Here is a 55,406-nt window from a genome sequence, read left to right as displayed (position 1 = left end):
GCTGATGCTGATGGCGTTTGCCTGGTTGTGGCCGGGTGTATTTTCACATGATTTATGGAATCCTGCCGAACCTGCCGTTTATACTGCCGTCGAAGCACTGGCAGACAGCCGTGTTCCTTTGGTTGCCCATCTGTTCGGGCATGCCGATTTCGGCATACCGCCCGTGTATCTTTGGGTTGCTGCCGCGTTCAAACATTTGCTGTCGCCGTGGGCTGCTGACCCGTATGATGCCGCACGCTTTGCAGGCGTATTTTTTGCCGTTATCGGACTGACTTCCTGCGGCTTTGCCGGTTTCAACTTTTTGGGCAGACACCACGGGCGCAGCGTTGTTTTAATCCTTATCGGCTGTATCGGGCTGATTCCGGTTGCCCATTTCCTCAATCCCGCTGCCGCCGCCTTTGCCGCCGCAGGGCTGGTGCTGCACGGCTATTCGCTGGCACGTCGGCGCGTGATTGCCGCCTCTTTCCTGCTCGGTACGGGTTGGACGCTGATGTCGCTGGCGGCAGCTTATCCGGCAGCATTTGCGCTGATGCTGCCCCTGCCAGTGCTGATGTTTTTCCGTCCGTGGCAAAGTAGGCGTTTGATGTTGACGGCAGTCGCCTCGCTTGCCTTTGCCCTGCCGCTTATGACCGTTTACCCGCTGCTCTTGGCAAAAACGCAGCCCGCGCTGTTTGCGCAATGGCTCAACTATCACGTTTTCGGTACGTTTGGCGGCGTGCGGCACGTTCAGACGGCATTCAGTTTGTTTTACTATCTGAAAAACCTGCTTTGGTTTGCACTGCCCGCGCTGCCGCTGGCGGTTTGGACGGTTTGCCGCACGCGTCTGTTTTCGACCGATTGGGGGATTTTGGGCGTTGTCTGGATGGCTGCCGTTTTGGTGCTGCTCGCCGCCAATCCGCAGCGTTTTCAGGACAACCTCGTCTGGCTGCTGCCGCCGCTCGCCCTGTTCGGCGCGGCGCAACTGGACAGCCTGAGGCGCGGTGCGGCGGCGTTTGTCAACTGGTTCGGCATTATGGCGTTCGGACTGTTTGCCGTGTTCCTGTGGACGGGCTTTTTCGCCATGAATTACGGCTGGCCCGCCAAGCTTGCCGAACGCGCCGCCTACTTCAGCCCGTATTACGTTCCCGACATCGATCCCATTCCGATGGCGGTTGCCGTACTGTTCACACCCTTGTGGCTGTGGGCGATTACCCGCAAAAACATACGCGGCAGGCAGGCGGTTACCAACTGGGCGGCAGGCGTTACCCTGACCTGGGCTTTGCTGATGACGCTGTTCCTGCCGTGGCTGGACGCGGCGAAAAGCCACGCGCCGGTCGTCCGGAGTATGGAGGCATCGCTTTCCCCGAAATTGAAACGGGAGCTTTCAGACGGCATCGAGTGTATCGGCATAGACAGCGGCGATCTGCACACGCGGATTGTTTGGACACAGTACGGCACATTGCCGCACCGCGTCGGCGATGTACAATGCCGCTACCGCATCGTCCGCCTGCCCCAAAATGCGGATGCGCCGCAAGGCTGGCAGACGGTCTGGCAGGGTGCGCGCCCGCGCAACAAAGACAGCAAGTTCGCACTGATACGGAAAATCGGGGAAAATATATTAAAAACAACAGATTGAACCGAATTTCTGGATTAAGTGCCGGAAATTGCGTATAATTGCGCGATTAAATCTTTATAAATCAGCCGTTTTGCAGGCATCACACAGGAGCGACAATTATTATGATGACCCTCTATTCCGGCATTACCTGCCCCTTCAGCCACCGCTGCCGCTTCGTTTTGTACGAAAAAGGTATGGATTTTGAAATCAAAGACGTCGATATTTACAACAAGCCCGAAGACCTCGCCGTCATGAATCCGTATAACCAAGTTCCCGTGCTGGTCGAGCGCGATTTGGTGCTGCACGAGTCCAACATCATCAACGAATACATTGACGAACGCTTCCCCCATCCGCAGCTTATGCCCGGCGATCCCGTTATGCGCGGCCGGGGCCGGCTGGTGCTGTACCGTATGGAAAAAGAATTGTTCAACCACGCCCAAGTTTTGGAAAACCCCGCCGCTACCAACAAGGAACAGGCAAAAGCGCGCGAAGCCATCGGCAACGGTCTGACCATGCTTGCCCCTTCGTTCAGCAAAAGCAAATACATCCTCGGCGAAGATTTTTCTATGATTGATGTCGCCCTGGCCCCGCTGCTGTGGCGGCTCGACCACTACGATGTCAAACTGGGCAAAAGTGCCGCGCCGCTGCTCAAATACGCCGAGCGCATCTTCCAGCGCGAAGCCTTTATCGAAGCACTGACACCCGCCGAAAAAGCCATGCGCAAATAAGCTCGGAATGCTTGCAAAACCCGCCGTTTTGCAGGCATTTTCCTATTTTGGTGTACAACACGGAACCCATTATGCCCACCTCAACCAAACCCTATATCCTCCGCGCACTTTGCGAATGGTGCAGCGACAACAGCCTCACACCGCACATCCTTGTCTGGGTCAACGAACACACGCGCGTCCCCATGCAGTACGTCCGCGACAACGAAATTATGCTCAACATCGGCGCGACCGCCACGCAAAACCTTCAAATCGACAACGATTGGATCAGCTTTTCCGCCCGCTTCGGCGGACAGGCGCACGACATATGGATACCTGTCGGACACGTCCTCAGCATTTTTGCACGGGAGACCGGAGAAGGTATGGGGTTTGAATTGGAGGAGTACCGCCCCGACACGCCGTCTGAAAACACTTCTGCCGAAACCGCGCCCCGACCCGCCAAAAAAGGNTTGAAATTGGTCAAATAAATCTATGCCGTCTGAACGGAATCGTGTTTCAGACGGCATTTTGTCCGATGGGGCGCAAACGGAATCTGTTTATCGGCAAAACCTGTTTCGGCGTATCGAAACCGTGTTGCCCCTGCCGATTCGATATTGGGATATTGAAAATGCCGTCTGAACCTGCGATACGGGCTTCAGACGGCATTTTGTCCGATATTCGGGTAATCAGGCGGTTAGTACGGCTTTCAGGATTTTGTTGACTTCACCCATGTCGGCTTTACCGGCAAGTCGGGTTTTCAATACGTCCATCACTTTGCCCATATCCGCCATACCTGCCGCGCCGGTTTCGGCAACGGCGGCTTCGACCTCGGTACGGATTTCGCCGGCGGAAAGCATTTGGGGAAGGTAGCGGTGCAGTACCTCGATTTCGGCGTTTTCTTTGTCTGCCAAGTCCTGCCGCCCCGCGTCAGTATAGATTTTCGCGCTGTCTTTGCGCTGTTTGACCATTTTGGTCAGGATGGCGGTGATTTTGGCATCGTCGGCTTCGGTGCGTTCGTCCACTTCAAACTGTTTGACGGCGGCGTTGATAAGGCGGATGGTGCCGAGGGAAACTTGGTCTTTGGCGCGCATCGCGGTTTTCATGTCTTCGGTAAGGCGGATTTTCAGGCTCATAATGTCCTCGCTGGGATGTCGGATGGAAACGGCGGGTTTCGATGCCGTCTGAAAAGCAAAACACACCGCAGAGCAGGTCTTGCGGTGTGTCCTCATATCACAGGGCTGACCTGTAATCTGTACTTGAACGTTTAGTACATTTTGGGCGGCAGTTGTTGGCTGCGCAGGCGTTTTTGCAGGCGTTTTACGGCTGCCGCTTTTTTGCGTTTGCGTTCGGTAGTCGGTTTTTCGTAGGCTTCGCGGGCGCGCAGCTCGGTCAGCAGGCCTGTTTTTTCTACGGCGCGTTTGAAACGGCGCATAGCGACTTCAAATGGTTCATTCTCTTTTACGCGGATTGCAGGCATTTTATTTCCTTTAATAAATTCGGTTGTTGCATCTGCCCATCATATCGGTGGAAAGGGTAGGGCAGACGGTGTTGAAGGTTTACCGTATCGCTGTGCCTTGCGGCGGCGGGATACGCGCCGTGACGGAAACATCACCTCCTAACGGGTCGGCTTGTGCCGTGTCAAGCTGCTTGAAAAAGCAGGAAAAACAATTTTCGGATTGTCTTATATTTATGGTTCGCCGTCAATGCCGTTCGGGATAAAAATGCCGTCTGAAAGACCGGGCGGGTTTCAGACGGCATCGGTACGTCAGCGGGCGGGGACAATGCCCATACGCTGTTTGAGCGGTATGTGCGGCGCGCCGAAGAGGGCGGCGTAGTAGGCGGCATTGGTCATCACTTTTTTGACATAGTCGCGCGTTTCGGAAAACGGGATGGTTTCGGCATATACCGCGCCCTCAAGGGGGATATCCGCCTGCCATCGGCGCGCCCTGCCGGGACCCGCGTTATAGCCTGCGGTAGCGAGGACTTCGTTGTTTTGCAGGCGGCGTTTGGTGTCCGCCATATACCACGTCCCCATACGGATATTACCGTCGGCGGTGTAAAGTTGTGCGGCATCCATACCGATTTTGCCGGCGATTTCGCGCGCGGTGGCAGGCATGACCTGCATCAGCCCCTGCGCGCCTACGCCGGATTGCGCACCCATAACGAAGCGGCTTTCCTGACGAATCAGCCCGTAAACCCACGCCGGATCGACATTAACATTTTGCGCGTGGCGGATTACCGTGTCTTTAAACGGCGAAATATAGCGCAAGGTGTAGTTGAGTTTGCGGTCGGTGCGTTCCGCGCTGTTGACCGCCATATCGTAAAAACCGTGGTTGAACGCGGTTTGCGCGGCGGTCAGCAGCTTGTCTTCGTCGAAGCCGCGTGTGGCAAAACGCCATTCCGCCTGAGCCTGACGGCGCATTTTCGCATCGCCGGTGGTTCGGCTGTTTTGGAATAGCACCAGCGCGCGTTTGACTGCGCCGTCTTCCGCCATACGGAGGACGCTGTTTGTGTCGGCATCAGGTACATTGTTGCGCGTATCGATTTTGCGCCCCAACTCTTCCCCTGCCAGTACGGCATAAAAATTCCTGCCTGTCGCTGCCGCCTGTTTGTAGAGTTTTTCCGCCTCTTGCGTGTTGCCCGTTGCGGCGCGGCTGCGTGCCAGCCAGTAGAGCCAGGTCGGGCTTTTTTGCAGTTTTTCGGGCATATGCGAGATAACGGAGGCCAGCTCGTCCCAACGTCGGGCGCGCAAGGCGGCGCGGGCGTACCATTCGATTTGGTCGTCGGTCAGTTGGCGGCGGTCGGAAACTTTGCCGTAATAGTCCAAGGCGGCAGGCACATTGAGGCTTTGCGACTGATAATGCCCCAATACGCCCCACGCGAAACTGCGTTGTTCGGGGCTTAAACCGCTTTCCATTTCGGACAGCAGGGCGGCGGCATTCGGCGATTTACGNGCCTCTTTGCCGATGACGTTCAACAGGGCGTATTCGCGCGAACCTTGTGTGCTGCCGTCAAACGAGCTGCCCAATGCGGCGGCAAGGTTGCGTGCGTCTGTGGTTTGGCTGTTGGCCAACAGTCCGCGCACGCGCCTCCAGGCATTGTTGCCGGCCAACAAGCCGGATGCGGCTGCCTGTTCCAACAGTTTGGTGCAGCCCGAAGGCAGTTTGCCCGTATTTTTGACCAGTTCGGCGGTACGCGTATAGTCGTTGCGGTTCGAATCGGCGTAGCATTCGACTTCTTGGGCGCGCCCTTCAGGTTTGAGTTTGGCATATTCCTGTGCAAACAGCGTCCACTGTTTGCGTGCGCCCAAAGACTTCAGCCACTCGTTGCGGACATTTTCCGCCATCGCGCTGTCGCCGGCGTTTTCCAAATAGGCGGCGACTGCCGCATCGTTTTTCTGTTTCACTGCATCCAGTGCGGACGGGTAGCTGCCGTAATCTGCCAGCGTTTTTCCTTCGGGTTCGGCAGGGCGGGTGGGAACGCTTGCCGAAAGACCGGCAGTTTCTATATTGTCTGCCGGGGTCTTGCCGCCGGGCGCGTTTGTCGAAGAACACGCGGCAAGCACCAGGGCCGCCAGCAGCGGCAGGGAATGCTTCATAGAGGGTAGGTACATCGGATTTCCTTAAGAATCGGAACCCTGAACGGTCAGGGTTGGAAAAGACAAAATGCCGTCTGAACAGGCGTTTGCCCGAATTATATGCCGAAACTGCACCGCCTTTGGAATGTTTCCGACATAATTTATAGTGGATTAAATTTAAACCAGTACAGCGTTGCCTCGCCTTGCCGTACTATCTGTACTGTCTGTGGCTTCGTCGCCTTGTCCTGATTTTTGTTAATCCACTATATATTTTTCAATTATTTGCCGTTTGGGTGCGAACCGCTGCCTTTGCCCGTTTCAGACGGCATTGTCCGAAATGGTTGCCCGCTTCCTACGTTATTGACAAAAAAACGCTTTCCCGATAATATCCTACGAAAATTAACCTGCCGATTTGACACAGCTTGCGGGCATAACAGCTAAAGCGTTCCGACAATTTCAGCTTTATCTTCCGTGCCCGTTGTGTCTGACATCGGGCTTTGTTTTATGGGAAAGACAATGATTATTTTGGACAAGGTTTCCAAGCATTACCAAACGCGCGACAAGACCCGTTTTGCCGCCGTCGAGCCGACCAGCCTCGAAATCCGCGACGGCGAAATCTTCGGGCTGATGGGCTATTCCGGCGCGGGCAAATCCACCCTGTTGCGACTGATTAACCTGTTGGAACGTCCCGACAGCGGCAAGGTCAACGTCTGTGGACAAGAGCTGACCGCGCTCGATGCCGCCGCATTGCGCCGGGCGCGGCAAAATATCGGTATGGTGTTCCAGCAGTTCAACCTGTTGAACAACCGCACCGTCGCCGGCAACGTCGCCTTCCCATTGGAAATCGCCGGATGGCCGTCTGAAAAAATCAAAGCGCGCGTTGCCGAATGCCTCGAAATCGTCGGCCTGACCGAACGCGCTGACCACTACCCTGCCCAGCTTTCAGGCGGGCAGAAACAACGCGTCGGCATCGCCCGCGCGCTCGCATCCAAGCCGCAAGTCATCCTCGCAGACGAACCCACTTCCGCCCTCGATCCCGCTACTACGCGCAGCGTCTTGGAATGTTTGGAAGACATCAACAAACGCTTCAACGTAACCATCGTCATCGTAACCCACGAAATGAGCGTCATCAGACGACTGTGCGACCGCGCCGCCCTCTTGGATAAAGGNAAAGTCGTCGAAATCGTCGAAGTACGCGGCAACCAAATCCACGCCCAATCCGACATCGGGCGCGAACTGATTCGGGAGGACTGATATGGCAGACTTAACATTCGAACAAGCCGTTTCCACCATCGTCGGCATGAAAGACGAAATCGTCCGCGCCTTGGGCGAAACTTTCGTGATGGTCGGCTTGTCCACCACATTCGCCGTCATCTTCGGCACGCTCTTGGGCGTGTTGCTCTTCGTAACTTCCAGCCGCCAACTGCATTACAACAAGCCGGTGAATTTCCTGCTCGACAACCTCGTCAACCTCATGCGCGCCTTCCCCTTCGTCATTTTGATGATTGCGATGATACCCGCCACACGCGCCATCGTCGGCAGCACCATCGGCCCGGTTGCCGCCTCGCTGGTGTTGAGCGTGTCGGGATTGTTTTATTTTGCCCGACTGGTGGAGCAAAACCTGCGCGAAGTCCCCAAAGGCGTGATTGAAGCCGCCGCCGCGATGGGTGCGCCTCCGGTTGCCATCGTCCGCAAAGTCCTCTTAAACGAAGCGCGCGCGGGCATGGTTTCCAGCATTACCGTGCTTGCCATCGGTCTGCTCTCATACAGCGCAGCGGCAGGCATGATAGGCGGCGGTGGCTTGGGCGACCTCGCCATCCGCTACGGCTACTACCGCTACCAAACCGAAGTCATCGTCTTTATCGTCGCCCTTCTCGTGCTGCTGGTCATCCTGATTCAAAGCACCGGCAACGCGTTGGCGCGGAAACTCGACAAACGTTAAACCCGAATGCCGTCTGAAGCACAGATGAAGCAGGCCTTCAGGTCTGAGGACGATACGGCGGGGGGAAATATCCGCCGTACTGTTAAAAATGCTATAGAATCTTTTCTGCGGCAAATGCCGTCTGAATGTTAAACTATGACGGATTTATTGCCTGCAGCTTTAGTTTGAAACTTTCCCACATATCAGGAGATAACATGACAAACTTCTTCAAAACCCTTTCCGCTGCCACACTCGCGCTTATTTTGGCGGCTTGCGGCGGTCAAAAAGACAGCGCGCCCGCAGCCTCTGCTGCCGCCTCTTCAGCCAATAACGGCGCGGAGAAAAAAGAAATCGTCTTCGGTACAACGGTCGGCGACTTCGGCGATATGGTCAAAGACCAAATCCAACCTGCGTTGGAGAAAAAAGGATACACCGTCAAATTGGTTGAATTTACCGACTATGTGCGCCCGAATCTGGCATTGGCGGAGGGCGAGTTGGACATCAACATCTTCCAACACAAACCCTATCTTGACGATTTCAAAAAAGAACACAATCTGGACATCACCGAAGCCTTCCAAGTGCCGACCGCGCCTTTGGGACTGTATCCGGGCAAGCTGAAATCGCTGGAAGAAGTCAAAGACGGCAGCACCGTATCCGCGCCCAACGACCCGTCCAACTTCGCACGCGCCTTGGTGATGCTGAACGAACTGGGTTGGATTAAACTCAAAGACGGCATCAATCCGCTGACTGCATCCAAAGCGGATATTGCCGAAAACCTGAAAAACATCAAAATCGTCGAGCTTGAAGCTGCGCAACTGCCGCGCAGCCGTGCCGACGTGGATTTTGCCGTCGTCAACGGCAACTACGCCATAAGCAGCGGCATGAAGCTGACCGAAGCCCTGTTCCAAGAGCCGAGCTTTGCTTATGTCAACTGGTCTGCCGTCAAGACTGCCGACAAAGACAGCCAATGGCTTAAAGACGTAACCGAGGCCTATAACTCCGACGCGTTCAAAGCCTACGCGCACAAACGCTTCGAGGGCTACAAATACCCTGCCGCATGGAATGAAAGCGCAGCCAAATAAGGCAGTCGTATAAAATGATGCCGTCTGAACCGTATCCGTGTTCAGACGGCATTTTTGTCTTTTAGTCCGCCATTCCCTGCCATTCCGCCGAATCCGGCGTATCGATTCCGAAAAGCGACAAAGCGTGTGCGACACTGTGCGCCACTATGTCGTCCGCCGTCTGCGGTTTGCGGTACATCGCAGGAACAGGGGGAAACACCACGCCGCCCATTTCTGTTACCCGTTTCATATTCTCCAGATGGGCAAGGTTCAACGGTGCTTCGCGGACCATCAGTACCAGCCGCCGCCTTTCCTTCAAAACTACATCCGCCGCACGTGTCAGCAGATTGTCGCCGAAGCCGTGCGCGACAGAGGCAAGCGTCCGCATCGAACAGGGTGCAACCAGCATCCCATCCGTTTTAAACGTCCCGCTGGCAATGCATGCCCCGATATTGCCAATCGGATGGACGAAGTCGGCCAAGGCATATACTTCGTCTTTCGTATAATCCGTTTCCGAAGTCCGGGCCATCTCCGCACCTTTCGATACCACAAGGTGTGTTTCGACATCTTGCGTAAGCAGAAGCCGCAATGCCTTAATGCCGTAAGCAAAGCCGCTTGCCCCGCTGATGCCGACAATCAACCGTCGAGTCATCATCCGCCTTTCCGTTATGCCGCCGGCAGCGGCAAAGCGGTTATTATAGTGAAAAAAACGATTCGAGATAAACACGGATACAAATTGTCGGCAACACTCAATATCCGATAAAATATCGACTTTATCATTACATTTGAACACGTAAGGGAGAAAGGCATGGCAAAAGTAAAAGGCGGATTGGGGCGCGGTTTGGATTCGCTGCTCGCCAACGGCGCAGACAACAGCAGCGGCGACCGATTGACCACGGTTGCAGTTAAAGATATCCAGCCCGGCCGCTATCAGGCGCGTGTTCAAATCGATGACGAAGCCTTGCAGGAGCTGGCAGATTCGATTAAGGCACAGGGCGTGATACAGCCCGTCATTGTGCGGGAGCACGGTTTGTCCCGGTACGAACTGATTGCAGGGGAGCGGCGATGGCGCGCCTCCCAGCTTGCCGGCCTGACCGAAATCCCCGTCGTTATCAAGACTATCAGCGACGAAACCGCACTGGCCATGGGGTTGATAGAAAACCTTCAGCGAGAGAATCTCAACCCTATCGAAGAAGCGCAGGGGTTGAAACGTCTTGCCGACGAGTTCGGACTGACCCACGAAACCATAGCCAAAGCCGTCGGCAAAAGCCGAAGTGCGATTTCCAACAGCCTGCGCCTTTTAAGCCTGCCCGAACCCGTGCAGGAAATGCTTTACCAACGCCGCCTCGAAATGGGACACGCCCGCGCATTGCTGACCCTGCCCGTCGTCGAACAGCTCGAGTTGGCGCAAAAGGCTGTCAAAAACGGCTGGTCGGTGCGCGAAGTCGAACGCCGCAGCCAAATTGCCCATCAGAACAAACAGTCCGAACCCAAAAAAAATACTGCTTCCGACATCAGCCGCCTTAACGATTTGCTGACTGAAAGGCTGGGTGTCAACGCTGAAGTCAAAACCGTTAACCACAAAAAAGGCAGGATTGTCCTATATTTCGATACGCCTGAAACGTTCGGCCACCTGTTGGAGCAGTTGGGAATAGATTACCAGCCTTAATTTTGCGCAATATGCCGTCTGAAATATAAAGTGTAAAGAAATTTCGGACAAGCTCCTCAATATCCTGTAATCATATGTAATATGTGTTAGAATAGCGGGGTTGGATTTTGGGGAGCCGCTTGTCTGTATCGGCGGCGAGTTTCACAAAGATTAACATATTGCTTGACGTAAGAAGGCTTCTAAATTATATTAGCCGCGCCTCAAATCCGAGGTGGAATCATTCTTTTTTATGAAGCAGATTATTATCCTGCAATTTGCAGTATTATCCGTATGTTCTCTAGTTTCCCTTGTTATATGGGGGTATTCGGGGTTTCTATCGGCAATCGGCGGCGGCCTGTCCTATCTGCTTCCCACGCTTGTTGCAGTTTTACTTTTAAAACTTTTCAGTGGGGATCCCTTTCTGCAAAGCAGGATGTACATCTTCGGAGAGATTTTAAAAGTAGTGCTGTCGCTGTTGTCTATGCTTGCCGTATTTGCAATATGGCATCAATCGCTGGTGTTCGCCCCGTTTCTAATGGGGCTGCTCGGTGTCAGCCATCTGGTTTTTTTAGTATTGTTGAGAGTGAAAGATTATGGCAGGTGAAACCATTACCGCTGCCGACTACATCAAGCACCACTTGCAGAGCTTGACCAGTTTGTCGGATGTTACTCAGGGTCAGGGACTGAAAAACATTGCTGATTTTTCGTTTATTAACCTTGATGCCGTCTTTTTTGCCGTCCTGTTGGGCGTAATCGGCAGCTTCCTGTTGTGGCGCGGTGCAAAAAAAGCGACGGCAGGCGTTCCCGGACGTTTTCAGGCAGCCGTGGAAATCTTGTTCGAGTTTGTGGACGATATGTGTAAGAGCATCATTCACAATGAACAGTCTAGAAAAGCCATCGCCCCTTTGGGTTTAACACTTTTTGTCTGGATTTTCCTGATGAATGCGATGGATATGCTGCCTGTTGACCTGTTACCGTGGGTTTGGCAGCATCTGACCGGTAATCATCACGCCCTGTTGCGTGTTGTGCCTACCGCTGATTTGAATACTACTTTGGCTCTTGCCGTCGGCGTGTTGCTGATTTGTATTTATTACAACATCAAAATCAAAGGATTGGGTGGCTGGTTTCACGAGCTGTTTAGCGCGCCGTTCGGTGCGAAGCTTGCACCGGCAAACTTCCTGCTGAATTTGGTCGAGTTTCTTTCTAAAACCGTATCACACGGTATGCGGTTGTTCGGCAATATGTATGCGGGCGAGTTGGTATTCCTGCTGATAGCCTTGCTTGGCGGTGCTTGGGCGGCTTCCGGCAGCGTTGAAGCAATGGATCCGATTCTGTTCGTCTTCCACATTATTGCCGGATTGGCGTGGGCGATTTTCCATATTTTGGTTATTACCCTGCAGGCGTTTATTTTTATGGCATTGGCGTTTGTCTATATCGGACAGGCACATGATGCGCACTGATTTTCCCAAGTAGTTTGTTTTTGTAGTTTAACCTTTGTTTCTTTAAGGAGTTTAAAATGGGTTTGATTGCTATCGCATGTGGTTTGATCGTTGCATTGGGCGCACTGGGTGCCTCTATCGGTATCGCAATGGTTGGTTCTAAATATTTGGAGTCTTCTGCTCGCCAACCTGAACTGATCGGTCCGCTGCAAACCAAACTGTTCTTGATTGCTGGTCTGATCGACGCGGCCTTCTTGATCGGTGTGGCTATTGCCCTGTTGTTCGCCTTCGTTAACCCGTTTGGTACTGGTGCTGCGTAATCAAGGCGGAGAAATCCGTTCAGATACAGGCTTACCGTCTGTTTGATTAACCCAGATACGAAGGTTAAGTAACGTGAATATTAATGCAACCTTATTTGCGCAAATCCTAGTTTTCTTTGGCTTGGTTTGGTTTACGATGAAATTCGTATGGCCTCCGATTGCCAAAGCATTGGATGAGCGTGCCGCAAAAATCGCCGAGGGCTTGGCTGCTGCCGAGCGCGGTAAGAGCGATTTTGAGCAGGCAGAGAAAAAAGTTGCAGAACTTATGGCCGAAGGGCGTCATCAGGTAACCGAAATGGTTGCCAACGCCGAAAAACGTGCTGCAAGAATTGTAGAAGAAGCCAAAGAGCAAGCTTCTCATGAAGCAGCACGCATTGCAGCCCAAGCAAAAGCTGATGTAGAGCAAGAAGTTAACCGTGCACGCGAAGTGTTGCGCGAACAGGTTGCTTCATTGGCTGTTAAAGGTGCGGAATCTATCCTGCGTAAAGAAGTCGATGCTTCCAAACATGCAGATTTGCTCAGTGCCTTAAAACAGGAGCTGTAATCTTATGGCAGAGTTCGCAACGATTGCCAGACCTTATGCGAAAGCATTGTTTAGTCTGGCTCAGGAAAAAAACCAAATCGAGTCTTGGTTGGGCGAACTGAAAGAACTCGCAGCGGTTGTTCAAGATGAGAAAGTCATCGCTTTCATCGAGCAGCCGGAAACGGGAGCTTCCGAAAAGGCAGAAACGCTCAAAGGTCTTGTCGGTATCAAAAATGTCGAATTGGCAAATTTTATTACCGTTTTGGCCGAACAAAAGCGTTTGCTGGTATTGCCAGAAATTTATGCCCAATATCAAGATTTGACCTTGATACACAACAATACGAAATCGGCAGTAATTTACAGCGCGTATGAACTCAGTTCTCAGCAGCTGGCCGATGTTACCGATATCCTGATAAAACGCTTCAACAGCAAATTGGATGTGGTGGCTAAAGTTGCCCCTGAATTAATCGGTGGCATCAAAGTAGAAGTGGGTGATCAGGTCTTGGATTTGTCCGTACAAGGCAAACTGAATGCTTTGTATGCGACTATGACAAATTAGGAGAGTTTTCATGCAGCTTAATCCTGCTGAAATTAGCGATTTGATTAAAGCCAAAATCGAAAATCTGTCCGTCAATGCAGAAGTGCGTACCCGTGGTACTGTCGTTTCTGTTACAGACGGCATTGTGCGCATTCATGGCTTGTCAGACGCGATGCAAGGTGAGATGCTCGAATTCCCCGGTAACACTTTCGGTCTGGCCATGAACTTGGAGCGCGACTCCGTCGGTGCCGTAGTGTTGGGTGAGTACGAACACATTAAAGAAGGCGATACAGTTACCTGTACCGGCCGTATTTTGGAAGTGCCGATCGGTCGCGAACTGGTTGGTCGCGTGGTTGATGCATTGGGTCGTCCTATCGATGGAAAAGGTCCAATCAACACAACATTGACTGCTCCAATCGAAAAAATTGCACCAGGTGTGATTGCGCGTAAATCGGTTGACCAACCAATGCAAACCGGTCTGAAAGCTATTGACTCTATGGTTCCGGTTGGTCGTGGCCAACGTGAGTTGATCATTGGTGACCGTCAAACCGGTAAAACAGCCGTAGCACTGGATGCCATCGTTAACCAAAAAGGTACAGGCGTTATCTGTATTTATGTGGCTATCGGTCAAAAAGCATCTTCTATTGCCAACGTAGTACGCAAATTGGAAGAGCATGGCGCGATGGAACATACTATCGTGGTTGCTGCAACTGCTTCTGAAGCCGCTGCACTGCAATACATCGCTCCTTACTCCGGTTGTACCATGGGTGAATTCTTCCGTGACCGTGGTGAAGATGCGTTGATCGTATACGATGATTTGTCTAAACAAGCCGTTGCATACCGTCAAATTTCCCTGCTGTTGCGCCGTCCTCCTGGCCGTGAAGCATATCCTGGCGACGTATTCTATCTGCACTCCCGTCTGTTGGAACGTGCAGCCCGCGTCAGCGAAAATGAAGTTGAAAAACTGACCAATGGCGAAGTAAAAGGCAAAACCGGTTCTCTGACTGCGTTGCCAATTATTGAAACCCAAGCTGGTGACGTATCAGCATTCGTACCAACCAACGTAATCTCGATTACAGACGGCCAAATCTTCTTGGAGACCGACTTGTTCAACGCCGGTATCCGTCCTGCAATCAATGCCGGTATTTCTGTATCGCGCGTAGGTGGTGCAGCACAAACCAAAGTCATCAAAAAACTGGGTGGCGGTATTCGTTTGGCGTTGGCACAGTACCGTGAATTGGCGGCGTTCTCGCAATTTGCTTCCGATTTGGACGAAGCAACACGCAAACAGCTGCAACACGGTGAAGTGGTTACTGAATTGATGAAACAAAAACAATTCAGCACATTGAACACTGCCGAAATGGCATTGACTTTGTGGGCGATCAACAACGGTTCTTACGCAGATGTTCCGGTATCCAAAGCCTTGGCTTTCGAAGCAGAATTCTTGAGTTTCGTACGTACGCAACATCCTGAGGTTCTGGAAGCGATTAATGCATCAGGCGCAATGTCTGACGAAAGCGAAAAAGCATTGACCGAAGCCATGAAATCTTTCAAATCTTCTTACGCTTACCAAGCATAAGTATTGAGATGAAAGGAGTCTGAAATGGCAGTCGGAAAAGAGATTCTCACCAAAATCCGTAGTGTTCAAAATACCCAAAAGATCACTAAAGCGATGCAAATGGTGTCGACCTCTAAAATGCGGAAGACTCAAGACCGGATGCGCTTAGCGCGTCCGTACGCCGAAAAAGTGCGTACAGTGATGAGCCATCTTGCACAGACTAATGCCGATCATGGTATCAAACTGTTGGAGCCGCATCGCGAAGTGCGTCGTGCGGGTTTCATCTTGATTACCTCGGACAAAGGTTTGTGCGGCGGCTTGAACGCAAACGTACTGAAAAAGTTTTTGGCGCAAGTTCAAGAGTATCAGGAACAAGGCATCGAAGTCGAAGTCGTGTGCTTGGGTAGCAAAGGTTTGGCTGCATGCCAAAGCATCGGTTTGAATGTTATTGCCAGCGCAACCAATTTGGGCGACACCCCAAAAATGGAGGCGTTGCTTGGCCCTTTGACCGAAATCTTCCAACGTTATGAGAAGCATGAATTAGACCGTATCCATATGGTTTACTCACGTTTCGTCAACACAATGCGCCAAGAGCCGCGTATGGAAGTTTTGCTGCCTATCGGTGAAAACGTTATTGACGACGGAACAGGTCATTCTTCATTTACTTGGGAATACCGCTACGAGCCGAGTCCTATCGCCGTATTGGAATATTTGGTTCGCCGCTATTTAGAGTCTGTGGTTTATCAGGCATTGAGCGACAACATGGCATCCGAACAAGCCGCGCGTATGGTAGCGATGAAAGCCGCAACCGACAACGCAGGCAATGCCATCAAAGAATTGCGCTTGGTGTACAACAAATCGCGTCAAGCCGCGATTACCACAGAATTGTCAGAAATTGTAGCAGGTGCGGCGGCAGTTTAATGCCGTCTGAAGCCTGAACAGGAAATTAGGATACGATAATGAGCCAAGGCAAAATCGTGCAAGTTATTGGTGCGGTGGTTGACGTGGAATTTCCACGCGACGCTATCCCGCATGTTTACGATGCCCTGAAATTGGACGAGAACGGTCTGACTCTGGAAGTTCAACAGCTTCTGGGTGACGGCGTTGTCCGTACTATTGCAATGGGTAGTTCAGACGGCCTGAAACGCGGCATGTCTGTAAGCAATACTGGTGCGCCAATCACTGTGCCGGTAGGTAAAGGTACATTGGGTCGTATTGTCGACGTATTGGGTACGCCTGTTGATGAAGCAGGTCCTATCGATACCGACAAGAGCCGTGCCATTCACCAAACTGCTCCGAAATTCGACGAGTTGTCTGCAACTACCGAATTGCTGGAAACCGGTATTAAAGTGATCGACTTGCTGTGTCCGTTTGCTAAGGGCGGTAAAGTAGGTCTGTTCGGTGGTGCCGGTGTGGGCAAAACCGTGAACATGATGGAATTGATCAACAACATCGCCAAAGCGCACAGCGGTCTGTCCGTGTTCGCAGGTGTGGGTGAACGTACCCGTGAAGGTAACGACTTCTACCACGAGATGAAAGATTCCAACGTATTGGATAAAGTAGCCATGGTGTATGGCCAAATGAACGAACCTCCAGGCAACCGTCTGCGCGTTGCTTTGACCGGTTTGACTATGGCCGAATACTTCCGTGACGAAAAAGACGAAAACGGTAAAGGCCGCGACGTATTGTTCTTCGTTGACAACATCTACCGTTACACTTTGGCCGGTACCGAAGTATCTGCACTGTTGGGCCGTATGCCTTCTGCAGTGGGTTACCAACCGACATTGGCTGAAGAAATGGGTCGTTTGCAAGAGCGTATTACCTCTACCCAAACCGGCTCCATTACTTCCATCCAAGCCGTATATGTACCTGCGGATGACTTGACTGACCCGTCTCCAGCGACAACCTTCGCCCACTTGGACGCAACCGTCGTATTGAGCCGTGATATTGCATCTTTGGGTATTTACCCGGCAGTTGACCCGCTTGACTCTACTTCACGCCAATTGGATCCGATGGTATTGGGTCAAGAGCACTACGACGTAGCGCGCGGTGTACAGTCTACTCTGCAAAAATACAAAGAATTGCGCGACATCATCGCCATTCTGGGTATGGACGAATTGTCTGACGAAGACAAACTGACTGTGATGCGTGCCCGTAAAATCCAACGCTTCCTGTCTCAACCGTTCCACGTTGCCGAAGTGTTTACAGGTTCTCCAGGCAAATATGTCGCTCTGCGCGATACCATTGCCGGTTTCAAAGCCATTTTGAACGGCGAATACGATCATCTGCCCGAGCAGGCATTCTATATGGTCGGCAGCATTGAAGAAGCAGTAGAGAAAGCGAAAACCTTAAACTAAGGAGGTCGGCATGAGCGTCATGCAAGTTGAAGTGGTCAGTAGCGAGCAAAACATCTATTCGGGCGAAGCCAGCTTTGTAGTGGTTCCGACCGTTCAAGGTGAGCTTGGTATTTACCCGCGACACGAGCCGATTATGAGTTTGGTGCGGCCGGGAGCTTTGCGTTTGACTGTTCCCGGCGAGGATAAGGAGGTCTTGGTTGCTGTTTCAGGTGGTGTCTTGGAAGTTCAACCTGATAAAGTTACCGTTTTGGCGGACGTTGCCGTCCGTAGTGCGGAGATGGATCAGGCACGTGCGGAAGAGGCGAAAAAAGCTGCCGAAGCCGGTATCTCTCAAGCCAAAGACGATAAGGATTTGGTAGAGGCACACAAGGCATTGGCTGCCGCAATTGCACAGCTCAAAACTTTGGACTATATCCGTTCGCACAAGAAATAAAACTTGTTTGGTTTGAAAAAGCACGACCGTTTGGCCGTGCTTTTTATTTTCCGGATTTAAATTAAAAAATTATCCATCCCCTGGTTTCAAATCAGGCTGTCTTCGAGATAAATCTATTCAAGCGGCTATGGAAACAGTAAAATAAAACCTTTATTTTATCGAACAATAAGTCATGCTCACCTTCCAACAAATCATCTTTAAACTGCAAACATTCTGGGCAGACAAAGGCTGCCCTGTCATCCAACCCTTCGACATGGAAGTCGGTGCCGGCACATCCCATCCCGCCACCTGCCTGCGCGCACTCGGCCCCGAGCCTTGGTTTGCCGCCTACGTCCAACCCAGCCGCCGCCCCAAAGACGGCCGCTACGGCGACAACCCCAACCGCCTGCAACACTATTACCAATTCCAAGTCGCCCTCAAACCCGCCCCCGCCAATATCCAAGACCTCTATCTCGACTCCCTGCGCGAATTGGGCATCGATCCCAAAGTCCACGACATCCGCTTCGTCGAAGACGACTGGGAAAACCCCACCCTCGGCGCGTGGGGTTTGGGCTGGGAAGTCTGGCTCAACGGCATGGAAGTAACACAGTTTACCTATTTCCAACAAGTCGGCGGCATCGACTGCACCCCCGTACTCGGCGAAATCACCTACGGCATCGAACGCTTGGCGATGTACCTGCAAGGCGTGGAAAACGTCTATGACCTCGTTTGGGCAAAAACGCCGGACGGCAACACCGTAAGCTACGGCGACGTGTACCATCAAAACGAAGTCGAGCAATCCACCTACAACTTCGAATACAGCGATGCCGACTGGCTCTTGCGCCAGTTCAACGACTACGAAGCGCAAGCCAAACGCCTGCTCGCCGTTGAAGAAGCAAGCCTTGCGCTGCCCGCCTACGAGCTGGTCCTCAAAGCGGGGCATACGTTCAACCTTTTAGACGCACGCGGCGCGATTTCCGTAACCGAACGCGCCACCTACATCGGGCGCATCCGCGCGTTGAGCCGCGCCGTGGCGCAAAAATATGTCGAAAGCCGCGAAAAACTGGGCTTCCCGTTGATTAAAAAATAACGATACGTCGTCTGAAACAGGTTTTCAGACGGCCTTTTTTGCGTATCCATTAATACAGGCCGTACGGCATATGCAGGCTTTATAAGCAGGGCCTACGGACAAACAGAAAGTCTCATATGACAACCCAAACCCTTTTAATCGAACTCCTTACCGAAGAACTTCCGCCCAAAGCCCTGAATAATCTGGGCAACCATTTTGCCGCCGCCGTTGCCGAAGGCCTAGAAAAAGCGCAACTGATTGACGGCGCAGCCGAATTTACGGCTTATGCCTCGCCGCGTCGTTTGGCGGTTCAAGTCAAAAACGTCAAAGCCGTTCAGGCCGATCAAAAAATCGTGAAAAAAGGCCCTGCCGTGGCGAATGCCATGAAAGACGGTGCGCCGACCAAGGCTTTGGAAGGTTTTGCACGCGGTGCTGGGGCGAAAATCGAAGACTTGACCATCGTCCACGACGGCAAGCAGGACGTGTACGCCTACGAATACGTCCAAACCGGCAAACCGTTGGGCGAACTCTTGGAAGACATTATCAATCAAGCGGTTAAGAAATTGCCGATTCCGAAAGTGATGCGTTGGGGCAGCAGCACGTTTACCTTCGTGCGCCCCGTTCACGGGCTGATTGTGCTGCACGGCAGCGAGATTGTAAACGTCAGCGTTTTGGGTCTGCAAAGCGGCAATCAAACCTTGGGACACCGCTTCCTCTCCGACGGCGAAATCACCATTAAAAACGCCGACAGCTACGCCGCACAAATGCGCGAACAAGGCAAAGTCGTCGCTTCGTTTGCCGAGCGCAAAGCCGCGATTCAGACGGCATTGGAAGGGCAGGCACGCCGTCTGAACGCCGCCGTTGCCGCCGATGAGGCCCTGTTGGACGAAGTAACTGCATTGGTCGAATGGCCTGTGGTATTGGAAGCCGGTTTTGAGGAACACTTCCTCGCCGTGCCTCAAGAATGCTTGATTTTGACGATGCAGCAAAACCAAAAATACTTCCCGCTGCTCGATCAAAACGGCAAGCTGATGAACCGCTTCCTGCTGGTCTCCAACCTGCAAACCGAAGACCCGTCGCACATCATCCGAGGCAACGAACGCGTTTTGCGCGCGCGCCTGTCTGATGCCGAGTTCTTCTACAAGCAAGACCAAAAAGCGACTTTGGAAAGCCGCCTGCCCAAGTTGGCAAACGTGGTGTACCACAACAAAATCGGTTCGCAAGCCGAGCGTATCGAACGCCTGCAAAGCATCGCCGCCCACATCGCTAAAGCATTGGGCGCGGATGCCGCCGCAGCCGAGCGCGCCGCGCGTCTTGCCAAAGCCGACTTGGTAACCGAAATGGTCGGCGAGTTCCCCGAACTGCAAGGCACGATGGGCAAATACTATGCCCGTTTGGACGGCGAAACCGAAGAAATCGCCGAAGCCGTCGAGCAGCACTACCAGCCGCGTTTTGCCGGCGACAAGCTGCCCGAAAGCAAAATTGCCGCCGCCGTGGCACTGGCGGACAAGCTGGAAACCTTGGTCGGCATTTGGGGCATCGGTTTGATTCCTACCGGCGACAAAGACCCCTACGCCCTGCGCCGCGCCGCCTTGGGTATTTTGCGGATGCTGATGCAGTACGGTTTGGACGTGAACGAACTGATTCAGACGGCCTTCGACAGCTTTCCCAAAGGTTTGCTCAACGAAAAAACGCCGTCTGAAACCGCCGACTTTATGCAGGCGCGCCTTGCCGTGTTGCTGCAAAACGATTATCCGCAAGACATCGTTGCCGCCGTACTCGCCAAGCAGCCGCGCCGTTTGGACGATTTGACCGCCAAACTGCAGGCTGTCGCCGCGTTCAAACAACTGCCCGAAGCCGCCGCGCTCGCCGCTGCCAACAAACGCGTGCAAAACCTGCTGAAAAAAGCCGATGCCGCGTTGGGCGAAGTCAATGAAAGCCTGCTGCAACAGGACGAAGAAAAAGCCCTCTTTGCCGCTGCGCAAGGCTTGCAGCCGAAAATCGCCGCCGCCGTCGCCGAAGGCAATTTCCAAACCGCCTTGTCCGAACTGGCTTCCGTCAAGCCGCAAGTCGATGCCTTCTTTGACGGCGTGATGGTGATGGCGGAAGATGCCGCCGTAAAACAAAACCGCCTGAACCTGCTGAACCGCTTGGCAGAGCAGATGAACGCGGTGGCCGACATCGNGCTTTTGGGCGAGTAACCGTTGTACAGTCCAAATGCCGTCTGAAGCCTTCAGACGGCATCAAATTATCGGGAGAATAAATTGCAGCCTTTAGTCAGCGTTTTGATTTGCGCCTACAACGTAGAAAAATATTTCGCCCAATCATTAGCCGCCGTCGTGAATCAGACTTGGCGCAACTTGGATATTTTGATTGTCGATGACGGCTCGACGGACGGTACGCTTGCCATTGCCCGGCAGTTCCAAGAACAGGACAGCCGTATCCGCATCCTCGCGCAGCCGCGCAATTCGGGCCTGATTCCTTCTTTAAACATCGGGCTGGACGAATTGGCAAAGTCAGGAATGGGGGAATATATTGCCCGCACCGATGCCGACGATATTGCCACCCCCGACTGGATTGAGAAAATCGTGGGTGAGATGGAAAAAGACTGCAGCATCATTGCCATGGGTGCGTGGCTGGAAGTTTTGTCGGAAGAAAAGGACGGCAACCGGCTGGCGCGGCATCACAGGCACGGTGCAATTTGGGACAAACCGACCCGGCATGAAGACATTGCCGCCGTTTTTCCTTTCGGCAACCCTATACACAACAACACCATGATTATGAGGCGCAGCGTCATTGACGGCGGTTTGCGTTACAACACCGAGCGGGATTGGGCGGAAGATTACCAATTTTGGTACGATGTCAGCAAATTGGGCAGGCTGGCTTATTATCCCGAAGCCTTGGTCAAATACCGCCTTCACGCCAATCAGGTTTCATCCAAACACAGCGTCCGCCAACACGAAATCGCGCAAGGCATCCAAAAAACCGCCAGAAACGATTTTTTGCAGTCTATGGGTTTTAAAACCAGGTTTGACAGCCTTGAATACCGCCAAACCAAAGCAGTAGCGTATGAATTGCTGGAGAAGGATTTGCCAGAAGATGATTTTGAGCGGGTACGCCATTTCTTGTATCAATGTTTCAAATGGACAGATACGCCACCTTCAAATGCATGGCTGGATTTTGCGGCAGACGGCAAGATGAGGCGGCTGTTTACCATGAGGCAATACTTCAGCATTTTACGCCGACTGATTAAAAACCGCTGGCAGGCGCGGCCAGATCCGGCAGACAAAAAAACAGGATAAATCATGCAAAATCACGTTATCAGCTTAGCTTCCGCCGCAGAACGCAGGGCGCACATTGCAGCAACCTTCGGCAGTCGCGGCATCCCGTTTCAGTTTTTCGACGCACTGATGCCGTCTGAAAGGCTGGAACAGGCAATGGCGGAACTCGTCCCCGGTTTGTCGGCGCACCCCTATTTGAGCGGAGTGGAAAAAGCCTGCTTTATGAGCCACGCCGTATTGTGGAAACAGGCGCTGGACGAAGGCGTACCGTATATCGCCGTATTTGAAGACGACGTTTTACTGGGCGAAGGCGTGGAGCAGTTCCTTGCCGAAGATACTTGGTTGGAAGAACGCTTTGACAAGGATTCCGCCTTTATCGTCCGCTTGGAAACGATGTTTATGCACGTCCTGACCTCGCCCTCCGGCGTGGCGGACTACTGCGGGCGCGCCTTCCCGCTGTTGGAAAGCGAACACTGGGGGACGGCGGGCTATATCATTTCCAAAAAAGCGATGCGGTTTTTTCTGCAACATTTCGCAATGTTGCAGCCGGAACAGATAAAACCTATCGACCTAATGATGTTCAGTGATTTTTTCGATAAGGAGGGGATGCCTGTTTATCAGGTCAGTCCGGCCTTATGCGCCCAGGAATTGCATTACACTAAGTTTCATAATAAAAGCAGCGTGTTGGGTAGTTTATTGGAAGATGAGCGAAGTAAAATCCCAAAACAAAAACATAAAGACAGGACACTGAAAGAGCGATTGATTCATGCATTGACAAAAATCAGCAGGGAAAAGAAAAAATGGGAGGAAAGAAAGAAAATGAGTGAGGCGGTTATCATACCGTTCCGATAAACATCCCAGTGCATAGTGGATTAAATTTAAACCAGTACGGCGTTGCCTCGCCTTGCCGTACTATTTGTACTGTCTGCGGCTTCGTCTCCTTGTCCTGATTTAAATTTAATCCACTATAAAGCCAAAGCCATATGTGTTTCTGATTCAAAAATCTTTTTGATGTGTTTATTGTGAACGGGACAGTTCCAGTTTTAAGGGAGGTTCTGATGAGAAATTATGTTATCAGCCTTGCTTCTGCCAAAGAACGCAGGGCGCACATTGCCGATACCTTCGGCAGGCACGACATTCCGTTTCAGTTTTTCGACGCACTGATGCCGTCTGAAGAACTGAGTCGGGTGATGGAGGAGTTGGTGCCGGGATTGGCAAAACAGCACCTGTTGAGCGAAGTGGAAAAAGCCTGCTTTATGAGCCATGTCGTATTGTGGAAGCAGGCGTTGGACGAAGGCGTACCGTATGTTGCCGTATTTGAGGACGACGTTTTACTCGGCGAAGGCGCGGAGAAATTCCTTGTCGAAGATACTTGGTTGGAAGAGCGTTTTGATAAGGATTCTGCCTTTATTGTCCGTTTGGAAACGATGTTTGCGAAAGTTATTGTCAGACCGGATAAAGTCCTGAATTATGAAAACCGGTCATTTCCTTTGCTGGAGAGCGAACATTGGGGGACGGCTGGCTATATCATTTCGCGTGAGGCGATGCGGTTTTTCTTGGAAAGGTTTGCCGTTTTGCCGGCAGAGTGGATTAAAGCGGTAGATTGGATGATGTTTACTTATTTCTTTGATAAGGAGGGGATGCCTGTTTATCAGGTTAGTCCCGCCTTATGTACCCAAGAATTGCATTATGCCAAGTTCCTCAGTCAAAACAGTATGTTGGGTAGCGATTTGGAAAAAGATAGGGAACAAGGAAGAAGACACCGCCGTTCGTTGAAGGTGATGTTTGACTTGAAGCGTGCTTTGGGTAAATTCGGTAGGGAAAAGAAGAAAAGAATGGAGCGTCAAAGGCAGGCGGAGCTTGAGAAAGTTTACGGCAGGCGGGTCATATCGTTCAAATAGTTTGTGTAAAATATAGCGGATTAAAATGAGAAATGGACACACTGTCATTCCTGCGCAGGCGGGAATCTAGTTCGTTCGGTTTCACTTGTTTTAAGTTTCGGGTAACTTCCACTTCGTCATTCCCGCGCAGGCGGGAATCCAGTCCGTTGAGTTTCAGTCATTTCCGATAAATCACCGCAACGTTAAATTTCTAGATTCCCACTTTCGTGGGAATGACGGCGGAGAGAGTTTGTTGTTTCGGATGAATCCCTGTCGTTTTTCGTTTCTAGATTCCCGCTTTTGCGGGAATGACGGTGGGGGGATTTCTGTTTTTCCGACAAATTCCTAAAACTTAAAATTCCGTTATTTCCACGAAAACAGAAAACCAAAAACAGAAACCTGAAAACAGCAACCTAAAATTCGTCCTTCCCGCGCAGGCGGGAATCCAGTCCGTTCGGTTTCGCTTGTTTTAAGTTTCGGGTAACTTCCACTTCGTCATTCCCGCGCAGGCGGGAATCTAGTCCGTTGAGTTTCAGTCATTTCCGATAAATCACCGCAACGTTAAATTTCTAGATTCCCGCTTTCGCGGGAATGACGTCGGAGAGGGTTTGTTGTTTCGGATAAATCCCTGTCGTTTTTCGTTTCTAGATTCCTGCTTTCGCGGGAATGACGGGGGGATTTCTGTTTTTCCGACAAATTCCTAAAACTTAAAATTTCATCATTTCTGCGAAGACAGAAAACCAAAAACAGAAACCTGAAATCTCGTCATTCCCGCGCAGGCTGGAATCCAGTCCGTTGAGTTTCAGTCATTTCCGATAAATCACCGCAACGTTAAATTTCTAGATTCCCGCTTTCGCGGGAATGACGGCGGGGGGATTTCTGTTTTTCCGAAACGTTAAATTTCTAGATTCCCGCTTTCGCGGGAATGACGACACGGGAAATCTTATTTGAACCTACTATCTTAATCAGCTGCAAAATGCCGTCTGAACGGGTTTCAGACGGTATTTCTGTTTATGCGAAATCGCCCCAAAGCGTCTGCATGGCGGCGAGGGCGGCGAGGGCGGCGGTTTCGGTGCGCAGGATGCGTTTGCCCAATGTTACGGCTTGGAAGCCGACATCAAATGCCTGTTGTTCTTCCTGTTCTGTCCAGCCGCCTTCGGGCCCGACCATAAAGACGATTGCGCCGGACGGGTGGCGGATGTCGCCGAGTTTGCGGGCGCGGTTGATGCTCATAATCAGCCTGGTGCTTTCAGACGGCATTTTGTCGAGTGCTTCACGGTAGCCGATGATGGGCAGTACGGGGGGAACGGTGTTTCTGCCGCTCTGTTCGCACGCGGAGATGACGATTTCCTGCCAGCGTGCGAGGCGTTTGGCGGCGCGTTCTCCGTCGAGGCGGACGATGCAGCGTTCGCTGATGACGGGCTGTATGGCGGTTACGCCCAATTCGACGCTTTTTTGCAGGGTGAAATCCATGCGATCGCCGGAGGAGATGGATTGTATCAGTGTGATGTTGAGCGGGGATTCTGTATCGGCCGTTTCTTCGTGCAGGATTTCGGCTTCGGCGCGGCGTTTTTCCAAAACGGACAGCCGTGCGGCATGTGCCTTGCCTTTGCCGTCGAAGAGGGTGATGTTTTCGTTGGGGCGGACGCGCAGGACGTTGAGGTGGCGGACGATGTTGCCGGGCAGGGCGACGGTTTGTCCGACGGAAAGGTTTTCGGGCAGGTGGAATCGGGGCATAGTTTTTGGCGGTTCGGACGGTTATAATCTGTCGCAGCGGCGTGATGGAAACGGACATTATAGTGGATTAAATTTAAACCAGTACAGCGTTGCCTCGCCTTGCCGTACTATTTGTACTGTCTGCGGCTTCGTCGCCTTGTCCTGATTTAAATTTAATCCACTATATACGTTCGCGCGCCGCAAGTTCAAAATATGAGGACAGTAGGAAGTGTTACACCGTTTGCAGAAAGTCGTGCGCCATATCGCGCAAACCGAAATTATGCCGCGTTTTTTGAATACGCCGTCTTGCCGCAAGGAAGATGGTTCGATGTTGAGCGAGGCGGACATTGCCGCGCAGACGGCTTTTGCCGCCGCGTTGCCGCTTTTAATCGACAGTCCGATGTTGGGCGAGGAAATGTCGCGGCAGGAGCAGTCGGCTTTGTGGGAACAATATTCGGGGGAAAAGGGGCTGTGGGTTGTCGATCCGATAGATGGGACGAACAATTTTGTCAACGGGCTGCCGCATTTTGCGGTATCGGTGGCGTTTGTCCGCAACGGGCGCGCCGAATTGGGCGTAATCTACAATCCGGTCAGCGGCGAATGTTTTTATGCCGAACGGGGGCAGGGGGCGTTTTTAAACGGGACGCGCCTGCCTTTGCGTCTCGTGGATAAAAAACTCAATGAGGCGATTGCGGGCGTGGAAATCAAATATCTGCGTTCGGGCAAACTTTCCAGCCGCATGAGTACGCTCGCGCCTTTTGGAACGATACGGAGTATGGGCAGCAGCACGCTGGACTGGTGTTATCTGGCGTGCGGGCGTTATGATGTTTATGTTCACGGCGGGCAGAAGCTGTGGGATTATGCCGCCGGCGCGCTGATTTTTGAGGAGGCGGGCGGCAGGCTGACGNCATTGGAAGGCGATGAATTCTGGAGCGGACAGCATGTGTTCAAACGTTCGGTTATTGCTGCACTCGAACCTAATTTGTTTGAACGCTGGGTCAGGTGGATAAGGGAAAATCAGTAGGTTCCAGATATATTCGTTAATATATTTTCAAAATTAATGTTTTTTAACATTAATAAAGGTACAATGCTTTTGCTGGTTAACACTGTCGTTTCTCCCTTTTCGGCAGTGCAGCAAGTAAGACGTTTTCCCGCAATGTATTGACCATTCATACTTACCCTTGGTATGAATGGTTTTTTTTGCGCGTTGAAAATGCCATCTGAACGTTCAGACGGCATTTTTATGCGACAGGTTGCAGATATTTGCCGCAGCAGGCTTTGAATTTTTTGCCCGATCCGCAAATGCAGGGCTGTTTCATGGTAGGCAGCGGAACAGTCGGATCGATGAAATACCATTGTCCGCCGATGTTGACGAAGCCGGACAGTTCGTGATGTGCGGATCGGTGTTGTCCGTCTCGGAAGTAGGCTTCAAATTCGACTTGGGCGTGCTGTTTGCCGAAGTTGCGGTGTGCGATGACATTCAAGCCCAGCCATTCGGTTTCGCTGCTCCACTGCATCAGTTCGGCGGCATCGAGGAATGTTTGTTGCGCCGGAACGGTAGTAGCGATGATGTAGTCGATAAGGTGCAGCACATACGCGCTGTACCGCGAACGCATGAGGGCTTCGGCGGTGGGCGGCAGGATTTGGCGAAAGTGCAATGGGCGGCAGCAGCCGGCATAGCTTGTGCCTGAACCGCAGGGGCAGGGCGGGGTGTGGTGTGTGTTCATTTTGCCTGAGAATGCAAATGCCGTCTGAAAGGGCTTCAGACGGCATGGTTGAAAAAGTTGTCTGTTAAGGCATCAACATGCCGCCGTTGACGTGCAGCGTTTGACCGGTAATGTATTTTGCCTGATCGGAAGCGAGGAACAGAACCGCATCGGCGATGTCTTGCGCGTCGCCGAATCTGCCCAAGGCAGTTTGGGCGGTAAAGGTTTTGCGGGTTTCTTCCGGCAGGGCGCGGGTCATATCGGTGTCGATAAAGCCGGGAGCGACGCAGTTGACGGTAATGCCGCGGCTGCCGACTTCGCGCGCCATGGATTTGGAGAAACCGATTAAGCCTGCTTTTGCCGCGGCATAGTTGGTTTGACCGGCATTGCCCATCACGCCGACAACAGAGGTAATGTTGATGATGCGGCCGGAACGTTGTTTCATCATACCGCGCAAAACGGCTTTGGAGGCGCGGAACACGGATTTGAGGTTGACCTGCATGATGTCGTCCCACTCTTCTTCTTTCATACGCATCAAGAGGTTGTCGCGGGTGATGCCGGCGTTGTTGACCAGAATATCCAGCTTGCCGAACGCTTTTTCGATGTCGGCAATCAGGCTTTCGATGGTTTCAGGTTCGGCGGAATCCAATGCACGACCTTCGCCGCCCCATTGCGCCAACCGCTCGCTAATCGCCGCAGCCCCGCTTTCGCTAGTCGCCGTACCGATGACTTTGGCACCGGCTGCCGCCAGCGTATCGGCAATCGCCGCGCCGATACCGCGCGATGCGCCTGTTACCAATGCGACTTTGCCGCTTAAATCTTGTGTACTCATGTCTTTTCCTTTTTTCCGATAATCGAAGGACTGCGCCGTATTGAACAGCACAGTCGGCCGTTTATTCCCATTCAATCGTGGCAGGCGGTTTGCCGCTCACATCGTAAACCACGCGGTTGATGCCTTTGACTTCGTTGATGATGCGGTTGGACACGCGGCCGAGCAGTGAGTATGGCAGCTCTGCCCAGTGTGCAGTCATAAAGTCGCTGGTGATGACTGCGCGCAGTGCGACGACGTAGTCGTAAGTGCGTCCGTCGCCCATTACGCCGACGGATTTCACAGGCAGGAATACGGCAAAGGCTTGGCTGGTCAGGTCGTACCAAGACGTGCCGTTTTCGTCGGTGGTGTTGCGTAATTCTTGGATGAAAATGTCGTCTGCTTGACGGAGCAAGTCGGCGTATTCTTTTTTTACTTCGCCCAAGATACGTACGCCCAAGCCGGGGCCCGGGAACGGATGGCGGTACACCATTTCGCGCGGTAAGCCCAAGGCAACGCCCAGTTCGCGCACTTCGTCTTTGAACAAGTCGCGCAAAGGCTCAAGCAGCTTGAGCTTCATGTTTTCAGGCAGGCCGCCGACGTTGTGGTGCGATTTGATGGCGTGGGCTTTTTTGGTTTTCGCGCCTGCGGATTCGATTACGTCGGGGTAAATCGTGCCTTGCGCCAGCCATTTGGCGTTGGTAAGTTTTTTCTCTTCGGCATCAAATACTTCGATAAATTCCGCGCCGATGATTTTGCGTTTTTTCTCAGGGTCGGTCACGCCGGCGAGTTTCGCCATAAACTGCCCTTCGGCATCGACGTGTATCACTTTCACACCCAAGTTGCGGGCGAACATATCCATCACCATTTTGCCTTCGTTCAGGCGCAACAAACCGTGATCGACGAACACGCAGGTCAGTTGGTCGCCGATGGCGCGGTGAATCAGCGCGGCCGCTACGGAAGAGTCCACGCCGCCGGACAGACCCAAAATCACTTCGTCGCTGCCGACCTGTTCGCAGATTTTGGCAATGGCTTCTTCGATGTAGTTCGGCATCGTCCAGCTCGGTTGCGCGCCGCAGATGTCCAAGACAAAGCGGTTCAACAGGGCGCGGCCTTGTTTGGTGTGGGTAACTTCGGGGTGGAACTGGATGCCGTAGAATTGTTTTTCGGCGTTTTCCATCATGGCAATCGGGCAGGACGGAGTATCGCCGATGACGGCGAAACCGTCGGGCAGTTTGGACACTTTGTCGCCGTGGCTCATCCATACGTCGAGTGTGTTGGGCGCGTCGTCGTAAATATCGCGGGTCAGCTCGCTGTCTATGGTTTTAACTTGCGCGTAACCGAATTCACGTTGGTTACCCGAGGTAACTTCGCCGCCCAAGTGGTGCGCCATAAACTGCATTCCGTAGCAGATGCCCAAAACCGGAATGCCCAAATCAAAAATACCGGTATCGGCTTGATAATCGGATTCGTAAACGGAATTAGGGCCGCCGGAAAGGATGATGCCTTTCGGATTGAAGGCTTTGATTTCGTCCAAAGGCATATCGAAGGAATGCAGTTCGCAGTAAACGTGGGCTTCGCGCACGCGGCGGGCAATCAGCTGGGTAACTTGCGAACCGAAGTCGAGGATGAGGATTTTGTCTTGGGTCATAATGGGTTTTACAGTGATTGAAGATAATCGGATGGGTCGGCGGATATGATACCGTCTGAAGGGGTCGGAGCGATTGTACCATTTCAGACGGCATTTTGTTTATGCCGTCCGGACGGCGGCATCTTTGTTTGAGATATTGCGTAACATCGTGTAGTAGCCGTTTTGGGACATCAGTTGTTCGTGTGTGCCTTGTTCGATGATTTTGCCGTCGTCCATTACGATGATGCGGTCGGCCCCTTCGATGGTGGTCAGGCGGTGGGCGACGATGATGCCGGTGCGGTTTTCCATCAGGCGTTCGAGCGCTTGTTGGACGAGGCGTTCGGATTCGTTGTCCAATGCGCTGGTGGCTTCGTCCAATAATAATATCGGCGCGTCTTTCAAAATAGCGCGGGCAATGGCGACGCGTTGCCGCTGTCCGCCGGACAAGTTGCTGCCGTTCGATCCGATGGGCTGGTGCAGTCCGAGCGGGGATGCGTCGATCAGGCTTTGCAGGTTGGCGGCTTGGAGGGCGGACAGGACTTCGGATTCGCCCGCGTCGGGACGGCTGTATCGGACGTTTTCAAACAGGGTGTCGTCAAACAGGAATACGTCTTGGGAGACGAGGGCGAATTGGGCGCGCAGGCAGTCGAGTTTGATGTCGGCGATGTCGATACCGTCTATGCAGATGTTGCCGGCGGTGGGTTCGACAAAGCGGGGCAGCAGGTTGACGACGGTGGATTTGCCGCTGCCGGAACGTCCGACCAGGGCGACGCGTTCGCCTTGTCTGATGTCGAGATTGAAATTGTCGAGGGCTTTGATGCCGTCTGAACGGTATTCGACATCGACGTTGCGGAAGCTGATGCGCCCTTCGACACGCTGCGGCGCGAGTGTGCCTTTGTCCTGTTCGGGCGGGGTGTCGAGAAATGCACATACGCCGTCGGCGGCGAGGAACATCGTCTGCATAGGGATGCTGATGTTGGCAAGGCTTTTGATGGGTGCGTACATTTGCAGCATCGCGACGATGAATGCCATAAATTCGCCGATGGTGGTGTAGCCGTTTTGGCTTTGCCACAGGGCGATGAAGATGACGACGGCGAGGGCGATCGAGGCAATCAGTTCGCTGAACGGGGAATGTGCCGCCGTTGCCTGCGTGATTTTTTTGCTGAGGCGGACGATGGTGCGGTTGACCGCGTCGAACCGGTTTGCCGCCTGCGCCTGCCCGTTGAACAGCTTGACGACGCGGTGTCCCTGATGGGTTTCAGCAATCACGTTGTTCATCGTGCCTATGCTTTTTTGCGAGTCGGAAATGACGTGCTTCAGACGGTCGCGGTAGTAGCGCGAGAGCAGGGAGAGCAGGGGGAACATCAGGACGACGATGAGGCTGAGCTGCCAGTTGAGGTAAAGCAGGACGATGGTCAGGCCGGTAACAATCATCGTGTCGCGCGTGAGGACGGTAAAGATGTCGCTGGCGTTACTGACCGACTGTTCGGTCAGGTTGAGCATATTCATCAGTACGGTGCCGGACGGCGTTTCCTGATGGTAGCGGGAGGAAAGGGTCAGCATTTTGGCAAACATATCTTTGCGGATTTTGCTGATGGTCATCACGGAGACCCAAGTCATCAGATAGGTGCTGGTAAAGCGGCAGATGCCACGGATGACGACGAGGATGATGAGAAAGAGCGGGACGGTCCAGATTTTGTTTTCCGTCCCCCAAACCATATAGGTAAACTGTTCGCGCCAGTTTTGCAGGGTGGAAATGATGCCGGCGGCGGCAGACAGCTCGGGCGGCGCGGCGGGTGCGGAAAAGCCGTGGTTAATCAGAGGGGCGATGAAGGCGGCAAGGTAGCTTTCGGTGGCGGCAACGCCGAAAATGGCAATCAGGGCGGCAACGATGCGGATTTTGTAGGGGCGGACGTACGCCATCAGGCGCATAAAGCTGCGCGCGTCTTCTTTTTTAAACAGTCCGAAAGTCAGTTTTTCTATCATATCGGTAGGGCGGGAACTGCAATGGCAGCCGCTGTCGGTGGTTTGGTAGGGATGGATTATAGCGCAAATATGCGGCTGTTTGCCGTTCGGACGTGAAAAGCAGCCTGAGGCATGCAGGCTGCTTTTTGCGGAACGAAGTCAGTGTGCTTCTATAAAGGCGGCAATCTGTCCGGCATCGGTCAGTGCGCTGCACGCGGCGGCCTTGTTGATGCGTTTTGCCAAGCCTGCCAACACTTTGCCTGGGCCGCATTCGGCGGATTCGGTGATGCCGTCTGAAACAAGGGCGTTGACGGTTTCCGTCCAGCGTACGGGGCTGTAAAGCTGGCGGACGAGCGCGTCTTTGATTTTGTCGGCATCATCGTAGGCGGCAACGTCGGCATTGTGGATGACGCGGATTTGCGGCTGCTTGATTACAACCGATTTCAGGGCCTCGGCAAGTTTGTCGGCGGCGGGTTTCATCAGGCTGCAATGGGAAGGTACGGACACGGGCAGCGGCAGGGCGCGTTTGGCACCGGCTTCTTTGGCAACGGTCATGGCGCGCTCGACGGCAGCGGCATTGCCTGCAATCACGACTTGTCCGGGCGAGTTGAAGTTGACGGCTTCGACCACTTCATCCTGTGCGGATTCGGCGCAAATCTGCCTGACCTGTTCATCTTCCAAACCCAAAATTGCCGCCATTGCGCCTACGCCTTGCGGTACGGCGGATTGCATCAATTCGGCGCGCAGGCGCACGAGTTTGACGGCGTCGGCGAAATCCAATGCGCCGGCGGCGACAAGCGCGGTATATTCGCCGAGGCTGTGTCCGGCAACGGCGGCAGGCGTTTTGCCGCCCGCTTCCAAATAGGCGCGGTAAACGGCAACGCCGGCGGCGAGCATGATGGGTTGGGTATTGACGGTTTGTCCGATGATTTCGGCATCGCTGCCGTTTATCATCGCCCACAAGTCTTGACCCAATATGGCGGATGCTTCGTCAAATGTGTTTTTGACGACGGCATGCCCTGTAAAGCCGTTCATCATGCCGAGGCTTTGAGAACCTTGTCCGGGGAAGAAGAATGCGAAAGACATGGTATTCCTTTGTTTGGTTGGATAATCAGGTATTCTGCCCGAGTTTTACGAAAAATTCAGGCGGGACAAAATAATAAATCAGGATGAGGGTCGCCAGGACATTACCTGAAACAGTCAGACGGAACAGCACAACAAAACGCTTTTTCGCCGTTTTATGTCTGAATGTCATGCTGCCGAAATACGCGCCCGTCCAACCGCCGAGCAATGCAGGCAGGAGCAGGCAGTATTCGGGAATGCGGTACTTTCCCTGTACGGCACGCCGTTTGTCTATGCCGTAAAGTGCAAATGTGTAGAGGGATAATATTGCGTAACACGCACCTAATATGGGGAAAAACATCGAGACGGCAGGTAAAAATGCCGCACACGCAATCGGTTTGAGGAGGGTTGGCCGTTTCATGGTAAGGGAAATGCCGTCTGAAAACTTGTTTCAGACGGCATCAGGTTAATATTCCATCAATACCGCGCCCCACGCGAAACCGCCGCCTATGCCTTCGAGCAGCAGGTTTTGACCGCGTTTGATTTGTCCGCTGCTGATGCCCGCGTCCAAAGCCAGCGGAATCGAGGCGGCGGAAGTATTGCCGTGGTCTTGGACGGTTAAGATCACTTTGTCCATGCTCAGCCCCAAATGTTTCGCAGTGGATTCGATGATGCGGCGGTTTGCCTGATGGGGAACAATCCAGTCGATTTGTTCGGCGGTATAACCGGCTTCGCTGATGACTTCGTCGGCGATTTTTGCCAGCATTTTGACGGCAAACTTGAACACGCCGGGGCCGTCCATTTTGACGTAGGGAGAGCCGCAGATTTTTCCTTCGGCGATTTTCCCGGGGGCGTTGAGTAGGTTCAGATAATTGCCGTCGGCTTTGAGTTTGGCGTGGATGATGCCCGGTTTGTCCGCCGCGCTTAAAACCACCGCTCCCGCACCGTCGCCGAACAATACGCAGGTTGTGCGGTCATTCCAGTCTACAATGCGGCTGAAGGTTTCCGCGCCGATGACCAGTGCGTTTTTCGCCATACCGCTTTTAATGTAGGCGTTTGCCGTAGTCAGCGCGTACATAAAGCCCGCACACACCGCCTGTACGTCAAACGCGGGACAGCCGTTGGTGATGCCCAATTTTTGCTGCACGATGGTTGCAGTAGATGGAAACTGCATATCCGGCGTTGCCGTTGCCACAATAATCAAATCGATTTCGCCGCCGTCCAATCCGGCAGCATCCAGGGCGCGACGGGCCGCTTCGGCTGCAAGGTCGCTGGTTTTTTCGTTTTCGGCTGCAATATGGCGGAATTTGATGCCCGTGCGCGCGGTAATCCACTCGTCAGAGGTATCTACCTTTTGGGCAAGGTCGTCATTGCTGACGCGGTTGGCAGGAAGATAGCTGCCCGTGCCGGAAATTTTTGCATACTGCATGGGAACGGCCTTTTTGGAGAGTTGGTTCAGATTCGGCTATTGTAAGCGAAAAACCAATGATTGCCCAATACGGGCAGGGTGCAAATGACGGAAACAGGGGTGGGGGTATGGTTTGGGATACAGATGGTTTTCAGATGCAGATTGCCGTGGACAGGCAGGGCGGGGTTGCCGATACGCTGTTTTAAGCGAAGGAAATGCCGTCTGAAAACCAAACCTGCTTCAGACGGCATTTTGATTGTTGGGTTTCCATCAAATTATTGGTGCCGGTGTTTGTTTTTGTATCATAAATTCAGAAATGATATTTTGAATTGTAGAAATATTTTTAGAGATATGCTCAATAGGGTAGAAGTCTCCCCAAATTTCCATTGTATTTCCACTATAATTTTCTGTTTTAAGGTTTTTGACTTCAATATCCCCGTCTTCTAAAATTGTTTGAATCATTGGCAAATAACATCCTTCTTCAAAATAGATAGTTAATTCGGTATTGCCAAATTTGGGTTCAGGAATAATTCTGAAAACAAGGACGCCGGCTTTTTTCTCAAAATTTGATACGGAAAAAAAGTAATTGATTTCCCTAATGTCAGGATTTTCCAAAACGGGGATTTGGATTCGCTCCCCGTTGTCTGCCATAAAAAATCCGCCAAAAATGACCGTCGATGTTTTCATGTTTATCAACCCATTGGCTTTATTGGTTAATCGGACGTGCTTTCTATCTCAAATTCCTTGTTGATAAAAGAAATTTCCCGGGATTCTTGTTCCGTCAGCCGGACATCGAAATCTTCGATATAAGTACACAGGATTTCAAAAGCCAAAAAACGTTCCGAATAATGAATATAATCCAATGCGGATTCAATCAGATGGACATCAAGCCTGCCTTCAAGGGATTTTCCGAACTTCATAATCCGTTTGTCTAGAGCTTTCATCCGTTTTTCTAATGTCTTCATTTCTCAAATACTTTTTATTTTACAGGGAAGTATCTGGGAAGTGCCGGACAGGCGCATCGCCGTCCGCACCCGCAGGTTTGGTGCGGACAGATGCCGTCTGAAACGGTTGGTTTTCAGACGGCATAGGGTATGTTTCTTTACAAGTCGGCAGCGATTTCGTTTTGGGCGGCTTTGGCAGCTTCGAGTGCGGCGAGCTGTTCGGCTACGCCTTGTTCGATTTTAGAAAGGCTGGCAGACTTGGCTTCATGGTAGGCTTCTTCGAGGGCATAGCGGAAACCGGTTTCGTCTGTGCCGCCGTGGCTTTTAATCACGATGCCGCGCAGCCCGAGCAGGATGGCCCCGTTGAATTTGCGCGGGTCGAGTTTGTTTTTCAACCCTTTGAGGGCGGGTAGGGCGGCAACGGCGGCAAGTTTGTTGAACAGGTTGCTTTGGAATTCGCGACGGATGGCTCCGCTCATGAATTTGACCGCGCCTTCGATGGTTTTGAGCATGACGTTGCCGACAAAGCCGTCGGCGACGACGACATCTGCTTCGCCGTACAGGATGCTGTTGCTTTCGATGTTGCCGATAAAGTTGAGTTTGCTGTTTTGCAGCAGTTTGTAGGTTTGTTTGACGGTGTCCGTACCTTTGATGTCTTCCGTGCCGACGTTGACCAGCCCGACGCGCGGCTGTCCTTTTTGAGGATGGAGTGCGTGGACGAGTTCGCTGCCGATAACGGCAAATTGGGTGAGCTGTTCGGGGGTGCAGTCGACGTTCGCGCCAAGGTCGAGTGCAAGGGTAACATGGTCGGTGTCGGACGGGAGGAATTTGGCGATGGCGGGGCGTTCGATGCCGGGTATGGTCTTAAGGACGAAACGTGCGGTTGCCATGAGTGCGCCCGTGTTGCCTGCGGATACGGCGGCTTGGGCTTTGCCTTCTTTAACCTGGTTGATGGCAACGCGCATGGAGGAGTCTTTTTTGTTCTTTAGGGCGGACTGAGGGGATTCATCCATGCCGACGACTTGGGTGGTATGGCAGATGTCGATGCGTTCCATCGGCGCGCCTGCTGCGTTCAGGGCTTGGCGGAGCTGTGCTTCGTCGCCGGTCATAATCAGGCGGACATCGGGATGTGCTTGGAGGAATGCGGTTGCGCCGGGTACGGTAACGGCAAGTCCTTGGTCGCCGCCCATGGCATCTACGGCCAATGTAATCATAGGGGTTTCTCCGGTAGGTTTTCGGTCTGCGGCAGGGATCGGATGGGTTTTCAGACGGCATCGGTTCGGAAAATATGCCGTCTGAAGGGGTCAGCCTCGGCTTTCGGCAAGACGGTTGTGTTCGTCGATATCGAGTGCATCCCATGGATAGTTAATCCACCAGTCGTCTACGGTGATGCCGCTGAAATAGGGAATGCCTTCGGGGATTTTGCCTGCTTTGGCTTTGATTTTTTCGTGCAGTACGGCGACGCCGATGGTGTCGAAGTCTTCCTTAAGCAGTTCTTTCAGGCAGAACTCCATGGTTACGCGGCTGTCGTCCACTTCATCGACGACGAGCACGTTTTTGCCCCGCAGGGCTTCGGGAACGGGGTCTAGCCATTGGACTTTTTTGACTTCTTCGGTAACTTGTCCTTCGTTGTCGCTGTCGTAATAGGCGGTGGTTACGGCATAAATCGGAATTTCCAGAAAACAGCGCAGCATACGTGCCGGAATAAAGCCGCCGCCGCCGATGGCGATCATGGCATCGTATTTGACGCCGGCGTTCCGGATTTTTTCTGCCAATGCTTTGATGACGCGGTGGATGTCATCGTAGGTGTACCAGATTTTCTGTTTCATCGGAATTTCCTTGGTGCTTTCGGGTATGTTTTCAAAATACGGGATATTATACGGAACGCTTTGTCCCTGTATATTGACCTATGGCGAAAGTTTGTACGGATGTTGCATCCAATACAAAAAAAGCCAGTAATTGCATGGCAATGTTCTGGCTTTTTCAGTCAGTCGAATAGGGATTATTCGCCTTTGGCTTTGACCACTTTGCGGCCGCGGTACATACCGTTTGGAGAAATGTGGTGCGGGCGGTGCACTTCGCCGGTTGTGCTGTCGACAGACAGTGCGGGCGCGGTCAGTGCGTCGTGAGAACGGTGCATACCGCGTTTGGAAGGGGATTTTTTGTTTTGTTGAACGGCCATTTCAAGCTCCTAGATAAATAAACTGTGTCCTAATTAACTGCTTTTCAAACCTGCCAAAACAGCAAAGGGGTTTGGTTTGTCCCGATTGACTTCTTCCAGTGTCCCATTGTCGCCGCAGTCTTCGTGTCGAGGGGAGAAGGGGAGCGACATCAGGATTTGGTCTTCGACCAAGGTTTGTACGTCAAGCTCTTTTTCAAGCAGCATGCCTTCCAATTCTTCATCGGCAAGCATGGCTTCGTCCAAATCCCCTTCATCGGCAAACAGGACGATACGGCTGGTTTCGTCGAGCAGAAACGGTACGGGCGTAATGCAACGCTGGCAAACCAGGGGCATATCGGCTTTGACGTTCAAGTCGAGAAACAGGCGTTGCAACCGGTCGCGGCCGCCTTGCAGCGTAAACGACACGCGTGTCTGTTTGTCGGCCGGATAATCGTGCGAACTGACGCGTTCATCCAATTCTTCCAGCAGAAAACTGCCTTGCAGGTTCTGCCGTTCGGCGGCAAAAATTTCCGGGTCAATCAAATTAGGGTCTGACATAAACGGGGTATGATATAATTTAGATGTTCTAACGTCAATATTTTTAAGAAAAATGTTATGACGCACCGGAGACGGGTATCTGTGTTTCGGCGCATGGCTGGATTTTACCGCCCTTTCGGGCGTGTTTTCAACGGTAAGGAGGATGGGATGGGTTTGGCATTGCCTTTGATTTTGGGTACGAGTTCGGTTTTCCGCCGCGAACAGATGGAGCGGCTCGGTATTGATTTTCAGGCGGTATCGCCTGATTTCGACGAAACGCCGATGCTGGGGGAGTCTGCCCCTCAAACGGCATTGCGCCTTGCCGAGGGTAAGGCGAGGTCCTTGGCCGGACGTTTCCCCGAGGCGTTGATTGTCGGTGCGGACCAGGTAGCGTGGTGCGACGGCAGGCAGTGGGGTAAGCCGATGAACCTTGCCAACGCGCAAAAGATGTTGATGCATTTGAGCGGCAGGGAGATTGAGTTTTACAGTGCGGTCGTTCTGCTAAATACGGTTACGGGCACGATGTGGCAGCATATCGATAAGACTGTGGTCGTGATGAGGAAGTTGGACGAGTTGCATATACTCCGCTATTTGGAGCGCGAGCCTGATGCGGTTTATTGCTCGTGTGCGTTGAAGAGTGAGGATTTGGGTGCATTGTTGATCGAACGGATTGAGAGTACCGATCCGAATGCTTTAATCGGTTTGCCGGTTTTCCGTCTGGTCGATTTCTTGAAAAATGAGGGACTGGATGTTTTGTAACTGCCCGTTTATGCCGTCTGAAGGGTTCAGACGGCATTTTTAACTGACGAGTGAGGGAATGATGTCTCCTGTTTTGTATTTGATTCCTACGCCTTTGGGTACACCTGACACGCCGTGCCTGTTGCCGCATGAACAACAGGCGGTTGTCGGGCTGACGGATTTTGTCGTGGAAGCGGAAAAAACGGCGCGTGCGCATTTGAAACATTTGGGCGTGACTACGCCTATCCGCGAGCTGAATCTGCAAACGTTGAATGAACACACGGATTTGAAGACTTTGCCGGAATTGCTGAAACCTTTGCAAGAAGGGCGCAGTATGGGCATTGTCAGCGAGGCGGGTTGCCCGGCCATTGCCGATCCGGGCGCGAATTTGGTGGCGTTGGCGCATAAGCACGGTTTTGAAGTACGGCCTTTGGTCGGCCCGTCCAGCTTGTTGCTGGCACTGATGTCTTCGGGTGCGAATGGGCAGAACTTTGCGTTTAAGGGTTATCTGCCGTCTGAAAAAAATGAGCGGATTCAGAGTTTGAAGGCTTTGGAGCAACGTTCGCGCCAGCAGAATGAAACGCAGCTGTTTATCGAAACGCCGTATCGCAATGATGCCTTGTTGGCTGATGCGGTGGAAAACCTGTATCCTGAAACGCGCTTGTGCGTAGCTACGGACTTGACCTTGCCGACACAGGAAATCATCAGCCAGACGGTTGCGCAGTGGCGAAAAAGAAAAGAAATGCCCAATCTGAAAAAACGCCCGACGATTTTTGTGATGTATGCGGGTTGAAGATTTCCGCCCCGATAGGGGGTGAACAATAAAAATGCCGTCTGAACAGGTTTCAGACGGCATTTTTCATGCTGTGGCATCTAGGAAACAACTTCGCCTTGGGCGCGTTGTTTTTCGATGCTGCGGTTGATGTGCCACTGCTGGGTGATGGTTACGAGGTTGTTGACCACCCAGTACATAACCAAACCGGCAGGGAAGAAGAAGAACATAACGGAGAAAACCAAAGGCATGATTTTCATCATTTTCGCCTGCATCGGGTCGGTCGGCGGCGGATTGAGGAAGGTTTGGGCAAACATGGTTACCGCCATAATGATGGGCAGGATGTAGTAGGGGTCGGCGCGGCTGAGGTCGGTAATCCAGCCCAGCCAAGGTGCCTGGCGCAATTCTACGGAGGCGAACAATGCCCAGTACAAGCCGATGAAGACGGGGATTTGCAACAACATAGGCAGACAGCCGCCCAGCGGGTTGATTTTTTCGTCTTTGTAAAGCTGCATCATCGCTTGTTGTTGCGCCATACGGTCGTCGCCGTATTTCTCTTTGATGGCTTGCAGTTTGGGTGCGGCGGCGCGCATTTTTGCCATCGAGCGGTAGGACGCGTTGGTCAGCGGGTAGAGGACGGCTTTGACGATGATGGTCAAAACGACGATTGCCCAGCCCCAGTTGCCGATGATGTTGTGCAGTTGGTTCAGGAGCCAGAAGAGTGGGGAAGCGAACCAGTGTACTTTGCCGTAGTCTTTTGCCAGTTGCAGGTTGTCGGCGATGTTTGCGATAACGGATGTGGTCTGCGGGCCGGCGTAGAGGTTGATGGAGGCTTCGGATTTCGCGCCGTTTTGGATAGCGGCTAAAGGCACGCTGACGCTGGTGCTGTACAGGTTGTCGTTGCGGCGTTTGATGTCGATACGGCAGTCGCCAGCGGCGCAAACGCTTTGTCCGCCTTTAGGCTGCAAAATCCAAGCGGACATAAAGTGGTGTTCAATCATGCCGAGCCAGCCGGTTTGGGTTTTGCGGGCGTATTCGGCTTCGTTTTTGCCGGATTTCGCATCGTCGTCCAAGTCGGAGAAGCTGACTTTTTGGAATTTGTCTTCAGGAGTGTACACGACGGGGCCGAGGTAGGAACGTGTGAAGTAGCCTTGGCCTTCCGGTTGGCTGTGGTCGCGTACGATGCGATAGTCCGCGCTCAGGTTGGCGGGTTTGCCGCTGGTGTTGGTGATGTCGAAACGGACGTTGACGAGGTAGCTGTCTTTGGTAAAGGTATAGACTTTGTCGATTTTCAGTCCGTTGGTTTCGGGCGCGCTCAGGCGGACTTCGACTTTGTCGCCGTTGAGGCTGTATTGTTTTTGGGCGGCGGTAAAGTTGACGCCTTTCAGGATGTTGTTGCCTTGTGCGTCCAAAAGCTCGGATTGGGCAACGTAGGTGTATTCTTTGCTGTCGTCAAATAGGGAGAAGGGTTTGTTTTCGTTGCCGTTTGCTTTGTATTTGAGCAGGGTCAGCCGACGCAGGTCGCCGCTTTTTTCATCAATGACGGCTTGAACCGTGTCGGTCGTTACGGTAATCGGCGTTGCGGGGGCGAGCGCGGCTTCGGCGGAAGCAGTTACGGCCTGTTGTTGTGCTGCCTGTTGGGGAGCGGGGACGGGCTTCGGAGTGGGGAACATCTTTTCCCATCCGATCATAATCACCAGTGCGATGGCGAAAAACGCCGTGAGTCTTTTAAAATCCATAAGAGTTTCCTGAATGGTCGGAAATGCCGCAGGTTGCGGATTCCGATAGACGGGGAATAACGGCAGGCTTTATACCCGGCGGTCGTGCCGCCTGCCCGAAGTTTCAGACGGCATTATATAGAAACCGATGGGAAATAAAAGAAAAGCGTGCAGTTTGAATATCGGGTCAGGGAACGGGGTCGTGTCCGTGTCCGCCGAGGGGGTGGCATCGGGCGATGCGTTTTGCCGCAAGCAGGCCGCCTTTGAATGCGCCATATTTTTTGACGGCTTCGACGGCATATTGCGAACAGGTCGGCGTATAGCGGCAGCGGGGCGGAATCAGCGGGCTGATGCAGTATTGGTAGAACTTTATCAGTCCCAGCAGCAGTTTGGATAACAGAAAGTTCATGGAGGATGCCTTATGTGTAAACCCGCCGGCGTATGCCGTATCGCCCGATTTATGCCTGTTTTTTGCAGTTTGGGTCCGAACCGCCCAGCATGAGCTGCGCCAGTTCTTCCCGTGCCTGTGCCGCAGCGTCCCTGCCGAATTTCCGATGGGCGCGGACAACGAAATCTTGCGGCGGCAGCTTGTTTTTATTTAATCTGAACCAGTCGCGGATAACGCGTTTCATGTAATTCCGTTCGTTGGCCCGTTTGGCTGTTTTTTTACCGACGACCAGCCCGAGGCGGGGGTACCCCAGTCCGTTGCCGTCTGAACGGGAGACTTGCAGAAGGTCTCGGCTGCGGCGTTTCCTGAATGCAAAAACGGATGAAAAATCATCCGTTTTTAACAAGCGGTACTGCCTTCCGAAGCGGTAGTCCAAAATTATACCGCCAGGCGTTTGCGGCCTTTGGCGCGGCGTGCAGCCAATACTGCGCGGCCGCCGCGTGTTTTGGAGCGCACCAGGAAGCCGTGGGTGCGTTTGCGTTTGGTAACGGAAGGTTGATAAGTGCGTTTCATGATGTTTCCTAAAATAGAATGGGTAGATAATTAAACCGTGAATTACACTCCAATTTGCTGCTTTTGTCAATCAATATAGAAACTTTGCAGGAGGATTGCCCGATTTCCTGCAAATTTCTGCCGCCTTTCTGTGGATAAATTTTTGCACGGGTTGTGGATAAAATATCGGCGAGTCGGTATAATCGGTTCGCTGCATTTTGAACCGATGTGTGTTCAACAGATTTGTTTTCTTTTTGAAAATATTATATTTTCTTTGTTTTCGATTTCATTTTTACCGATTCGAGCTTATCTATGACACTAGCAGAGTTTTGGCCGCTGTGCCTCCGCCGTCTTCACGATATATTGCCTCACGGGCAGTTTGCGCAATGGATTGCGCCCCTTACGGTCGGTGAAGAAGGGGAAGTGTGGGTGGTGTACGGTAAAAACCAGTTTGCCTGCAATATGCTTAAGAGCCAGTTTGCCGGGAAAATCGAGGCGGTGATGCAGGAATTGGTGCCTAACCGTGCCGCATTCATATTCAAACCCGGCGAAGGCATACGCTATGAGATGGCGGATGTCGAGGTTGTAGAAAAACCACCCGTGCACGAGGTGCGGGATGAATTGCCGGTGCAGGCGGAGTTGTCGGATGAAATGCCGTCTGAAGGGTCTGCCAAATCCGTACAGGCGAAAACGGCGGCGGATATTTTGGCGGAACGTATGAAAAACCTCCCGCATGAGCCGCGCCATACTGCCGAACCTGCTTCCCGTCCGGAAGCGGAGGTGCTTGCGAAAGCGCGGACGGATGCGCAGCGTGATGCGGAAGAGGCGCGTTACGAACAAACCAACCTGTCTTCGGATTACACGTTTGATACGTTGGTAGAAGGTAAGGGCAACCGCCTTGCAGCTGCCGCCGCGCAGGCGATAGCGGAAAGTCCGGGACAGAGTTATAACCCGTTTTTTCTCTATGGCAGTACGGGTTTGGGTAAAACCCACTTGGTTCAGGCCGTGGGTAACGAGCTGTTGAAAAACCGTCCCGATGCGAAAGTGCGCTATATGCATTCGGACGACTATATCCGCAGCTTTATGAAGGCGGTTCGCAACAATACCTATGACGTATTCAAGCAGCAATACAAGCAATACGACCTGCTGATTATCGACGACATCCAGTTCATCAAAGGCAAAGACCGTACGATGGAGGAATTCTTCTATCTGTACAATCATTTCCACAACGAGAAAAAACAGCTCATCCTCACTTGCGATGTGTTGCCTGCCAAAATCGAAGGCATGGACGACCGGCTCAAATCGCGTTTCTCTTGGGGTTTGACTTTGGAACTCGAACCGCCCGAATTGGAAATGCGCATCGCCATTTTGCAGAAAAAGGCAGAGGCGGCGGGTATCAGCATCGAAGACGAGGCGGCATTGTTTATTGCCAACCTGATCCGTTCCAATGTGCGCGAATTGGAAGGTGCGTTTAACCGTGTCAGTGCGAGCAGCCGCTTTATGAACCGGCCGGTTATCGATATCGATTTGGCGCGTACGGCTTTGCAGGACATTATTGCCGAGAAGCATAAGGTCATTACCGCCGATATTATTATTGATGCCGTTGCCAAATATTACCGTATCAGAATCAGCGATGTGCTCGGTAAGAAACGGACACGAAACATTGCCCGTCCGCGCCAGGTGGCGATGAGCCTGACCAAAGAGCTGACCACGTTGAGCCTGCCGTCTATCGGCGATTCGTTTGGCGGGCGCGACCATACGACCGTTATGCACGGTATCAGGGCCGTGTCGAAACTGCGCGAAGAAGATCCGGAATTGGCTCAGGATTATGAAAAGCTGCTGATTCTGATTCAAAACTGATGGAAAACGTTTTCAGACGGCATGATATTGCACAAGCCGTCCGAAGGGTAAAGATACAAACCGATTCAAAGGAGCGAATATGTTGATTTTACAAGCCGAGCGCGACAGCCTGCTCAAGCCGTTGCAAGCCGTTACCGGCATTGTCGAACGCCGCCACACCCTGCCTATCCTGTCCAATGTGCTGATTGAGGGCAGGGACGGTCAAACCCGGCTTTTGGCAACCGATTTGGAAATCCAAATCGATACTTCCGGTCCGGAATGCAGTGCGGCGGATTTTCGTATTACGACCAATGCCAAGAAATTTCAGGACATTTTACGGGCACTGCCGGCAGGTGCATTGGTTTCGTTGGATTGGGACGACAACCGTCTGACGTTGAAGGCGGGCAAGTCCCGTTTTGCCCTGCAAACCCTGCCTGCCGAAGATTTTCCTCAAATGAATATCGGCGAGGATGTCAGTGCCGTTTTCGAGTTGGAACAGGAAGCCTTCAAGTCCATGCTTTCACAGGTTCAATACAGTATGGCGGTGCAGGACATCCGCTATTATCTCAACGGTTTGCTGATGCAGGTCGAAGGCGGGCAATTGCGCCTTGTGGCGACAGACGGACACCGGCTTGCTTATTCGGCTTGCGCCATTGATGCGGATTTGCCGCGAACCGAGGTTATTTTGCCGCGCAAAACGGTTTTGGAGCTTTTCAAACTGTTGAATAATCCGTCCGATCCGATTCAGGTGGAACTCTTGGACAAACAGGTTCGCTTCCGTTGCAACAGCACAACCATCGTCAGCAAAGTCATTGACGGCAAATTCCCTGATTTCAACCGTGTGATTCCTTTGGATAACGACAAGATTTTCGTGTTGTCGAGGGCGGAATTGTTGGGCGCGTTGGAACGTGCATCGATTCTTGCTAATGAAAAATTCCGCGGTGCGCGATTGTTTTTGCAGCCCGGCCTCTTGAGCGTTGTGTGCAGCAACAACGAACAGGAAGAAGCGCGCGAAGAAATCGAGATTGCCTATCAGGGCGGCGAACTTGAAGTTGGTTTCAATATCGGTTATCTGATGGACGTGTTGCGAAATATTCATTCCGACGATGTGCAGCTTGCTTTCGGCGATGCCAACCGTTCGACCTTGTTTACCGTACCGAACAATCCGAATTTCAAATATATTGTGATGCCGATGCGGATTTGACGGTTTTCCGGAGCGCGATGCCCGTATTGGAGATATGCCCCGAACCGTGCAGGCGGATTCGGGGTTTTGTTCGGCTGTCGGAAAGGTATAGTGGATTAACAAAAACCAGTACAGCGTTGCCTCGCCTTAGCTCAAAGAGAACGATTCTCTAAGGTGCTGAAGCACCAAGTGAATCGGTTCCGTACTATTTGTACTGTCTGCGGCTTCGTCGCCTTGTCCTGATTTTTGTTAATCCACTATAATGCCGTCTGGAATGCGGCGGATTGGGGTTGGGAGCGTATAGGGGAAGTGCTTGTGTGGAAATGGCGAAGGTGTGTTTTTGATTCCAGTCCGCCCTGTTTAGATTGCTGCAAAGCTATGCCGTCTGAAACGGAAAGGTTTCAGACGGCATGGTTTTTGATTGGGGCGGTACGGGTCAGCCTCCGAGCAAATCCCACAAATCGTTTTGCAGGTCGACTTCGGATTTGCCTTCGGCAGGTGTGGCTCTGATATAGCTGCCGTCCGGCTGCATCAGCCATGCATGGGTGTTGTCGTCCAGTGCCATGGTCAGTCCTTCATGTATAACGCGCTTTTTGAGGGTTGGCGTGGTAACTGGCGTTGCTACTTCAATGCGTCGGAAGAAGTTGCGTCCCATCCAGTCTGCGCTGGAAATAAACGTATCGTCCGCGCCGTTGTTGTGGAAGCAGTAAATCCGTGAGTGTTCGAGCTGTCTGCCGACGATGGAGCGGACGCGGATGTTTTCGGACAATCCTTTTACACCGGGACGCAGGGTGCACATGCCGCGCACAATCAAGTCGACTTGCACGCCTGCTGCGCTGGCTTGGTACAGCGCATCAATCACGCTCAGTTCGATAAGCGAATTCATCTTGGCAGTAATCCGTGCCGGCTTGCCTGCTTTGGCGTGTGCGGTTTCCTGTCTGATGCGGTTGATGACCATTTTGTGCAGGGTAAAGGGGCTCTGATAGAGCTTGTTCAGACGGCCGGGTTTGCCCAAACCTGTGATTTCCATAAACAAAGTGTTTACGTCGGCGGTAATTTGGTCGTCGTCGGTAATGATGCCGAAGTCGGTGTAGATGCGCGATGTGCCTTGGTGGTAGTTGCCGGTACCGAGGTGGGCATAACGTTTGAGCACGCCGTCCTCGCGGCGGATGACCAGTGCCATTTTGGCATGAACTTTATAGCCGAATACGCCGTAAACGACGTGTGCACCTGCATTTTCAAGCTGTTGCGCCCAGTTGACGTTGTTGGCCTCATCAAAACGCGCCATCAGTTCGACCACGACGGTAACCTGTTTGCCTGCCAACGCGGCCTTCATCAAGGCGCGTACGAGTTCGGAATTGCTGCCGGTGCGGTAGATGGTCATTTTGACGGCAAGGACGGCGGGGTCTGCGGCGGCTTCGCGTATCATGTGGACGACGGGGTCGAAGGACTGGTACGGATGGTGCAGAAGGATAGGTGCGCGGCGTATCAGTTTGAATATCGAGCCGTTTTTACCCAAGGCTTTCAACCTGCCTTGTGTATGGGGCGGAAATTTTAAATCAGGACGGTCAACCAAATCGGGAACGGCGTTGAGGCGTACGAGGTTGACCGGACCTTTGACTTGGTAAAGTTCGGCAGCGGTCAGTTTGAATTGCGACAGCAGGAAGTCGTGGATGTAGGCAGGGCAGGTGTCGGCGACTTCAAGGCGTACGCCGTCTCCGTATTCCCGATCGTGCAGTTCGTTTTGGATGGCAGCCCGGAGGTTTTTGAGGTCTTCTTCATCGACGGTCAAGTCGCTGTCGCGGGTGAGGCGGAATTGGTGGCAGCCTTTGACCGTCATGCCGGGAAAGAGTTTGCCGACGTGGGCGTGCAGGATGGAGGAGAGGAAGACAAAGCCGTGTCCGCCGCCACACAGTTCGGACGGCAGGGGAACAACGCGCGGCAGGATGCGCGGTGCCTGGACAATCGCCATACCCGAGGGTCTGCCGAATGCGTCTGTGCCGTCGAGTTCTACGGCAAAGTTCAGCGATTTGTTTAGCGGTCGCGGGAAGGGGTGGGAAGGGTCGAGTCCGATGGGGGTCAGAATCGGCAACAACTCACGGTCAAAATAGTCTTCAATCCATTTTTTCTGTGTGTCTGTCCAATTTCGGCGGCGGTAAAAAAAGATGCCTTCTTGTGCCAGTTCCGGTTGAAGGACGTTGTTAAACAGGTCGTATTGGTGCCGAATCAGCGAACGTGCTGCCTTAGTAACGTCCGCAATGGTTTCAGACGGCATTTTCCCGTTGTCCAGCTTGCGCCGGGGATGCAGTTTGTTTTCACGCTTGAGCCACGCCATGCGGACTTCGAAGAATTCATCGAGGTTGGATGAAACGATGCACAGGAAACGCAGACGTTCCAGCAGGGGGACGTTTTTGTCTTCTGCCTGCGCCAAAACACGGCGGTTGAATTCCAGCAGGCTCAGTTCTCGGCAGAGGATGCGGGTTTGTTCGTGCATAAGGTTCTCCTAGGTGCTGTCTGATTGTTCTGTTGGAAAAGGCAGGTAATGCCCCTGAAATCTTGAAGGTGTTTTTAACGTTTTTCAGACGGCATATGCATGGCTTTTATCAGGATTTGGGGCATGATGTGAAAACGGATACCGCTATATACGGTATCCGTCTGTTTAAATTACTTCCAATACAAAATAATGGCGTAGTTTTTCGTATACCGCGTCGCTGACGTTGATGCAGCCGTTGGTCATAATCCTGTCGGACACAACCGAAGATGCGATACGTTCGCTCCGTCTTTCCGACGGTATCTNATTCCAAACGCGGTGCAGGGCAAACAGGAAGTCGCCTTCCTGTTTGAATCCGATAACTTCGCCGCCGTATCCGGGTTTGTCGGTGCTGTTCAGTGTCAAATCAAACTTTCCTTTGGGTGTGGAAACGCCGATAAGGACAGGATGGCACTGATGGTCATCGGCAAAACAGAGTTCCGCTTTGGATGTGTTTACGATGACTTTTTTCTTTTGAATATAGGCACTGACCGCATCCGGTTGCCCCTGTGCATATATGGGAGCAACCATCGATAAGCCGCATAATATCTCTAAAAACAGGCGGAACGGCATATTGGATTATTGGCGGATACGTTTAGGCGTTGCTGGTACGATTTCGCGGATAATGACTTGCGGCTCGGCTTTAGGTGCAGGTGGTGGGCAGACGGCATCTTTCGGGAATACGGGATTCCAGTAGAAGCTGCGGGCAAATTTGTCTTTATCGAAAATCACTTTGTATTGGCAGGTAGTAACGCCTTCCACGCCGTAAGTGTTTTCAGGGTCGATACCTACGCCCGGGGTNTGGAAGTGGAACAGGTAATCCCATTCGTGTACGCCGTACATGCCTTCATCGTAATGCGGGCGACCCAGGATTTTGTAGATGTCGTCTTTGGTCAGGCCGGGGCGCATCTGATCCAGTTCGTCATAAGTCGGGAATGTGCCGCGCTTGTTGTCGAGCGTTACGGAATAGGGTTTTGGGAAGACCGGATTGTCGGTCGTGCCGTCGGCTTTGACGTTGCTTTTGGTTGCGCAGGCAGACAGAACGCCGGCTGCCAATACTGCTAAGCCAAGTTTAACGATTTGTTTTGTTTTCATGTGCAAAGTCCTTTTTGTCTGATACCTGTTTGCCGTCTGATTTGGCAGACTTGTTACAGGAAGTTTAAACGTTTGATTTTGGTTTGTAATATTAGCATAAAAAACGTGCGTATCAGTAAACGCAGTGTATTTGTACGGCATACGGAATGATGCGCGTGCGAATTTACGCATCCTGCCGGCAATTTGCCGATTCGCCGACATCGGCAACCTGTTATAATTCCTCTTTTTAAATTCCTAACGTTTTCAAGCGAAAAACAGAATGACCATGCAAGAACATTACCAGCCCGCCGCCATCGAGCCTGCGGCGCAGAAAAAATGGGACGACGAGCGTATTTTCAACGTCTCCGAAGACGCTTCCAAACCCAAATACTACTGCCTCTCTATGTTCCCCTATCCCAGCGGCAAGCTGCATATGGGGCACGTGCGCAACTACACCATCGGCGACGTATTGAGCCGCTTCAAACTTTTAAACGGCTTCAACGTTATGCAGCCTATGGGTTGGGACGCGTTCGGCATGCCTGCGGAAAACGCGGCGATGAAACACAATGTCGCCCCTGCCGCCTGGACTTACGACAACATCGAATACATGAAAACCCAGCTCAAAAGCCTGGGTTTTGCAATTGACTGGGCGCGCGAAGTCGCCACCTGCAAACCCGAATACTACCGCTGGGAACAATGGCTGTTTACCAAGCTGTTTGAAAAAGGCATCGTCTATCGCAAAAACGGCACGGTGAACTGGGACCCGGTCGACCAAACCGTCCTTGCCAACGAGCAAGTTATCGACGGACGCGGCTGGCGTTCGGGAGCGTTAATCGAAAAACGCGAAATCCCGATGTATTACTTCAAAATCACGGATTACGCCGAAGAGCTGCTCAACGACTTGGACAAGCTGGAACACTGGCCGGAACAAGTCAAAACCATGCAGCGCAACTGGATTGGCAAATCTCGCGGTATGACCGTGCGCTTCGCCGTTTCAGACGACAGCAAACAAGGTTTGGAAGGCGATTACGCGAAATTCCTGCAAGTTTATACCACCCGCCCCGACACGCTGATGGGTGCGACTTATGTCGCTGTTGCCGCCGAACATCCGCTGGCAACAGCCGCAGCCGCCGACAAACCCGAATTGCAGGCATTTATCGCCGAATGCAAAGCCGGCTCGGTTGCCGAAGCCGATATGGCGACGATGGAGAAAAAAGGCGTGCCGACCGGTCGCTACGTCGTCAACCCGCTCAACGGCGACAAACTGGAAGTGTGGATTGCCAACTATGTATTGTGGGGCTACGGCGACGGCGCAGTGATGGCAGTTCCGGCGCACGACGAACGCGATTTCGAGTTCGCCACCAAATACAATCTGCCGAAAAAACAAGTCATTGCCGTCGGCGACAACGCATTCGATGCAGACCAATGGCAAGAGTGGTACGGCGACAAAGAAAACGGCGTATTGGTCAACAGCGGCGACTTGGACGGCATGAATTTTCAGACGGCATTCGACGCCATCGCCGCCAAGCTGCAAAGCCAAGACGCAGGCGAACCGAAAACCCAATACCGCCTGCGCGATTGGGGTATTTCGCGCCAACGCTACTGGGGCTGTCCAATTCCCATCGTCCATTGCGAAAAATGCGGCGACGTACCCGTCCCAGCCGACCAACTGCCCGTCGTTCTGCCCGAAAACGTCGTACCCGACGGCATGGGTTCGCCGCTGGCAAAAATGCCCGAGTTTTACGAAACTGCCTGCCCGTGCTGCGGCGGCGCGGCGAAACGCGAAACCGACACCATGGACACCTTCATGGAATCAAGCTGGTATTTCTTCCGCTATATGTCGCCCAAGTTTTCAGACGGCATGGTATCGGCAGAAGCCGCGAAATACTGGGGCGCGGTCGACCAATACATCGGCGGTATCGAACACGCGATTTTGCATCTCTTGTACGCGCGTTTCTTCACCAAACTGATGCGCGACGAAGGTTTGGTCAATGTTGACGAACCGTTCAAACGCCTGCTCACGCAAGGCATGGTCGTCTGCGAAACCTACTACCGCGAAAACGACAAAGGCGGCAAAGACTGGATCAACCCCGCCGATGTCGAGCTGACGTTCGACGACAAAGGCCGCCCCGTTTCCGCCGTCCTCAAAGCCGACGGCCTGCCCGTCGTCATCAGCGGCACGGAAAAAATGTCCAAGTCCAAAAACAACGGCGTCGATCCGCAAGAACTGATTAACGCCTACGGCGCGGACACCGCCCGCCTGTTCATGATGTTTGCCGCACCGCCCGAACAGTCCCTCGAATGGAGCGACAGCGGCGTCGAAGGCGCACACCGCTTCCTGCGCCGCCTGTGGCGCACCGTTTACGAATACCTGAAACAAGGCGGCGCGGTCAAAGCGTTCGCAGGCAGCCAAGATGGTTTGTCTAAAGAACTCAAAGACCTGCGCCACAAACTGCATTCCACTATCGCCAAAGTCAGCGACGACTACGGCCGCCGCCAGCAGTTCAACACCGCCATCGCCGCCGTGATGGAATTGCTCAACCAATACGACAAAACCGACACCGGCAGCGAACAAGGCCGCGCCGTCGCCCAAGAAGTATTGGAAGCCGCCGTACGCCTGCTGTGGCCGATTGTGCCGCACATTTGCGAAACCTTGTGGAGCGAATTAAACGGCGCGAAACTGTGGGAAGCAGGCTGGCCGACAGTCGATGAAGCCGCCTTGGTCAAATCCGAAATCGAAGTCATGGTTCAAGTCAACGGCAAACTGCGCGGAAAAATCACCGTCGCCGCCGACGCCTCCAAAGCCGACCTCGAAGCTGCCGCACTCACCACCGAAGGCGCGGTGAAATTCATGGAAGGCAAGCCTGCCAAGAAAATCATCGTCGTGCCGGGCAGACTGGTGAACATCGTGGTGTAAAGCCGATTCGAAAATTAATATCCAAAATGCCGTCTGAATCCGAATGGATTACAGACGGCATTTAATTTTAAACAGTACCGTTCCGTATGCTTCACATTCTTATTACACGGTTATCGAGCGTTGTTTTTACGGTATGGATAAATATTGAGAAACCGTACATCTCGGGTTAATCCGTTTGCGACACGGCAACCGGTATGCCGCGTATTGATGCCAGCAGCGCGTCAGCTTTCTGTTTCTGTCTGGCAAACTCCGCTTTGTCTGCCTGCGTCAATTCGGGTGTCGGCAATGCGACCGAGGCAGGGTTGACGGGCTGCCCGTTGATGCGCGCCTCGTAATGCAGGTGGGGGCCGGTCGAACGCCCTGTCGAACCCACGAAGCCGATTACTTCTCCGCTGCGCACATTGCCTTGTGCCTGTGAGAACGCGCTTAAATGTGCATACAGCGTTTCTACACCGTTGGCGTGCTGTATCATGACCGCGTTGCCGTAACCTCCTTTCCAGCCCTTAAATGTGATGATGCCGTCGGCGGAAGCCTTGACCGGCGTTCCAGGAGGTGCGGCGTAATCGATGCCGGTGTGCAGCCTCCACGTGTGCAGGGTAGGGTGCATACGGTAGCCGAACGGCGAAGAAATACGGGTGTAAACCAGTGGTTCGATGTTGAACCCTGTTTTCTGTTGTACGACTGTGCCGTCTTGATCGTAATAGTTGCCGCCTTCCGAACCTTTGCTGCCGGAACGGTAATAAAACGCTTGGTAGCTTGTGCCGCCTTTGACAACTTCCGCCGCCAAAATATCGCTGGTCGCCATTTGTTGACCGTGAAAATACAGGCTGTCGTAGAGCAGGCGCACGATATCTCCTTCCTGAAGGTCTGCAAGGTTGAAACGGCCGGCAAAAATCCCGCTCAAGGATTCGCGGATTTCGACAGGTACTTCCGCCCGAGCCAACGCGCCGCGTGCCGAGGTTTTGACTACGACCGAACGCAGCGTGAGTAATACTTTCATGTCCGCTTCGGAATCTGACCGCCGCCATGTGCCGCCTTTTTTCTCCAGAGCGACAAAATTGCGTTCTCCCTCCTCATCGGTAAAAAACTGCACTTCGCGCGCACTGCCGTCGCTGCCGACTAAAACATGAACCGACTGGTCGGCCCGCAAATGCCGCATATCGGCTTCGCCGCCATATTTTTCCGTGATTCGGGCAATCTCGTCCCGCGCCATACCCGAACGCGCCAGCACGTCCGCCAGCGAGTCGCCCGGCTGCACCGCCTCCTGCACCCAATATGCCGTCTGAACGCCGCTGCCGCCCCAAGACAGCGGCGGCAGTTTTTGTTCCACGCGCTGCGGTCTGACGCGTTCCGTCCTCTCTGTCGAAGCAATGTATGCCGCCGACACCAAAATAATCGTAACGGCAAGCGTACGAAGCGCGTATTTCCGATGCTTTTCCGAAAGCGGAAAGATTGCCATGTTGCTCCTTTTCTACGGCGTTTGTGCCGAATCCTCTATAATGTTGCGTCTAAAACTGTCTTTTGAAAACATTTCAACAATGAAACTCACACTCGCCATCCCTTCGCTTAATTTGGATGAAGACGAAGCCCGTATTCCGTTGAACCTGCCGGCATTCAATACTATGCTGAGATACGGCACGCTGCACCGGCAACGCTGCGCACCATCGTCATTTTACGCACGTTATTTGTGGTGCGGGGAGTTGGCGGAAAATGCGGCGAAAGACCTGAATATGCCGTCTGAAGCCGTTGCGCTTGCCTCTCCCGTCTGGCAAAAGATGGGGATGCATCAGGCAAATGTACTGACGGCGGAATATTTGGACATCGGAAAAGGCGAGGCCGAACGCCTTTGTTTTGACCTGTCTGAATTTTACCGCGACATTTCCTGGCATTTTACGCCCATTCTGCCCGAATTATGGCTGGTTTCCATGCAACGGCCATACCGCTGGGGGGCGAAACCTGTTTTAGATTTGGGCGGATTGTTGGGTGCGGACGATCAGCCGGACGGAGAAGATGCGGTAACGTGGTTGCGCGTCCAAACCGAAATCCAAATGTGGCTGGCCGCGCATCCCGTCAATCATGACCGCAGGAAACGCGGGCTGCCCGAGTTGAACGGGCTGTGGCTTTGGGACGGTCTGAACGGTGGCGGGCAGGGCGGCACGGTTTTTGCCGATACGGTTTGGAGCCGTTTTCATCCGAACCGCCGAGCATTGCCCGACAGCTTCCGAGCTTATGCGGAAACGGCGGCACACCTGCCTGATACGCACCATATCCTGTTTATGGACGATTTGCGCCTGTCCGGACTGACGGGAGACAGGGAGCGGTATGCATCGGTTTTACAGCAGTGGGAAGAACGCTGGTTCGCACCGCTTTACGAATCCGTCCGCACCGGCAAAATCAAACGGCTGGATATCTCCACAGACGGATTAAACGGCGGCACGCTGACGTTTACCGCCGCGGACAGGTGGAAATTCTGGCGCGGTACGAGGAACTTTGACGGAATTTGGTAAGCTTGCCGAACAAAACCGCAACAATGCCGTCTGAAACCGCGTCATGGTTTCAGACGGCATTTTGTCTTGCATGATATCCGGCCGGACAATCATGTTTCCTACTGTTAGGACGAACAAGCCGGCACAGAAACTGTCGGTAAAAAACGCAAGGGTTTCACCTGCCGATAACGGGTGGCTTAGTTTGTCGCATATCGGTCCGGCAGCCATGCACGCACGCGGCGTTCAACCGCTTCGGCACTCAAACCCAAATCGTCCAAAAGTTTTTTCGGGTCGCCGTGTTCGGTTACGGTATCGGCAACGCCCAAAAGCAAGACGGGTTTGCAGATGCCGTGTTTCGCCAATACTTCCAGCACCGCGCTGCCTGCGCCGCCTTGTTCGGCGTTTTCTTCGGCGGTAACGATGTAATCGTGGCTTTGGGCGAGGCGGACAATCAACTCTTCGTCTATCGGTTTGACAAAGCGCATATCGGCGACGGTGGCGTTCAGTTTTTCAGCAACCGCCAATGCGGGGGCAACCATGCTGCCGAAGGCAATGAAGGCGGTTTTCTCACCTTCGCGGCGGATAATGCCCTTGCCGATTTCCACGGTTTCCATGCCGTCTGAAACCGGCGCGCCTGTACCCGTGCCGCGCGGATAGCGGACGGCAGCGGGCGCGTCTGCCTGATAGCAGGTCGAAAGCAGCAGGCGGCATTCGTTTTCATCGCTCGGCGCGGCAACAATCATGTTCGGCACGCAGCGCAAGAAGCTCAAATCGTACAAGCCGGCATGGGTCGGGCCGTCCGCGCCGACGATGCCCGCACGGTCGACGGCAAACAAAACGGGCAGGTTTTGCAGGGCGATGTCGTGCACCAGTTGGTCGTAGGCGCGTTGTAAAAAGGTGGAATAAATCGCCACGACGGGTTTCATGCCTTCGCAAGCCAAACCGCCGGCAAAGGTAACGGCGTGCTGCTCGGCGATGCCGACATCGAAATAGCGGTCGGGGAATCGTTGTTCAAACTCCACCAGTCCGCTGCCTTCGCGCATGGCGGGGGTAATCGCCGCCAATCGGGAATCTACCGCCGCCTGGTCGCACAGCCATTTGCCAAACACTTGCGTATAGGTAGGTTTGGCGGCGGGCTTGGGTTCTTTTTCAGACGGCATTTGCGCCGTGCCTTCTTTGGGCAGGTTGGCGACGGCGTGGTATTTGACGGGATCGTTTTCGGCGAGTTTGTAGCCGTTGCCTTTTTTGGTGATGACGTGCAGCAGTTGCGGGCCTTTGCGGCTGCGCAAGTCTTTCAATACGTCAACCAGATGCTCGACGTTATGACCGTCCACGGGGCCGGTGTAGCGGAAGCCGAAGTTTTCAAACAAAGACAGCGACTGCCTTGCGT

Annotated in this window: 58 protein-coding genes; 28 read left to right on the top strand and 30 right to left on the bottom strand. The window is 52.9% G+C overall.

The annotated features are described in order from the left end of the window. From ACRPFF_RS05955 to ACRPFF_RS05945, 3 genes are all read left to right on the top strand, one after another. The coding region (locus tag ACRPFF_RS05955; protein ID WP_432674083.1) for an ArnT family glycosyltransferase at positions 1–1,615 on the top strand (1,615 nt) is incomplete at its 5' end. Between the two features lie 101 nt (positions 1,616–1,716). Beyond that, positions 1,717–2,322: a glutathione S-transferase N-terminal domain-containing protein gene (locus tag ACRPFF_RS05950; protein ID WP_003750963.1), complete on the top strand. Its 606-nt coding sequence runs from the start codon at positions 1,717–1,719 to the stop codon at positions 2,320–2,322. 71 nt (positions 2,323–2,393) lie between these two features. Then, positions 2,394–2,786: a ClpXP protease specificity-enhancing factor gene (locus ACRPFF_RS05945; protein WP_025457630.1), complete on the top strand. Its 393-nt coding sequence runs from the start codon at positions 2,394–2,396 to the stop codon at positions 2,784–2,786. Positions 2,787–2,814: 28 nt separating this feature from the next. Here ACRPFF_RS05945 and ACRPFF_RS05940 read toward each other — a convergent pair whose 3' ends face one another. From ACRPFF_RS05940 to ltgA, 4 genes are all read right to left on the bottom strand, one after another. Beyond that, positions 2,815–2,964, bottom strand: coding sequence for a hypothetical protein (locus ACRPFF_RS05940; protein ID WP_432674082.1), 150 nt, complete (start codon positions 2,962–2,964; stop codon positions 2,815–2,817). A gap of 20 nt (positions 2,965–2,984) precedes the next feature. Continuing rightward, on the bottom strand, positions 2,985–3,431 hold the full coding sequence (locus ACRPFF_RS05935) for a GatB/YqeY domain-containing protein (protein WP_432674087.1): 447 nt from the start codon (positions 3,429–3,431) through the stop codon (positions 2,985–2,987). Positions 3,432–3,562: 131 nt separating this feature from the next. Further along, positions 3,563–3,775, bottom strand: coding sequence for a 30S ribosomal protein S21 (gene rpsU, locus ACRPFF_RS05930; protein ID WP_002214819.1), 213 nt, complete (start codon positions 3,773–3,775; stop codon positions 3,563–3,565). Between the two features lie 288 nt (positions 3,776–4,063). Then, positions 4,064–5,911: a lytic transglycosylase LtgA gene (gene ltgA / locus ACRPFF_RS05925; RefSeq protein ID WP_432674081.1), complete on the bottom strand. Its 1,848-nt coding sequence runs from the start codon at positions 5,909–5,911 to the stop codon at positions 4,064–4,066. 480 nt (positions 5,912–6,391) lie between these two features. On the opposite strand from ltgA, the gene ACRPFF_RS05920 reads away from it, so the two are divergent. From ACRPFF_RS05920 to ACRPFF_RS05910, 3 genes are all read left to right on the top strand, one after another. Next, on the top strand, positions 6,392–7,129 hold the full coding sequence (locus ACRPFF_RS05920) for a methionine ABC transporter ATP-binding protein (RefSeq protein ID WP_432674080.1): 738 nt from the start codon (positions 6,392–6,394) through the stop codon (positions 7,127–7,129). 1 nt (position 7,130) lies between these two features. Next, the gene (locus ACRPFF_RS05915; protein ID WP_301883681.1) at positions 7,131–7,817 is read left to right on the top strand and encodes a methionine ABC transporter permease; all 687 of its coding nucleotides are present in this window, start codon (positions 7,131–7,133) and stop codon (positions 7,815–7,817) included. A gap of 194 nt (positions 7,818–8,011) precedes the next feature. After that, positions 8,012–8,878 (top strand): MetQ/NlpA family ABC transporter substrate-binding protein, encoded by an 867-nt coding sequence (locus ACRPFF_RS05910; RefSeq protein WP_432674079.1) that lies wholly within the window; start codon positions 8,012–8,014, stop codon positions 8,876–8,878. 61 nt (positions 8,879–8,939) lie between these two features. On the opposite strand, the gene ACRPFF_RS05905 is transcribed toward ACRPFF_RS05910, so the two are convergent. Beyond that, on the bottom strand, positions 8,940–9,509 hold the full coding sequence (locus tag ACRPFF_RS05905; protein ID WP_432674086.1) for a UbiX family flavin prenyltransferase: 570 nt from the start codon (positions 9,507–9,509) through the stop codon (positions 8,940–8,942). 156 nt (positions 9,510–9,665) lie between these two features. Between ACRPFF_RS05905 and ACRPFF_RS05900 the strand changes: the two genes are divergently transcribed. From ACRPFF_RS05900 to ACRPFF_RS05830, 15 genes are all read left to right on the top strand, one after another. Beyond that, complete coding sequence (locus tag ACRPFF_RS05900; protein ID WP_107859537.1) at positions 9,666–10,526, top strand: ParB/RepB/Spo0J family partition protein; 861 nt, start codon at positions 9,666–9,668, stop codon at positions 10,524–10,526. Between the two features lie 229 nt (positions 10,527–10,755). Next, complete coding sequence (locus ACRPFF_RS05895) at positions 10,756–11,109, top strand: ATP synthase subunit I (protein ID WP_250314437.1); 354 nt, start codon at positions 10,756–10,758, stop codon at positions 11,107–11,109. Next, on the top strand, positions 11,099–11,965 hold the full coding sequence (gene atpB, locus ACRPFF_RS05890) for a F0F1 ATP synthase subunit A (protein ID WP_411712878.1): 867 nt from the start codon (positions 11,099–11,101) through the stop codon (positions 11,963–11,965). The genes ACRPFF_RS05895 and atpB overlap by 11 nt, the downstream gene beginning before the upstream one ends. Before the next feature lie 56 nt (positions 11,966–12,021). Then, the gene (atpE, locus tag ACRPFF_RS05885; RefSeq protein ID WP_003708448.1) at positions 12,022–12,264 is read left to right on the top strand and encodes a F0F1 ATP synthase subunit C; all 243 of its coding nucleotides are present in this window, start codon (positions 12,022–12,024) and stop codon (positions 12,262–12,264) included. A 73-nt stretch (positions 12,265–12,337) separates the two neighbouring features. Further along, positions 12,338–12,808 carry a F0F1 ATP synthase subunit B gene (locus ACRPFF_RS05880; RefSeq protein ID WP_411712879.1) on the top strand — a complete coding sequence of 157 codons (471 nt, stop codon included), beginning with the start codon at positions 12,338–12,340 and terminating at the stop codon, positions 12,806–12,808. A 4-nt stretch (positions 12,809–12,812) separates the two neighbouring features. Continuing rightward, positions 12,813–13,346, top strand: coding sequence for a F0F1 ATP synthase subunit delta (locus ACRPFF_RS05875; RefSeq protein WP_003676110.1), 534 nt, complete (start codon positions 12,813–12,815; stop codon positions 13,344–13,346). A gap of 10 nt (positions 13,347–13,356) precedes the next feature. Next, positions 13,357–14,904, top strand: a complete 1,548-nt coding sequence (gene atpA, locus ACRPFF_RS05870; protein ID WP_003676111.1) for a F0F1 ATP synthase subunit alpha — start codon at positions 13,357–13,359, stop codon at positions 14,902–14,904. A gap of 24 nt (positions 14,905–14,928) precedes the next feature. Beyond that, positions 14,929–15,804: a F0F1 ATP synthase subunit gamma gene (atpG, locus tag ACRPFF_RS05865; RefSeq protein WP_061734175.1), complete on the top strand. Its 876-nt coding sequence runs from the start codon at positions 14,929–14,931 to the stop codon at positions 15,802–15,804. A gap of 38 nt (positions 15,805–15,842) precedes the next feature. After that, positions 15,843–17,240, top strand: coding sequence for a F0F1 ATP synthase subunit beta (gene atpD, locus ACRPFF_RS05860; RefSeq protein WP_003750991.1), 1,398 nt, complete (start codon positions 15,843–15,845; stop codon positions 17,238–17,240). A 10-nt stretch (positions 17,241–17,250) separates the two neighbouring features. Beyond that, positions 17,251–17,673 (top strand): F0F1 ATP synthase subunit epsilon, encoded by a 423-nt coding sequence (locus tag ACRPFF_RS05855; RefSeq protein WP_003676117.1) that lies wholly within the window; start codon positions 17,251–17,253, stop codon positions 17,671–17,673. 172 nt (positions 17,674–17,845) lie between these two features. Further along, positions 17,846–18,742: a glycine--tRNA ligase subunit alpha gene (gene glyQ / locus ACRPFF_RS05850; RefSeq protein ID WP_432674078.1), complete on the top strand. Its 897-nt coding sequence runs from the start codon at positions 17,846–17,848 to the stop codon at positions 18,740–18,742. A 116-nt stretch (positions 18,743–18,858) separates the two neighbouring features. Beyond that, on the top strand, positions 18,859–20,922 hold the full coding sequence (glyS, locus tag ACRPFF_RS05845) for a glycine--tRNA ligase subunit beta (RefSeq protein WP_432674077.1): 2,064 nt from the start codon (positions 18,859–18,861) through the stop codon (positions 20,920–20,922). Positions 20,923–20,985: 63 nt separating this feature from the next. After that, positions 20,986–22,023 (top strand): glycosyltransferase family 2 protein, encoded by a 1,038-nt coding sequence (locus tag ACRPFF_RS05840; protein WP_432674076.1) that lies wholly within the window; start codon positions 20,986–20,988, stop codon positions 22,021–22,023. Positions 22,024–22,026: 3 nt separating this feature from the next. Beyond that, on the top strand, positions 22,027–22,854 hold the full coding sequence (locus ACRPFF_RS05835; protein ID WP_432674075.1) for a glycosyltransferase family 25 protein: 828 nt from the start codon (positions 22,027–22,029) through the stop codon (positions 22,852–22,854). Positions 22,855–23,060: 206 nt separating this feature from the next. Then, positions 23,061–23,903, top strand: coding sequence for a glycosyltransferase family 25 protein (locus ACRPFF_RS05830; protein WP_432674074.1), 843 nt, complete (start codon positions 23,061–23,063; stop codon positions 23,901–23,903). A 990-nt stretch (positions 23,904–24,893) separates the two neighbouring features. On the opposite strand, the gene ACRPFF_RS05825 is transcribed toward ACRPFF_RS05830, so the two are convergent. Continuing rightward, positions 24,894–25,619 (bottom strand): 16S rRNA (uracil(1498)-N(3))-methyltransferase, encoded by a 726-nt coding sequence (locus ACRPFF_RS05825; RefSeq protein WP_432674073.1) that lies wholly within the window; start codon positions 25,617–25,619, stop codon positions 24,894–24,896. Positions 25,620–25,827: 208 nt separating this feature from the next. On the opposite strand from ACRPFF_RS05825, the gene ACRPFF_RS05820 reads away from it, so the two are divergent. Continuing rightward, positions 25,828–26,622, top strand: a complete 795-nt coding sequence (locus ACRPFF_RS05820) for an inositol monophosphatase family protein (RefSeq protein WP_432674072.1) — start codon at positions 25,828–25,830, stop codon at positions 26,620–26,622. Here ACRPFF_RS05820 and ACRPFF_RS05815 read toward each other — a convergent pair. The 15 genes from ACRPFF_RS05815 to ACRPFF_RS05745 form a co-directional block, all read right to left on the bottom strand. Further along, positions 26,616–26,837 (bottom strand): hypothetical protein, encoded by a 222-nt coding sequence (locus ACRPFF_RS05815; protein ID WP_228378041.1) that lies wholly within the window; start codon positions 26,835–26,837, stop codon positions 26,616–26,618. The two genes, ACRPFF_RS05820 and ACRPFF_RS05815, sit on opposite strands and share 7 nt — an antisense overlap. Before the next feature lie 2 nt (positions 26,838–26,839). Beyond that, positions 26,840–27,325 carry a YchJ family protein gene (locus ACRPFF_RS05810; protein WP_432674071.1) on the bottom strand — a complete coding sequence of 162 codons (486 nt, stop codon included), beginning with the start codon at positions 27,323–27,325 and terminating at the stop codon, positions 26,840–26,842. Between the two features lie 64 nt (positions 27,326–27,389). Continuing rightward, positions 27,390–28,136, bottom strand: a complete 747-nt coding sequence (gene fabG / locus ACRPFF_RS05805) for a 3-oxoacyl-ACP reductase FabG (protein WP_432674070.1) — start codon at positions 28,134–28,136, stop codon at positions 27,390–27,392. Positions 28,137–28,197: 61 nt separating this feature from the next. Beyond that, the gene (gene guaA / locus ACRPFF_RS05800) at positions 28,198–29,763 is read right to left on the bottom strand and encodes a glutamine-hydrolyzing GMP synthase (protein WP_432674069.1); all 1,566 of its coding nucleotides are present in this window, start codon (positions 29,761–29,763) and stop codon (positions 28,198–28,200) included. Between the two features lie 99 nt (positions 29,764–29,862). Beyond that, on the bottom strand, positions 29,863–31,728 hold the full coding sequence (msbA, locus tag ACRPFF_RS05795) for a lipid A export permease/ATP-binding protein MsbA (RefSeq protein WP_432674068.1): 1,866 nt from the start codon (positions 31,726–31,728) through the stop codon (positions 29,863–29,865). 138 nt (positions 31,729–31,866) lie between these two features. After that, positions 31,867–32,793, bottom strand: a complete 927-nt coding sequence (fabD, locus tag ACRPFF_RS05790; protein WP_411712793.1) for an ACP S-malonyltransferase — start codon at positions 32,791–32,793, stop codon at positions 31,867–31,869. Positions 32,794–32,818: 25 nt separating this feature from the next. Beyond that, on the bottom strand, positions 32,819–33,190 hold the full coding sequence (locus ACRPFF_RS05785) for a DUF1294 domain-containing protein (protein ID WP_411712792.1): 372 nt from the start codon (positions 33,188–33,190) through the stop codon (positions 32,819–32,821). A gap of 45 nt (positions 33,191–33,235) precedes the next feature. Next, entirely contained in the window at positions 33,236–34,198 is a 963-nt protein-coding gene (locus ACRPFF_RS05780) for a beta-ketoacyl-ACP synthase III (RefSeq protein WP_411712791.1), read from the bottom strand. A 26-nt stretch (positions 34,199–34,224) separates the two neighbouring features. Next, on the bottom strand, positions 34,225–34,428 hold the full coding sequence (locus ACRPFF_RS05775; protein WP_411712790.1) for a hypothetical protein: 204 nt from the start codon (positions 34,426–34,428) through the stop codon (positions 34,225–34,227). Between the two features lie 19 nt (positions 34,429–34,447). Further along, on the bottom strand, positions 34,448–34,864 hold the full coding sequence (locus ACRPFF_RS05770; RefSeq protein ID WP_118825375.1) for a DUF6911 family protein: 417 nt from the start codon (positions 34,862–34,864) through the stop codon (positions 34,448–34,450). Between the two features lie 26 nt (positions 34,865–34,890). After that, on the bottom strand, positions 34,891–35,142 hold the full coding sequence (locus ACRPFF_RS05765) for a MafI family immunity protein (protein WP_411712789.1): 252 nt from the start codon (positions 35,140–35,142) through the stop codon (positions 34,891–34,893). A 137-nt stretch (positions 35,143–35,279) separates the two neighbouring features. Continuing rightward, positions 35,280–36,335 (bottom strand): phosphate acyltransferase PlsX, encoded by a 1,056-nt coding sequence (gene plsX, locus ACRPFF_RS05760; RefSeq protein WP_411712788.1) that lies wholly within the window; start codon positions 36,333–36,335, stop codon positions 35,280–35,282. 90 nt (positions 36,336–36,425) lie between these two features. Beyond that, positions 36,426–36,950, bottom strand: coding sequence for a phosphoribosyltransferase (locus ACRPFF_RS05755; RefSeq protein WP_411712787.1), 525 nt, complete (start codon positions 36,948–36,950; stop codon positions 36,426–36,428). A gap of 173 nt (positions 36,951–37,123) precedes the next feature. After that, complete coding sequence (gene rpmF / locus ACRPFF_RS05750; protein WP_002214744.1) at positions 37,124–37,303, bottom strand: 50S ribosomal protein L32; 180 nt, start codon at positions 37,301–37,303, stop codon at positions 37,124–37,126. Positions 37,304–37,336: 33 nt separating this feature from the next. Beyond that, positions 37,337–37,840, bottom strand: a complete 504-nt coding sequence (locus tag ACRPFF_RS05745; protein WP_432674067.1) for a YceD family protein — start codon at positions 37,838–37,840, stop codon at positions 37,337–37,339. 147 nt (positions 37,841–37,987) lie between these two features. Between ACRPFF_RS05745 and ACRPFF_RS05740 the strand changes: the two genes are divergently transcribed. Together ACRPFF_RS05740 and ACRPFF_RS05735 are read left to right on the top strand one after the other, a co-directional pair. After that, on the top strand, positions 37,988–38,578 hold the full coding sequence (locus tag ACRPFF_RS05740) for a Maf family protein (RefSeq protein ID WP_432674085.1): 591 nt from the start codon (positions 37,988–37,990) through the stop codon (positions 38,576–38,578). A gap of 61 nt (positions 38,579–38,639) precedes the next feature. Next, the gene (locus ACRPFF_RS05735; RefSeq protein ID WP_411712803.1) at positions 38,640–39,350 is read left to right on the top strand and encodes an SAM-dependent methyltransferase; all 711 of its coding nucleotides are present in this window, start codon (positions 38,640–38,642) and stop codon (positions 39,348–39,350) included. Positions 39,351–39,430: 80 nt separating this feature from the next. On the opposite strand, the gene yidC is transcribed toward ACRPFF_RS05735, so the two are convergent. The 4 genes from yidC to rpmH form a co-directional block, all read right to left on the bottom strand. Beyond that, on the bottom strand, positions 39,431–41,068 hold the full coding sequence (gene yidC, locus ACRPFF_RS05730; RefSeq protein WP_432674066.1) for a membrane protein insertase YidC: 1,638 nt from the start codon (positions 41,066–41,068) through the stop codon (positions 39,431–39,433). A gap of 166 nt (positions 41,069–41,234) precedes the next feature. Further along, complete coding sequence (gene yidD / locus ACRPFF_RS05725; RefSeq protein ID WP_411712783.1) at positions 41,235–41,456, bottom strand: membrane protein insertion efficiency factor YidD; 222 nt, start codon at positions 41,454–41,456, stop codon at positions 41,235–41,237. A 49-nt stretch (positions 41,457–41,505) separates the two neighbouring features. After that, positions 41,506–41,871: a ribonuclease P protein component gene (gene rnpA, locus ACRPFF_RS05720; protein WP_411712781.1), complete on the bottom strand. Its 366-nt coding sequence runs from the start codon at positions 41,869–41,871 to the stop codon at positions 41,506–41,508. A 2-nt stretch (positions 41,872–41,873) separates the two neighbouring features. Beyond that, positions 41,874–42,008, bottom strand: coding sequence for a 50S ribosomal protein L34 (gene rpmH, locus ACRPFF_RS05715; protein WP_002214728.1), 135 nt, complete (start codon positions 42,006–42,008; stop codon positions 41,874–41,876). Between the two features lie 291 nt (positions 42,009–42,299). Between rpmH and dnaA the strand changes: the two genes are divergently transcribed. Then, positions 42,300–43,847 (top strand): chromosomal replication initiator protein DnaA, encoded by a 1,548-nt coding sequence (gene dnaA / locus ACRPFF_RS05710; RefSeq protein ID WP_432674065.1) that lies wholly within the window; start codon positions 42,300–42,302, stop codon positions 43,845–43,847. Positions 43,848–43,926: 79 nt separating this feature from the next. Beyond that, positions 43,927–45,030, top strand: a complete 1,104-nt coding sequence (dnaN, locus tag ACRPFF_RS05705) for a DNA polymerase III subunit beta (protein WP_432674064.1) — start codon at positions 43,927–43,929, stop codon at positions 45,028–45,030. A gap of 415 nt (positions 45,031–45,445) precedes the next feature. Here the strand turns inward: dnaN and ppk1 are convergent, their stop codons facing one another. From ppk1 to ACRPFF_RS05690, 3 genes are all read right to left on the bottom strand, one after another. Next, entirely contained in the window at positions 45,446–47,503 is a 2,058-nt protein-coding gene (gene ppk1 / locus ACRPFF_RS05700) for a polyphosphate kinase 1 (RefSeq protein ID WP_432674063.1), read from the bottom strand. Between the two features lie 165 nt (positions 47,504–47,668). Next, the gene (locus ACRPFF_RS05695) at positions 47,669–48,112 is read right to left on the bottom strand and encodes a murein L,D-transpeptidase (RefSeq protein WP_432674062.1); all 444 of its coding nucleotides are present in this window, start codon (positions 48,110–48,112) and stop codon (positions 47,669–47,671) included. 6 nt (positions 48,113–48,118) lie between these two features. Next, a complete protein-coding gene (locus ACRPFF_RS05690; RefSeq protein ID WP_432674061.1) occupies positions 48,119–48,634 on the bottom strand; it encodes an outer membrane protein assembly factor BamE in 516 nt (171 codons plus the stop codon). 265 nt (positions 48,635–48,899) lie between these two features. On the opposite strand from ACRPFF_RS05690, the gene leuS reads away from it, so the two are divergent. After that, on the top strand, positions 48,900–51,530 hold the full coding sequence (gene leuS, locus ACRPFF_RS05685; protein ID WP_432674060.1) for a leucine--tRNA ligase: 2,631 nt from the start codon (positions 48,900–48,902) through the stop codon (positions 51,528–51,530). A gap of 166 nt (positions 51,531–51,696) precedes the next feature. On the opposite strand, the gene ACRPFF_RS05680 is transcribed toward leuS, so the two are convergent. Next, positions 51,697–52,989, bottom strand: a complete 1,293-nt coding sequence (locus ACRPFF_RS05680; protein ID WP_432674059.1) for a M23 family metallopeptidase — start codon at positions 52,987–52,989, stop codon at positions 51,697–51,699. 79 nt (positions 52,990–53,068) lie between these two features. Here ACRPFF_RS05680 and ACRPFF_RS05675 point away from each other — a divergent pair, with 79 nt between their 5' ends. Beyond that, on the top strand, positions 53,069–54,037 hold the full coding sequence (locus ACRPFF_RS05675) for a hypothetical protein (RefSeq protein ID WP_432674084.1): 969 nt from the start codon (positions 53,069–53,071) through the stop codon (positions 54,035–54,037). A gap of 176 nt (positions 54,038–54,213) precedes the next feature. Here ACRPFF_RS05675 and dxs read toward each other — a convergent pair. After that, positions 54,214–55,406, bottom strand: a 1,193-nt coding sequence (dxs, locus tag ACRPFF_RS05670; RefSeq protein ID WP_432674058.1) for a 1-deoxy-D-xylulose-5-phosphate synthase, incomplete at its 5' end; no start/stop codon positions are given.

It is taken from the genome of Neisseria sp. SLRRB23 (assembly GCF_050896295.1).
Classification (GTDB): Bacteria; Pseudomonadota; Gammaproteobacteria; order Burkholderiales; family Neisseriaceae; genus Neisseria.
Note: the sequence above shows the minus strand (reverse complement) of the source record. Positions and strands in the feature narration are given on the sequence as shown.

Excerpts from the sequence above, each read along its gene's own strand:
- ACRPFF_RS05950 (WP_003750963.1), top strand. The coding sequence starts at position 1,717 with ATGATGACCCTCTATTCCGGCATTACCTGCCCCTTCAGCCACCGCTGC.
- ACRPFF_RS05940 (WP_432674082.1), bottom strand. The coding sequence starts at position 2,964 with ATGCCGTCTGAAGCCCGTATCGCAGGTTCAGACGGCATTTTCAATATC.
- ACRPFF_RS05935 (WP_432674087.1), bottom strand. The coding sequence starts at position 3,431 with ATGAGCCTGAAAATCCGCCTTACCGAAGACATGAAAACCGCGATGCGC.
- rpsU (WP_002214819.1), bottom strand. The coding sequence starts at position 3,775 with ATGCCTGCAATCCGCGTAAAAGAGAATGAACCATTTGAAGTCGCTATG.
- ACRPFF_RS05915 (WP_301883681.1), top strand. The coding sequence starts at position 7,131 with ATGGCAGACTTAACATTCGAACAAGCCGTTTCCACCATCGTCGGCATG.
- ACRPFF_RS05910 (WP_432674079.1), top strand. The coding sequence starts at position 8,012 with ATGACAAACTTCTTCAAAACCCTTTCCGCTGCCACACTCGCGCTTATT.
- ACRPFF_RS05905 (WP_432674086.1), bottom strand. The coding sequence starts at position 9,509 with ATGACTCGACGGTTGATTGTCGGCATCAGCGGGGCAAGCGGCTTTGCT.
- ACRPFF_RS05900 (WP_107859537.1), top strand. The coding sequence starts at position 9,666 with ATGGCAAAAGTAAAAGGCGGATTGGGGCGCGGTTTGGATTCGCTGCTC.
- ACRPFF_RS05895 (WP_250314437.1), top strand. The coding sequence starts at position 10,756 with ATGAAGCAGATTATTATCCTGCAATTTGCAGTATTATCCGTATGTTCT.
- atpB (WP_411712878.1), top strand. The coding sequence starts at position 11,099 with ATGGCAGGTGAAACCATTACCGCTGCCGACTACATCAAGCACCACTTG.
- atpE (WP_003708448.1), top strand. The coding sequence starts at position 12,022 with ATGGGTTTGATTGCTATCGCATGTGGTTTGATCGTTGCATTGGGCGCA.
- ACRPFF_RS05875 (WP_003676110.1), top strand. The coding sequence starts at position 12,813 with ATGGCAGAGTTCGCAACGATTGCCAGACCTTATGCGAAAGCATTGTTT.
- atpA (WP_003676111.1), top strand. The coding sequence starts at position 13,357 with ATGCAGCTTAATCCTGCTGAAATTAGCGATTTGATTAAAGCCAAAATC.
- atpG (WP_061734175.1), top strand. The coding sequence starts at position 14,929 with ATGGCAGTCGGAAAAGAGATTCTCACCAAAATCCGTAGTGTTCAAAAT.
- atpD (WP_003750991.1), top strand. The coding sequence starts at position 15,843 with ATGAGCCAAGGCAAAATCGTGCAAGTTATTGGTGCGGTGGTTGACGTG.
- ACRPFF_RS05855 (WP_003676117.1), top strand. The coding sequence starts at position 17,251 with ATGAGCGTCATGCAAGTTGAAGTGGTCAGTAGCGAGCAAAACATCTAT.
- glyQ (WP_432674078.1), top strand. The coding sequence starts at position 17,846 with ATGCTCACCTTCCAACAAATCATCTTTAAACTGCAAACATTCTGGGCA.
- ACRPFF_RS05835 (WP_432674075.1), top strand. The coding sequence starts at position 22,027 with ATGCAAAATCACGTTATCAGCTTAGCTTCCGCCGCAGAACGCAGGGCG.
- ACRPFF_RS05830 (WP_432674074.1), top strand. The coding sequence starts at position 23,061 with ATGAGAAATTATGTTATCAGCCTTGCTTCTGCCAAAGAACGCAGGGCG.
- ACRPFF_RS05825 (WP_432674073.1), bottom strand. The coding sequence starts at position 25,619 with ATGCCCCGATTCCACCTGCCCGAAAACCTTTCCGTCGGACAAACCGTC.
- ACRPFF_RS05815 (WP_228378041.1), bottom strand. The coding sequence starts at position 26,837 with ATGCCGTCTGAACGTTCAGATGGCATTTTCAACGCGCAAAAAAAACCA.
- ACRPFF_RS05810 (WP_432674071.1), bottom strand. The coding sequence starts at position 27,325 with ATGAACACACACCACACCCCGCCCTGCCCCTGCGGTTCAGGCACAAGC.
- fabG (WP_432674070.1), bottom strand. The coding sequence starts at position 28,136 with ATGAGTACACAAGATTTAAGCGGCAAAGTCGCATTGGTAACAGGCGCA.
- guaA (WP_432674069.1), bottom strand. The coding sequence starts at position 29,763 with ATGACCCAAGACAAAATCCTCATCCTCGACTTCGGTTCGCAAGTTACC.
- msbA (WP_432674068.1), bottom strand. The coding sequence starts at position 31,728 with ATGATAGAAAAACTGACTTTCGGACTGTTTAAAAAAGAAGACGCGCGC.
- fabD (WP_411712793.1), bottom strand. The coding sequence starts at position 32,793 with ATGTCTTTCGCATTCTTCTTCCCCGGACAAGGTTCTCAAAGCCTCGGC.
- ACRPFF_RS05785 (WP_411712792.1), bottom strand. The coding sequence starts at position 33,190 with ATGAAACGGCCAACCCTCCTCAAACCGATTGCGTGTGCGGCATTTTTA.
- ACRPFF_RS05780 (WP_411712791.1), bottom strand. The coding sequence starts at position 34,198 with ATGCAGTATGCAAAAATTTCCGGCACGGGCAGCTATCTTCCTGCCAAC.
- ACRPFF_RS05775 (WP_411712790.1), bottom strand. The coding sequence starts at position 34,428 with ATGCCGTCTGAAGCAGGTTTGGTTTTCAGACGGCATTTCCTTCGCTTA.
- ACRPFF_RS05770 (WP_118825375.1), bottom strand. The coding sequence starts at position 34,864 with ATGAAAACATCGACGGTCATTTTTGGCGGATTTTTTATGGCAGACAAC.
- ACRPFF_RS05765 (WP_411712789.1), bottom strand. The coding sequence starts at position 35,142 with ATGAAGACATTAGAAAAACGGATGAAAGCTCTAGACAAACGGATTATG.
- plsX (WP_411712788.1), bottom strand. The coding sequence starts at position 36,335 with ATGATTACATTGGCCGTAGATGCCATGGGCGGCGACCAAGGACTTGCC.
- ACRPFF_RS05755 (WP_411712787.1), bottom strand. The coding sequence starts at position 36,950 with ATGAAACAGAAAATCTGGTACACCTACGATGACATCCACCGCGTCATC.
- rpmF (WP_002214744.1), bottom strand. The coding sequence starts at position 37,303 with ATGGCCGTTCAACAAAACAAAAAATCCCCTTCCAAACGCGGTATGCAC.
- ACRPFF_RS05745 (WP_432674067.1), bottom strand. The coding sequence starts at position 37,840 with ATGTCAGACCCTAATTTGATTGACCCGGAAATTTTTGCCGCCGAACGG.
- ACRPFF_RS05740 (WP_432674085.1), top strand. The coding sequence starts at position 37,988 with ATGGGTTTGGCATTGCCTTTGATTTTGGGTACGAGTTCGGTTTTCCGC.
- ACRPFF_RS05735 (WP_411712803.1), top strand. The coding sequence starts at position 38,640 with ATGTCTCCTGTTTTGTATTTGATTCCTACGCCTTTGGGTACACCTGAC.
- yidC (WP_432674066.1), bottom strand. The coding sequence starts at position 41,068 with ATGGATTTTAAAAGACTCACGGCGTTTTTCGCCATCGCACTGGTGATT.
- yidD (WP_411712783.1), bottom strand. The coding sequence starts at position 41,456 with ATGAACTTTCTGTTATCCAAACTGCTGCTGGGACTGATAAAGTTCTAC.
- rpmH (WP_002214728.1), bottom strand. The coding sequence starts at position 42,008 with ATGAAACGCACTTATCAACCTTCCGTTACCAAACGCAAACGCACCCAC.
- dnaA (WP_432674065.1), top strand. The coding sequence starts at position 42,300 with ATGACACTAGCAGAGTTTTGGCCGCTGTGCCTCCGCCGTCTTCACGAT.
- dnaN (WP_432674064.1), top strand. The coding sequence starts at position 43,927 with ATGTTGATTTTACAAGCCGAGCGCGACAGCCTGCTCAAGCCGTTGCAA.
- ppk1 (WP_432674063.1), bottom strand. The coding sequence starts at position 47,503 with ATGCACGAACAAACCCGCATCCTCTGCCGAGAACTGAGCCTGCTGGAA.
- leuS (WP_432674060.1), top strand. The coding sequence starts at position 48,900 with ATGCAAGAACATTACCAGCCCGCCGCCATCGAGCCTGCGGCGCAGAAA.
- ACRPFF_RS05680 (WP_432674059.1), bottom strand. The coding sequence starts at position 52,989 with ATGGCAATCTTTCCGCTTTCGGAAAAGCATCGGAAATACGCGCTTCGT.
- ACRPFF_RS05675 (WP_432674084.1), top strand. The coding sequence starts at position 53,069 with ATGAAACTCACACTCGCCATCCCTTCGCTTAATTTGGATGAAGACGAA.